This is a genomic window from Sinorhizobium arboris LMG 14919 (assembly GCF_000427465.1).
Classification (GTDB): Bacteria; Pseudomonadota; Alphaproteobacteria; order Rhizobiales; family Rhizobiaceae; genus Sinorhizobium; species Sinorhizobium arboris.
The window spans coordinates 115344-172510 of record NZ_ATYB01000008.1; the positions used below are offsets into that span (position 1 = coordinate 115344).

General features: G+C 62.1%; 54 protein-coding genes (2 of these 54 cut by a window edge). 29 read left to right on the forward strand and 25 right to left on the reverse strand.

Going from position 1 to position 57167, the window contains the following annotated elements:
• From SINAR_RS0101310 to SINAR_RS0101350, 9 genes are all read right to left on the reverse strand, one after another.
• Positions 1-905, reverse strand: the start of a protein-coding gene (locus SINAR_RS0101310; RefSeq protein ID WP_027997355.1) for a nitrate reductase. The gene continues 1753 nt to the left of window position 1, outside the view; 905 of the gene's 2658 nt are visible here — the first part of the coding sequence; its start codon is at positions 903-905; its stop codon lies off the left edge, out of view.
• A gap of 2 nt (positions 906-907) precedes the next feature.
• Positions 908-1246, reverse strand: a complete 339-nt coding sequence (gene nirD, locus SINAR_RS0101315; protein WP_027997356.1) for a nitrite reductase small subunit NirD — start codon at positions 1244-1246, stop codon at positions 908-910.
• Positions 1247-1249: 3 nt separating this feature from the next.
• On the reverse strand, positions 1250-3712 hold the full coding sequence (nirB, locus tag SINAR_RS0101320) for a nitrite reductase large subunit NirB (protein WP_027997357.1): 2463 nt from the start codon (positions 3710-3712) through the stop codon (positions 1250-1252).
• Between the two features lie 5 nt (positions 3713-3717).
• Positions 3718-4518 carry an ABC transporter ATP-binding protein gene (locus SINAR_RS0101325; protein ID WP_027997358.1) on the reverse strand — a complete coding sequence of 267 codons (801 nt, stop codon included), beginning with the start codon at positions 4516-4518 and terminating at the stop codon, positions 3718-3720.
• 14 nt (positions 4519-4532) lie between these two features.
• Positions 4533-5426 (reverse strand): nitrate ABC transporter permease, encoded by an 894-nt coding sequence (gene ntrB / locus SINAR_RS0101330; RefSeq protein ID WP_027997359.1) that lies wholly within the window; start codon positions 5424-5426, stop codon positions 4533-4535.
• 61 nt (positions 5427-5487) lie between these two features.
• Complete coding sequence (locus tag SINAR_RS0101335) at positions 5488-6777, reverse strand: CmpA/NrtA family ABC transporter substrate-binding protein (protein ID WP_027997360.1); 1290 nt, start codon at positions 6775-6777, stop codon at positions 5488-5490.
• A gap of 358 nt (positions 6778-7135) precedes the next feature.
• Positions 7136-8443 (reverse strand): CmpA/NrtA family ABC transporter substrate-binding protein, encoded by a 1308-nt coding sequence (locus tag SINAR_RS0101340; RefSeq protein WP_027997361.1) that lies wholly within the window; start codon positions 8441-8443, stop codon positions 7136-7138.
• A gap of 40 nt (positions 8444-8483) precedes the next feature.
• Positions 8484-9074: an ANTAR domain-containing response regulator gene (locus SINAR_RS0101345; protein ID WP_027997362.1), complete on the reverse strand. Its 591-nt coding sequence runs from the start codon at positions 9072-9074 to the stop codon at positions 8484-8486.
• 198 nt (positions 9075-9272) lie between these two features.
• Positions 9273-9731, reverse strand: a complete 459-nt coding sequence (locus SINAR_RS0101350; protein WP_027997363.1) for a helix-turn-helix domain-containing protein — start codon at positions 9729-9731, stop codon at positions 9273-9275.
• Positions 9732-9971: 240 nt separating this feature from the next.
• Between SINAR_RS0101350 and SINAR_RS0101355 the strand changes: the two genes are divergently transcribed.
• The 14 genes from SINAR_RS0101355 to SINAR_RS0101420 all read left to right on the forward strand — a co-directional run bounded on the left by SINAR_RS0101355 (position 9972) and on the right by SINAR_RS0101420 (position 24406).
• The gene (locus SINAR_RS0101355) at positions 9972-10508 is read left to right on the forward strand and encodes a gluconokinase (RefSeq protein ID WP_027997364.1); all 537 of its coding nucleotides are present in this window, start codon (positions 9972-9974) and stop codon (positions 10506-10508) included.
• Between the two features lie 166 nt (positions 10509-10674).
• Positions 10675-11415 (forward strand): FadR/GntR family transcriptional regulator, encoded by a 741-nt coding sequence (locus SINAR_RS0101360; protein WP_050577431.1) that lies wholly within the window; start codon positions 10675-10677, stop codon positions 11413-11415.
• A gap of 36 nt (positions 11416-11451) precedes the next feature.
• A complete protein-coding gene (locus tag SINAR_RS0101365) occupies positions 11452-12426 on the forward strand; it encodes a sialic acid TRAP transporter substrate-binding protein SiaP (RefSeq protein ID WP_027997366.1) in 975 nt (324 codons plus the stop codon).
• A 66-nt stretch (positions 12427-12492) separates the two neighbouring features.
• Entirely contained in the window at positions 12493-13065 is a 573-nt protein-coding gene (locus SINAR_RS0101370; protein ID WP_027997367.1) for a TRAP transporter small permease, read from the forward strand.
• Positions 13066-13070: 5 nt separating this feature from the next.
• Complete coding sequence (locus tag SINAR_RS0101375; RefSeq protein ID WP_027997368.1) at positions 13071-14477, forward strand: TRAP transporter large permease; 1407 nt, start codon at positions 13071-13073, stop codon at positions 14475-14477.
• Positions 14478-14491: 14 nt separating this feature from the next.
• Positions 14492-15535: an L-idonate 5-dehydrogenase gene (locus SINAR_RS0101380; RefSeq protein WP_033056920.1), complete on the forward strand. Its 1044-nt coding sequence runs from the start codon at positions 14492-14494 to the stop codon at positions 15533-15535.
• A 9-nt stretch (positions 15536-15544) separates the two neighbouring features.
• The gene (uxuA, locus tag SINAR_RS0101385) at positions 15545-16753 is read left to right on the forward strand and encodes a mannonate dehydratase (protein WP_027997370.1); all 1209 of its coding nucleotides are present in this window, start codon (positions 15545-15547) and stop codon (positions 16751-16753) included.
• Positions 16754-17001: 248 nt separating this feature from the next.
• Positions 17002-18696 (forward strand): putative bifunctional diguanylate cyclase/phosphodiesterase, encoded by a 1695-nt coding sequence (locus SINAR_RS0101390; protein ID WP_027997371.1) that lies wholly within the window; start codon positions 17002-17004, stop codon positions 18694-18696.
• Between the two features lie 73 nt (positions 18697-18769).
• Entirely contained in the window at positions 18770-19288 is a 519-nt protein-coding gene (locus SINAR_RS0101395; RefSeq protein WP_027997372.1) for a hypothetical protein, read from the forward strand.
• Positions 19285-20463, forward strand: coding sequence for a class I SAM-dependent methyltransferase (locus tag SINAR_RS0101400; RefSeq protein WP_027997373.1), 1179 nt, complete (start codon positions 19285-19287; stop codon positions 20461-20463). The genes SINAR_RS0101395 and SINAR_RS0101400 overlap by 4 nt, the downstream gene beginning before the upstream one ends.
• The gene (locus tag SINAR_RS0101405; protein ID WP_027997374.1) at positions 20460-22820 is read left to right on the forward strand and encodes a SpoIIE family protein phosphatase; all 2361 of its coding nucleotides are present in this window, start codon (positions 20460-20462) and stop codon (positions 22818-22820) included. The genes SINAR_RS0101400 and SINAR_RS0101405 overlap by 4 nt, the downstream gene beginning before the upstream one ends.
• On the forward strand, positions 22820-23377 hold the full coding sequence (locus SINAR_RS0101410; protein ID WP_027997375.1) for a slr1658 superfamily regulator: 558 nt from the start codon (positions 22820-22822) through the stop codon (positions 23375-23377). Before SINAR_RS0101405 ends, SINAR_RS0101410 begins: the two co-directional genes overlap by 1 nt.
• Positions 23378-23388: 11 nt before the next feature.
• Positions 23389-23727, forward strand: coding sequence for a slr1659 superfamily regulator (locus tag SINAR_RS0101415; RefSeq protein ID WP_027997376.1), 339 nt, complete (start codon positions 23389-23391; stop codon positions 23725-23727).
• A gap of 259 nt (positions 23728-23986) precedes the next feature.
• Positions 23987-24406 carry a DUF1236 domain-containing protein gene (locus tag SINAR_RS0101420; RefSeq protein ID WP_027997377.1) on the forward strand — a complete coding sequence of 140 codons (420 nt, stop codon included), beginning with the start codon at positions 23987-23989 and terminating at the stop codon, positions 24404-24406.
• Between the two features lie 104 nt (positions 24407-24510).
• Here SINAR_RS0101420 and SINAR_RS0101425 read toward each other — a convergent pair whose 3' ends face one another.
• Positions 24511-25125, reverse strand: coding sequence for a TetR/AcrR family transcriptional regulator (locus SINAR_RS0101425; protein ID WP_027997378.1), 615 nt, complete (start codon positions 25123-25125; stop codon positions 24511-24513).
• Positions 25126-25227: 102 nt separating this feature from the next.
• On the opposite strand from SINAR_RS0101425, the gene SINAR_RS0101430 reads away from it, so the two are divergent.
• Positions 25228-25974 carry an SDR family NAD(P)-dependent oxidoreductase gene (locus SINAR_RS0101430; protein WP_027997379.1) on the forward strand — a complete coding sequence of 249 codons (747 nt, stop codon included), beginning with the start codon at positions 25228-25230 and terminating at the stop codon, positions 25972-25974.
• A 62-nt stretch (positions 25975-26036) separates the two neighbouring features.
• On the opposite strand, the gene SINAR_RS0101435 is transcribed toward SINAR_RS0101430, so the two are convergent.
• Positions 26037-27185 carry a helix-turn-helix domain-containing protein gene (locus SINAR_RS0101435; RefSeq protein ID WP_027997380.1) on the reverse strand — a complete coding sequence of 383 codons (1149 nt, stop codon included), beginning with the start codon at positions 27183-27185 and terminating at the stop codon, positions 26037-26039.
• A gap of 356 nt (positions 27186-27541) precedes the next feature.
• Here SINAR_RS0101435 and SINAR_RS0101445 point away from each other — a divergent pair, with 356 nt between their 5' ends.
• The 6 genes from SINAR_RS0101445 to SINAR_RS0101470 are packed head-to-tail and all read left to right on the forward strand — an operon-like array spanning position 27542 to position 33527.
• Positions 27542-28588, forward strand: coding sequence for a UDP-glucuronic acid decarboxylase family protein (locus SINAR_RS0101445; RefSeq protein ID WP_027997381.1), 1047 nt, complete (start codon positions 27542-27544; stop codon positions 28586-28588).
• Positions 28588-29574 carry a UDP-glucose 4-epimerase GalE gene (galE, locus tag SINAR_RS0101450; RefSeq protein WP_027997382.1) on the forward strand — a complete coding sequence of 329 codons (987 nt, stop codon included), beginning with the start codon at positions 28588-28590 and terminating at the stop codon, positions 29572-29574. Before SINAR_RS0101445 ends, galE begins: the two co-directional genes overlap by 1 nt.
• Positions 29571-31442 (forward strand): glycosyltransferase family 2 protein, encoded by a 1872-nt coding sequence (locus tag SINAR_RS0101455; protein ID WP_027997383.1) that lies wholly within the window; start codon positions 29571-29573, stop codon positions 31440-31442. The genes galE and SINAR_RS0101455 overlap by 4 nt, the downstream gene beginning before the upstream one ends.
• Positions 31439-32044, forward strand: coding sequence for a DUF995 domain-containing protein (locus tag SINAR_RS0101460; protein ID WP_027997384.1), 606 nt, complete (start codon positions 31439-31441; stop codon positions 32042-32044). The genes SINAR_RS0101455 and SINAR_RS0101460 overlap by 4 nt, the downstream gene beginning before the upstream one ends.
• The gene (locus SINAR_RS0101465; RefSeq protein WP_027997385.1) at positions 32041-33018 is read left to right on the forward strand and encodes a glycoside hydrolase family 26 protein; all 978 of its coding nucleotides are present in this window, start codon (positions 32041-32043) and stop codon (positions 33016-33018) included. The genes SINAR_RS0101460 and SINAR_RS0101465 overlap by 4 nt, the downstream gene beginning before the upstream one ends.
• Positions 33018-33527, forward strand: coding sequence for a DUF995 domain-containing protein (locus SINAR_RS0101470; RefSeq protein ID WP_027997386.1), 510 nt, complete (start codon positions 33018-33020; stop codon positions 33525-33527). Before SINAR_RS0101465 ends, SINAR_RS0101470 begins: the two co-directional genes overlap by 1 nt.
• 108 nt (positions 33528-33635) lie before the next feature.
• Here SINAR_RS0101470 and SINAR_RS0101475 read toward each other — a convergent pair whose 3' ends face one another.
• Complete coding sequence (locus SINAR_RS0101475; protein ID WP_027997387.1) at positions 33636-33938, reverse strand: hypothetical protein; 303 nt, start codon at positions 33936-33938, stop codon at positions 33636-33638.
• A 165-nt stretch (positions 33939-34103) separates the two neighbouring features.
• Positions 34104-35174 carry an ROK family protein gene (locus SINAR_RS0101480; RefSeq protein ID WP_027997388.1) on the reverse strand — a complete coding sequence of 357 codons (1071 nt, stop codon included), beginning with the start codon at positions 35172-35174 and terminating at the stop codon, positions 34104-34106.
• A gap of 155 nt (positions 35175-35329) precedes the next feature.
• Between SINAR_RS0101480 and SINAR_RS0101485 the strand changes: the two genes are divergently transcribed.
• Positions 35330-36487 carry an osmoprotectant NAGGN system M42 family peptidase gene (locus SINAR_RS0101485; protein ID WP_027997389.1) on the forward strand — a complete coding sequence of 386 codons (1158 nt, stop codon included), beginning with the start codon at positions 35330-35332 and terminating at the stop codon, positions 36485-36487.
• A 460-nt stretch (positions 36488-36947) separates the two neighbouring features.
• On the opposite strand, the gene SINAR_RS0101490 is transcribed toward SINAR_RS0101485, so the two are convergent.
• From SINAR_RS0101490 to SINAR_RS0101535, 10 genes are all read right to left on the reverse strand, one after another.
• The gene (locus SINAR_RS0101490) at positions 36948-37703 is read right to left on the reverse strand and encodes an SDR family NAD(P)-dependent oxidoreductase (RefSeq protein ID WP_027997390.1); all 756 of its coding nucleotides are present in this window, start codon (positions 37701-37703) and stop codon (positions 36948-36950) included.
• Between the two features lie 15 nt (positions 37704-37718).
• Positions 37719-38480 carry an SDR family NAD(P)-dependent oxidoreductase gene (locus SINAR_RS0101495; protein ID WP_027997391.1) on the reverse strand — a complete coding sequence of 254 codons (762 nt, stop codon included), beginning with the start codon at positions 38478-38480 and terminating at the stop codon, positions 37719-37721.
• Between the two features lie 12 nt (positions 38481-38492).
• A complete protein-coding gene (locus tag SINAR_RS0101500; protein ID WP_027997392.1) occupies positions 38493-39527 on the reverse strand; it encodes a proline racemase family protein in 1035 nt (344 codons plus the stop codon).
• Positions 39527-41017 (reverse strand): aldehyde dehydrogenase family protein, encoded by a 1491-nt coding sequence (locus tag SINAR_RS0101505; RefSeq protein WP_027997393.1) that lies wholly within the window; start codon positions 41015-41017, stop codon positions 39527-39529. Before SINAR_RS0101505 ends, SINAR_RS0101500 begins: the two co-directional genes overlap by 1 nt.
• A 37-nt stretch (positions 41018-41054) precedes the next feature.
• Positions 41055-42290, reverse strand: coding sequence for an NAD(P)/FAD-dependent oxidoreductase (locus SINAR_RS0101510; RefSeq protein WP_027997394.1), 1236 nt, complete (start codon positions 42288-42290; stop codon positions 41055-41057).
• A gap of 59 nt (positions 42291-42349) precedes the next feature.
• Entirely contained in the window at positions 42350-43228 is an 879-nt protein-coding gene (locus SINAR_RS0101515) for a dihydrodipicolinate synthase family protein (RefSeq protein ID WP_027997395.1), read from the reverse strand.
• A gap of 28 nt (positions 43229-43256) precedes the next feature.
• Positions 43257-43922 (reverse strand): amino acid ABC transporter permease, encoded by a 666-nt coding sequence (locus tag SINAR_RS0101520; protein WP_027997396.1) that lies wholly within the window; start codon positions 43920-43922, stop codon positions 43257-43259.
• 11 nt (positions 43923-43933) lie between these two features.
• Positions 43934-44596, reverse strand: a complete 663-nt coding sequence (locus tag SINAR_RS0101525; protein WP_027997397.1) for an amino acid ABC transporter permease — start codon at positions 44594-44596, stop codon at positions 43934-43936.
• Positions 44597-44605: 9 nt separating this feature from the next.
• A complete protein-coding gene (locus SINAR_RS0101530; protein WP_033056922.1) occupies positions 44606-45385 on the reverse strand; it encodes an amino acid ABC transporter ATP-binding protein in 780 nt (259 codons plus the stop codon).
• A 73-nt stretch (positions 45386-45458) separates the two neighbouring features.
• Entirely contained in the window at positions 45459-46292 is an 834-nt protein-coding gene (locus tag SINAR_RS0101535) for a substrate-binding periplasmic protein (RefSeq protein ID WP_027997399.1), read from the reverse strand.
• Positions 46293-46496: 204 nt separating this feature from the next.
• Here SINAR_RS0101535 and SINAR_RS0101540 point away from each other — a divergent pair, with 204 nt between their 5' ends.
• Positions 46497-47216 carry a GntR family transcriptional regulator gene (locus SINAR_RS0101540; RefSeq protein ID WP_027997400.1) on the forward strand — a complete coding sequence of 240 codons (720 nt, stop codon included), beginning with the start codon at positions 46497-46499 and terminating at the stop codon, positions 47214-47216.
• Positions 47217-47369: 153 nt separating this feature from the next.
• Here the strand turns inward: SINAR_RS0101540 and SINAR_RS0101545 are convergent, their stop codons facing one another.
• Positions 47370-48368, reverse strand: coding sequence for a VOC family protein (locus SINAR_RS0101545; protein WP_027997401.1), 999 nt, complete (start codon positions 48366-48368; stop codon positions 47370-47372).
• 346 nt (positions 48369-48714) lie between these two features.
• Here SINAR_RS0101545 and SINAR_RS0101550 point away from each other — a divergent pair, with 346 nt between their 5' ends.
• Entirely contained in the window at positions 48715-49749 is a 1035-nt protein-coding gene (locus SINAR_RS0101550; protein ID WP_027997402.1) for a LacI family DNA-binding transcriptional regulator, read from the forward strand.
• A 602-nt stretch (positions 49750-50351) separates the two neighbouring features.
• Positions 50352-51137 carry a glycine-rich domain-containing protein gene (locus tag SINAR_RS1000000134640; protein ID WP_027997404.1) on the forward strand — a complete coding sequence of 262 codons (786 nt, stop codon included), beginning with the start codon at positions 50352-50354 and terminating at the stop codon, positions 51135-51137.
• An 18-nt stretch (positions 51138-51155) separates the two neighbouring features.
• On the opposite strand, the gene SINAR_RS0101565 is transcribed toward SINAR_RS1000000134640, so the two are convergent.
• Positions 51156-52244, reverse strand: coding sequence for a hypothetical protein (locus tag SINAR_RS0101565; RefSeq protein ID WP_150851975.1), 1089 nt, complete (start codon positions 52242-52244; stop codon positions 51156-51158).
• Positions 52245-52341: 97 nt separating this feature from the next.
• Between SINAR_RS0101565 and SINAR_RS01000000132930 the strand changes: the two genes are divergently transcribed.
• From SINAR_RS01000000132930 to SINAR_RS0101585, 4 genes are all read left to right on the forward strand, one after another.
• Positions 52342-52977 carry a class I SAM-dependent methyltransferase gene (locus SINAR_RS01000000132930; protein ID WP_050577407.1) on the forward strand — a complete coding sequence of 212 codons (636 nt, stop codon included), beginning with the start codon at positions 52342-52344 and terminating at the stop codon, positions 52975-52977.
• Positions 52978-53189: 212 nt separating this feature from the next.
• The gene (locus SINAR_RS0101575) at positions 53190-54755 is read left to right on the forward strand and encodes an ABC transporter substrate-binding protein (protein ID WP_027997406.1); all 1566 of its coding nucleotides are present in this window, start codon (positions 53190-53192) and stop codon (positions 54753-54755) included.
• Positions 54756-54831: 76 nt separating this feature from the next.
• Positions 54832-55779 (forward strand): ABC transporter permease, encoded by a 948-nt coding sequence (locus SINAR_RS0101580; protein ID WP_027997407.1) that lies wholly within the window; start codon positions 54832-54834, stop codon positions 55777-55779.
• Positions 55776-57167 carry the 5' portion of a dipeptide/oligopeptide/nickel ABC transporter permease/ATP-binding protein gene (locus SINAR_RS0101585; protein WP_027997408.1) on the forward strand. It continues 408 nt past the right edge of the window, so only the first 1392 of its 1800 coding nucleotides appear in the window; it begins with the start codon at positions 55776-55778; its stop codon lies beyond the right edge, outside the window. Before SINAR_RS0101580 ends, SINAR_RS0101585 begins: the two co-directional genes overlap by 4 nt.

The following is a 57167-nucleotide window of genomic DNA, read 5'->3' on the forward strand; positions in this document are numbered from 1 at the left end:
ACCTTGTCGGTGCCTGCAGCCGACTGGTTCACACCCTGGCTGTAGCAGGTCACGACTTTCTCGGTCGTCTCGAAAAGCCGGAAAAAAGCGCGAAGCTGCGTCTGCGTCAGCCCGGTCGCTTCCGAAAGCGCCGGAAGGTCGCGCTCCGATGCGCTCGCCACAGCCTCGTCGAAACCGCTCGTGTAGCTCCCGACATAGTTCCGGTCGATCGCACCGCTGGCGGCGAGATGGGCAAGCAGACCGTTGAAGAGGGCGGCATCTCCATCGGGCGCAATCGCCAGATGCATGTCGGCTATGTCCGCAGTCATCGTCCGGCGGGGGTCGACGACGACGATCTTCATCTCCGGGCGGTTCGCCTTGGCTGCGCAGAGGCGTTGATAAAGCACCGGATGGCACCAGGCCAGATTGGAGCCCGTCAGGACCACGAGCTCGGCGAGTTCCAGGTCCTCGTAAACGCCCGGCACCGTGTCCGAACCGAAGGCGCGGCGGTGGCCCGCGACCGAGGACGACATGCAAAGCCGGGAATTGGTGTCGATGTTCGCCGAGCCGATGAAACCCTTCATCAACTTGTTGGCGATGTAATAGTCCTCCGTCAGCAATTGTCCCGAGACGTAGAAGGCAACCGAATCGGGACCGTGTTCGGCGATACTGTGCGAGAAGCGTTCGGCAACGAGATCGAGCGCCTCGCTCCAGCCTGCGCGACGGCCGCCGACTTCCGGATGAAGAAGGCGGCCGTCAAGATCGAGGGTTTCGCCGAGAGCCGATCCCTTGGAGCAGAGCCTGCCGAAATTGGCCGGATGCTCCGGATCGCCCTTGACGCTCACCGTACCGTCGTCACCCACGCGGGCAATGACACCGCAGCCGACTCCGCAATAGGGGCAGGTGGTCTTGACCTCTTGCGTCATGCTTATTCCGCCGCTGCCAGTGCGAGACTCTCAAGAGCGACGAACAATGCGCCATTGTCGTTGCGGATGGGGATCGTGCGCACCTCGCCCTCGTCGGCACCGAGCGCCTTGCCGGTCTCGAGCGAGATCACCCAATTGTGCAGCGGGCAGGTGACGGCCGTGCCGTGCACGATCCCTTGGGAAAGAGGGCCGCCCCTGTGCGGGCAATGGTCCTCGATCGCGAACACCTCGTTCTCGGCGGTCCGGAAGACGGCGATCTTGCCGGTCGGCGTCCTGACGCAGCGGGCGCCGCGCAGCGGGATGTCGTTGATGTAGCCAATTGCAATCCAGTTCATCGTCATCGATTACTCCGCTGCCTGATTGAAGCCGACCGTCGCCATCGGCCGGAATTCGTGCTTGTCCTTGCCGGAGACGCGTTCCGACCACGGGTCGACCTGGGCGAATTTCTGGCTGAAGACGAAGCGGTCGAAATAGGCCTTGCGCTTGTCCGCATCGTCCATGATCTGCCGGCGGATCTCGTCGAGGCCGACACGTTTGGCCCATTTGTAGATGCGCTCGAGGTAGCGGGCCTGCTCGCGATACATCTGCGTCAGCGCGACGATATGCTCGAGCGCCTCGTCCTCGGTCCTGACCAGGCCCAGGACCTCTGTGCCCTTGATGTCGAGGCCGGCAGCTCCTGCGAAATGGATCTCAAAGCCGGAGTCGACGCAGATGACGCCGATATCCTTGCAGGTTGCCTCCGCGCAGTTGCGCGGGCAGCCGGAGACGGCCATCTTCAGCTTGGCCGGCGTCCACGAGCCCCACATGAATTTCTCGATGCGGATGCCGAGGCCGGTCGAATCCTGTGTGCCGAAGCGGCACCAATCGGAGCCGACGCAGGTCTTCACGGTTCTCAGTCCCTTGGCGTAGGCCTGGCCCGAAACGAAACCTGCCCGACCGAGATCCGCCCAGACGGCGGGCAGGTCCTCCTTCTCGATGCCGAGCAGGTCGATGCGCTGACCGCCCGTCACCTTCACCAGCGGCACGTTGAACTTGTCGACGACGTCGGCGATCGCGCGAAGTTCCTTGGCGTTGGTGACGCCGCCCCACATGCGCGGTACGACGGAATAGGTCCCGTCCTTCTGGATATTGGCGTGAACGCGTTCGTTGATGAAGCGCGACTGGTAATCGTCGGCATATTCGTCCGGCCAGTCGCAGACGAGATAGTAGTTGAGCGCCGGGCGACACTTCGCGCAGCCGCAGGAAGTCTTCCATTCCAGTTCCTGCATGACGGCGGGTATGGACTTCAGTTTCTTGGCCTTGATCAGGCGCCGCACGTCGTCATGGCCGAGATCGGTGCAGGTGCACATCGGCTGCACTGCGGCCGGATTGTAGGAGTCGCCGAGCGTCAGCGACATGAGCTGCTCGACCAGACCGGTGCAGGAACCGCAGGAGGCCGACGCCTTAGTGTGGGCGCGCACGTCGTCGAGCGAGGTCAGGCCCTTGGAGGTGATCGCCCCGACGATCTTGCCCTTGCACACGCCGTTGCAGCCGCAGATTTCCGCATCATCCGGCAAGGCTGCAACGGCCGCCGTAGGGTCCAGCGGTGACCCTCCCTGATAGGCTTGACCGAAGATCAGGGTATCGCGCATTTCGGAGATGTCCGTACCGCGCTTCAAAAGGTCGTTGAACCAGGCGCCGTCGGTGGTGTCGCCATAGAGCACAGTACCGACGATGCGGTTGTCTTTCAGCACCAGCCGCTTGTAGATGCCGGCGGTGGCATCGCGCAGCACAATTTCCTCCCGCCCCTCGCCATCGGCGAAGTCGCCGACCGAATAGAGGTTGATGCCCGTCACCTTCAGCTTCGTCGGCGTGTCGGAATGTGCGAAAGCGGCGTGACGATCGCCAGCGAGGTGGGAGGCGGCGACGCGCGCCATTTCGTAAAGGGGGGCGACAAGGCCGTAGACCATGCCACCGACTTCGGCGCACTCGCCGAGCGCCATGATATCCCCGTCGGACGTCTGCATTCCGGCATCGACGACGATGCCGCGATTGACGGCAAGCCCGGCCTCCTTGGCAAGCCCGGCATTCGGCCGGATACCGACGGCCATCACGACCAGAGTCGCCGGAATGATCCGGCCGTCGTCGAGCTCAATACCCTCGACCTTCTCCTCGCCGAGGATGCGCTTGGTGTTCGCCTTGGTGACGACCTTGATGCCGCGCTCTTCGACGGCCTTCTGCAGGAGGTAGCCCGCGGCCGGGTCGAGCTGGCGCTCCATCAGCGTCGGCATGACATGCAGAACGGTGACGTCCATGCCGCGCGCCTGAAGCCCGGCGGCTGCCTCCAGCCCGAGCAGGCCGCCGCCGATGACGACCGCCTTTTCGCGCGATTGCGCAGCGAGAAGCATCGCCTGCACATCGTCGAGGTCGCGATAGGTGATGACGCCGCGAAGATCCTTGCCCGGCACGGGGATGATGAAAGGCACCGAGCCGGTGGCGATCACCAGCTTGTCATAGCTTTCCGTGACGCCGTGGTCGGAGGTGACGGTCTTGGCGTCGCGGTCAATCGCAATGATCTTGTGTCCCTTGTAAAGGGTGATGCCGTGCTTGATGTACCATCCGTCGCCATGGATGATGATCTCTTCGTATTCCTTCTCCCCGGATAGCACCGGCGAGAGCATGATGCGGTCGTAATTGACGCGCGGCTCGGCGTTGAAGATCGTCACGGTATAGCGCCCGGGCGCCTTTTCGAAGAGCTCTTCCAGCATCCGGCCCGGAGCCATGCCGTTGCCGACGATAACGAGTTTTTCGAGTGCAGTTTCAGTCATGTGGGTCACTCCGCAGCTTCGACGAAGCGGTGGCGCTCGTAGAGGAATTTGAGCACGGCTTCGCGGCATTTCAGGTAGGTTCGGTCGGAGGCGAGCTCGATTCGCCGGCGCGGGCGGGCGAGCGGTACATCGAGGATGTCGCCGATTTTTGCTGACGGGCCGTTGGTCATCATCACGATGCGGTCGGAAAGCAGGACTGCCTCGTCGACATCGTGTGTGATCATCAGGACCGTGTTTCCAAGGGCCGCGTGGATCTGCATGACCTGATCCTGCAGATGCGCGCGGGTGAGGGCGTCGAGCGCCCCGAACGGCTCGTCGAGAAGCAGCACCTTCGGCTCCATGGCGAGCGCACGGGCGATGCCGACGCGCTGCTTCATCCCGCCGGAGATCTCCGCCGGCCGCTTGTCACCGGCATGCGCCATCTGCACGAGTTCGAGATTGCGCATGGTCCATTCGTGGCGCTCATGCCTGCTACGCGTCGCCGAGAACACCTTGTCGACCGCGAGCCGCACGTTCTCGTAGACCGTGAGCCACGGCAGCAGCGAGTGGTTCTGGAAAACGACGGCGCGATCCGGCCCAGGCTCGTCGACAACCTTGTCTTCGAGGAGCACGACACCGCTCGTCGCCTGAGTCAGGCCGGCGACGATGTTGAGCAGGGTCGACTTGCCGCAGCCGGAATGGCCGATGATCGAGATGAACTCGCCCTCGTCGACGGTGAGCGAAACCTGCTTCAGCACGTCCGTGCGCGTGCTGCCGCGTTCGAAGGTCTTGTCGAGCAGTTCGAGCGAAAGATAGCTCCTGGTCATGGCGGGCCTCCTCTTCAGGCGTTTGCCGTGCCGCGGGTAACCGCGTGGCCGGTCAGTGCGATGAGGCGGTCGAGAAGGAAGCCGACAATGCCGACATAGATCAGCGCGACGATGATGTCGCTGATAAGCGACGAGTTCCACGCGTCCCAGATGAAGAAGCCGATGCCGACACCGCCGATCAGCATCTCGGCTGCAACTATGGCCAGCCAGGAGAGGCCGACGCCGATCCTGAGGCCCGTGAAGATGTAGGGAGCCGCCGCCGGCAGCATGATCTTGGCGAAATATTCGAAGCCGTTCAGCCGCAGCACCCGGGCGACGTTCTGGTAGTCCTGCGGAATGTTGCGGATGCCGACTGCGGTGTTGATGATGATTGGCCAGATCGCGGTGATGAAAATCACGAAAATTGCCGAGGGATTGCCGTCCTGGAAGGCGGCGAGCGACAGGGGCAGCCAGGCGAGCGGCGGCACCGTGCGCAGCACCTGAAAGATCGGATCGAGACCGCGCGTCGCGAGCGCGCTTTGGCCGACGAGCACGCCAAGGGCGATGCCGACTACCGCGGCGATCGCATAGCCGAATGCTACGCGCTGAAGGCTGGCAAAAACATGCCAGAACAGGCCCTGATCGGTACCCTGGCCGGTGTAGAAGGGGTGCGCGATCAGTTCCCAGCTTTCCTCCAGCACACGCGTTGGTGCCGGCAGGCTGGAGTCGGGCGATGAACAGAGAATTTGCCAGGCGAGCAAGAGGAAGCCCAAGGTGGCGAGCAGGGGGGTGAGGTTTGTTGCCGCGGCCGCGGCGAGCCGCGGCAGTCGACTGGCGATTCCCGGCCTCGCCGCGTGCGAGAGTGCGATGACATCGGCCGCGGCTTGAGGCATTGCCTGTGGTTTGAGCTTGAGATTGGTGACGGACATGCCGTTCTCCTACGGTTCGGGTCGAGAGCAGCCGGGCCGAAGTCCGGCTGCGGTCGCCTCATCAGGCAATCCGGCTGATGGCGAGGCTCTTCAGATACGCTTCGGGATTTTCCGGATCGAAGACCTTGCCGTCGAAGAAGGTCTCTGGGCCGCGCGAGGTTGAGGCCGGCATATCGGTGATGCCGAGTTCCTTCGCCGCTTCGCGCCAGATATCCTCGCGGTTGACCTTGGCGATCAGTCCCTTGATATCCGTGTCCGGCGCGAGCTTGCCCCAACGGATATTCTCGGCGAGGAACCAGGCGTCATGGCTCTGGAAGGGGTAGGAGGCATGATCGCGCCAGAATTTCATGAAATGCGGGCTGTGTGATACGACCTTGCCGTTGCCATAGTCGTACTCACCCTTCAGCCGGTCGATGATGTCCTTGGACGGCACGTTGAACCAGCTGCGCTTGCCGACGATCTTGGCAAGTTCGTCCTTGTTGGCCATGTCATCGCACCATTGCGCGGCTTCCTCGACGGCCATGACCAGCGCCTTTGCTGCGCGCGGGTTCTTCTCGACCCAGTCGCTGCGCATCGCGAAGGATTTCTCCGGGTGATTGGCCCAGATCTCACCGGTGGTGACCGCGGTGTAACCGATCTTTTGGTTGACGAGCTGCTCATTCCAGGGCTCGCCGACGCAGAAACAGTCCATGGTCCCCACCTTCATGTTGGCGACCATCTGCGGCGGCGGGACGACGATGGTTTCGACGTCCTTGTCCGGATCGATGCCGCCGGCCGCCAGCCAGTAACGGAGCCAGAGGTCGTGCGTGCCGCCCGGGAACGTCATGGCGACCTTCGCCGGCGCCCCATCGGCTTTCCTCTTCGCGAAGACGTCCTTCAGTACGGATGCATCCAGGCCAACCTTCAGGTCGGCATGGGCGGCGCCGACCGAGATCCCCTGCGCATCGAGATTGAGGCGGGCGAGGATGACCATTGGCAATGGCTGGTTGTTCTGGGTCACCTTCCCGATCGAGATCAAATAGGGCATGGGGGTCAGGATATGGGCGCCGTCGATGCCTGCGCCGGCCGAGCCGAGTACCAGATTGTCGCGCGTCGTTCCCCATGAAGCCTGTTTGACAACTTCGACTTCGCTCATACCGTATTTGTCGAAGAAGCCTTTTTCCTTGGCGATGATAAGCGGCGCGGAGTCGGTGAGCGCAATGAAGCCGAGGACGGCCTTTGCGGTCTCCGGACCTGCTCCTTGAGCGAAGGCGCCAGACGGAAATAGCGCCTTGGCTGCGCCGACGAGGGCGGCAGTAGCGGTGGTCTTCAACAGACTGCGGCGGGTCAGGCCAATCGAAGTCTTGATCATGCGCGTTCCCTCAAATTGTTGGCCGGCCGAAAACCGGCATAAAAAAACGCCGCTCGGAAATCGCGCTCCGGGGACTGGGAGGAATCCCTTACGGAGGCAAAGACCTTGCGACGTCGGTGTCTTTGGCAGGCGCATGCGGCGCCTGAGCTCGCTTCAATCGCCGTTGATTGGAAGCAAAGTTGGAAAAGCAAATGCTGTGCCAGATCGCTGGATTACGACTATGTCATTGAAAAATCTAGAAGAGGCCGGAAAACGGCAGCGGCCTAAAAATTAGTCGGTGGCGATCAATGGTGAATTGTTGTGCGTTGCGGTATGCGGCGCAGGCCCCTTGCGATTAAACAAGCAGCAGGCCGCGGACTCAGGCATCATCGAGCGGCTCCTGGACTCGACCTTTGCCCCCGACGGTGAAGGACTTGATATAATCCTCCATGCTGCCGGGATCGAAGACGTGCCCGTCCATGAAGCGGTCGTCGTCCCTCGCCCCTTCGACCCTGCTGCCGCCTGAGTCGGCCGGCACGGCATCCTCTCCGAGCGCTGCACGATAGAGGTCCGGCCGATAAGCGGAAACGCTCGCTTCGAAGCCTTCTTTGGACAAGGACGTCTGTCCCCAGCGCACCATTTGACTGTAGATCCAGAGCGCCTGGCTGGGGCGCGGGAAGTTGGCAAAGCCTGCGTGAAAGACGAAATAGTTCTCGATGACGCGCCCGTTTCCCTCGGGGTCGATGGTGAATTCGCCTGCAAGTACCCGGCGAATGATATCGGCCGGCGCAGCCACGTGCCGTTCCTCTGCCAGCACTTCCGCGAGGTGGTCGCGGTTCTCCGGTGCGTCTGCCCAGCGCGCGGCGCGGTCGAGTGCGACGATCAGGCGGGAAACGGTGTCCGGATTGGCTTCGGCCCATTCGGGGCGCATGCCGATCACCTTTTCCGGGGCCGAAGGCCAGATATCCTGCTTGGTCGCGACAATGCGGCCGACGCCACGTTCGGATGCGACCATGTTCCAGGGCGCGCCGACGCAGAAGCCATCGATTGCGCCTGCGGCAAGCGCATCGGAGGTCATCGGTGGCGGCACCACCACCAGCTTGACATCGCGGTCGGGATCGATGCCGCCGGCCGCGAGCCAGTATCGGAACTCATAATTATGCGACGAGAACGGGTAGGTGACGCCAAGCGTCAGCGGGGGCTTGCCGGCTGCCTCTGCGGCCCGGATGACCGCCGCCAGCGCCCTGGCGTTCATCAACGCATCCTCGCCTCCGCCGAGCTTTCCTGCCTCTTGCATGAGGCCGTAGAGTCGGGTCGAGAGCGTTATTGCATTGCCGCCGCGTCCCAGGGAAAAGGGCGCAATCGTCGGCGACGGATTGGAGCCGAGACCGAGCATGGCGGCAACCGGCATGGGTGACAGCATGTGGGCAACGTCGAACTGACGAAAGGCAAGTCTGTCGCGCACATTCGCCCAGGAGACGTCCTTGACGAGCTCCAGGGCGATGCCTTCGCGCTGGGCGAAGCCGAATTCGGCGGCGGCGATCAGCACGGCCGCGTCGACGAGCGGGATGAAGCCTGCCCGGACCGTGCGCGGCCCCCCGTGACGGATGCTTCCCGGCGCTGGGAGGGCGTCGCCGGCGGAAAGCTCCCCGCCTCTGAGTTCACTTTTGTTCGTCAATATATTCACTCCGGTGTCTCCCGAGGTGCCGCGGCAAGAGAGCGGCCGATTACCGGATCAGCAGTCCGGCGGCGGTGACGACGCTTTGCGCGATGTCCGAAATCTTCTTCTTCTCGTTCATCGCCGTCTGGCGCAGCAGCGCGAAGGCTTCCTCTTCGGAAAGGCCGCGCATTTTCATGAGGATACCCTTGGCGCGCTCGACGAGCTTGCGCTCCTCGAGCGCGGATTTGGCCTCCGCCAGTTCGCGCTGAAGCCGGCTGAACGCTTTGAAACGGCTGACAGCCATGTCGAGGATCGGCTTGACGCGTTCCTTCTTCAGGCCGTCGACGATATAGGCCGAAACGCCTGCCTCGACGGCCGCCTCGATGGAGGCCGTGTCGGAGCGGTCGACGAACATGGCGATCGGCCGGCCCACCGTGCGGGTCAACTGGAACAGATGCTCCATCATGTCCCGGTTGGGATTCTCGATGTCGATGACGATCACGTCGGGCCGGAGCGTTTCGATAATCCGGGCGACGCCGTGAACCTCGTGGATCACCGTGACCTTGCCGTGCCCCGCTTCGCGCAGGCCTTCCTCGATGATCGAAGCGCGGATGGCGTTCTCGTCAATCACAAGAATGGTGAGGTCGTGATGGGTCATGCCGCATCATGATGCGCTGCAGCAAGTTTCGCAATATAGATTTGCCTAAATATTTTGCTGACGAATGAAATGCCTAAAAACTGTTCTCATCGCGTCTGATCTGGCGCAAATTCAGGCAGACCCATCGGCGGAAAAAGCGACGGAGGCAGTACGTCCGCCGCCAATCGTCGTCACGGACAGCCGTGTCGGCGGCAAACGTCAGCCATGGAGCGATTCCGTGTGCCGGGTTCCGGGTTGGGCCGGGGCCGAATCCGTGTCCGGCGTTTGCGCCATCGCCGAAACGAGAGAGATGATTTTTTTCCGGAGCACCGGATCGGCGATCTTCAAGAAAGCGCGGTTGAGCGCGATACCTTCCTTCGAGGCCACGAAGGATGAAATCTCCTGCGATTCGTGAATATCGGCAGCGGGTCCGCCCGACTGGGCGCTGCCTTCGTCCTGCTGGAAGAAAAAGCTCGGATGGACGCCCAGTATGTCGGCGATCGCCTGGAGCCGGCTGGCGCCGATGCGGTTTGTGCCTTTTTCGTACTTCTGGACTTGCTGAAAGGTGATGCCGAGCCCGTCGGCGAGCTTTTCCTGACTCAGGCCGATCATCAACCGTCGCATGCGAACACGCGAGCCGACAAAGGCGTCGATCGGGTTGGGATCCTTCTTGTTCATCTGGTAATCTCCTCGCGGGTTCGATTCAGCTTATCTCATATAAGTTTGCTTGAATGGACGCTGCGATGCAATCAGCACGCGCCGCATTCTTGTCAAAACGCAATTTTCCAACCATCGGCGAGGTCGGCGATGGACTTGGCTCACTGCGGGCGCTACGGACAGACTTCATGTTGCCGGGACGTTAGCGTCACATCGGATCGGATCCAGAGAACATCAGCAGGGAGCGAGAAGTCTGCGACGATGAGTGTTGAGTCGAAATCACAACCAAACGCGGCAAGGCGCTTCCCCGGCTCGATCGTCGTCATGGGTGTCTCCGGCAGCGGCAAGTCGTCGGTGGGCGAGGCAATCGCCGAGGCCTACGGCCGTCCTTTCCTCGAGGGCGACGCGCTCCATCCTTCGGAAAACATCAGGAAGATGTCGGAGGGGATTCCCCTCACGGACGACGACCGCTGGCCGTGGCTCGCGGCGATAGGAGAGAAGCTGGCGAGCCGGGAACCCATCATCGTTTCCTGCTCCGCCCTCAAACGCAGCTACAGGGACAAGCTTCGCGAAAGTGCTCCAAACGAACTGGCCTTCGTGTTTCTCTGCGGCAGCGAGGCCGTGCTTGCGGAGCGCATGCGCCACCGCACGGGGCATTTCATGCCGACCTCGTTACTGCAGACGCAGCTCGCGACGCTCGAGGATCCGACCGGAGAGGTGAAGACGATTGCCGTAGACGTCGCTCAACCGCTGGCGGAGATCGTTCGCCAGGCGCTTGCAGGTCTCGCCCGTCTGTAAGCCTGGCGTCCCGCAACGCTTTTCGGTGGTGAGGGCGCAAAAGAACACCGTGCGCAGTTCGACTGGATCCGGCAGCAGTTGACTCAACCGCAAGCATGAGTATTGTCTCTGCAATTGGTATGACCACTTGGCCACTTGGGCCGCGTGTCAGCCGAAAGGGATCATGATGTTCTCTGCTGTGGAATCGCGTCGTCTCTATCGCCAGGTGGCGGATCAGATGCGGGCCCTGATCGAAAGGGGCGAGTTGGCGCACGGTTCGCGCCTCCCGGCAGAGCGCGAACTGGCGCAGATGTTCGGGGTTTCCCGGCCCACCATCCGAGAAGCGCTGATCGTGCTCGAAGTGGAAGGCTTCATCGACATCCGGATGGGCTCGGGCATCTATGTCACTGCGCGTCCGGCACCGGCGGCCGATGCGCCGCCGGAGGACTTCGAAGGTCCTTTCGAATTGCTGCGGGCGCGGGCCGTGGTCGAATGTGCCATCGCGGAAGAAGCAGCCCGGCTGGCACGCCCGGAGCATATATCCGTTCTCGACGACAATCTTGCCCGGATGGCCGCCGCACTTGAGGATCGCCGCCGCGCGCTTGCGATCGATCGCGAGTTTCACGTCATCGTTTCGAGCATCATCGCCAATGCCACGCTGAACCGCTTCGTCGGCAGCATCCACGACATGCGCATGACGCCCTATTTCGAAAAACTCGCGAGCTATTTCGAAAATACCGAGACCTGGCGGGCCGCCATGGAGGAGCATCGCGTCATTCGCGACGCGATCGCCATGGGTGATCCGGCCGCCGCGCGCACCGCGATGCGGGCGCATCTCGACCAGTCTCAGATTCGCCTGTCGGCGAGTTTCGGAGAGGAACCGTCCGACAGTACGATACCCGCCGCATGGAGGCGCGTCGGGGGGTAATCACAGGAACGACTTCACTTTGGGAGGAGGAAGAAGATGACGATCAGACTTTTGACGCTACTCGGTGCAACCGCGACCATTCTGGCATCGGCCCTATCGGTTCATGCCCAGACGGCGCTCAAATGGGCCCATGTCTACGAGACGTCGGAGCCGTTCCATAGCGAGTCGGTCTGGGCGGCGGAAGAGATCGCCAAACGCACAGAGGGCCGATACAAGATCGACGTGTTCCCGGCCTCGCAGCTAGGCAAGGAGGCGGATATCAATCAGGGCCTGAAGCTCGGCACCGTCGACATCATCATTTCGGGCTCGAGCTTCGCCGCGCGCGATTATGCGCCAATCGGCGTCACCTATTTTCCTTATATCTTCCGCGACCCCGCCCATATGATCGCCTATACCAAGAGCGATGTATTCAAGCGCCTGGCCGCGGGATATGAAGAGGCGTCGGGCAACCACATCACTGCCGTCACCTATTACGGCACGCGCCACACCACATCCAACAGGCCGATTGCCAAATGCGCCGACATGCAGGGCCTGAAGATGCGCGTCCCGGACGTCCCGGCCTATCTCGCCATGCCGCGGGCGTGCGGCGCCAACACGACGCCGATCGCTTTTGCGGAGGTCTATCTCGCCCTCCAGAACGGCACCGTCGAGGCTCAGGAAAATCCGCTGACGACGATCGAGGCGAAGAAGTTCTACGAAGTGCAGAAGCATATCGTTCTGACCGGCCACATCGTCGATCATCTGAACACGGTCGTTTCGAAAAATCTGTGGTCGCAGCTCTCCGACGCCGACAAGCAGATCTTCACCGAGGTGATGCAGGAGGCCGCCGAGCGTGCCACCAAGATCATCGAAGAACGCGAGGCGAAGCTCGTTGAGACCTTCAAGGAGCGCGGCATCGAAGTGACCGAGGTCGACAGGGCCGATTTCGAAAAGACCGTCAATGAGAAGGTGGCCCTCGAGGACTTCGGCTACAACAAGGAAGACTGGGAGGCCATCCGCGCCGTCAAGTGAACAACTGTCGTCGGCTCGCCGCCATGGCGGGCCGACGTTTCGCAGCACTAGAAGCCGGATGATGCCATGTCCCAGGAAGTCCATTCGCAAACGACGCCCGAAGAAATTGCCCATGCTTTCGAGGAGGCCCCGCCGTCGGCGGACCTCTCCAACTATGCCTTCGAGGATTGGGTGACGCTTGCCGTTTTCTGGCTGATGACGGGATGCGTGTTCCTGCAGTTCTTCACGCGCTACGTGCTCAACGATTCCTATGCCTGGACGGAGGAGATCGCCACCAATTGCCTGATAGGCGTGGTGTTCCTGGGGTCAGTCATGTGCGTGCGCCTGTCGCGCCATATCCAGGTCGACGTTCTCTATCATTATCTGCCGCTAAGCGCCGCCCGGGCCATGGCGATCTGCGTCGATCTCGTGCGTATCGTCTTTTTCGCCTATGCCTGCTGGCTGATGTGGCGCTACGTGGCGATCGTCGCCCACGAACGGATGGTCACCGTCGATCTGCCGCGCAACATCGTCTTCTACAGCGTCATGGCGGGCTTCGTATTGATGCTGATCCGCTCCATACAGGTCTTCGTCGCCAATCAGCGCCGCGGCTATTCGGTTCTCGAAAAGCCAGAGGAATTCCAGAAGGTCGAGGACTGATATCCATGCTCCTGCTCGTCGGTTCCTTTCTCGTCCTGATGCTGGTCGGCGTTCCCGTCGCCATCTCCATGGCCTCGGCGTCGGTCCTCTATCTCGTCTTCTACAATGTTGCGCCCGACATTATTGCCGCCCAGCGGATGATCGCAGGCGTCGAGAGCTTTCCGCTGCTTGCGGTGCCCTTCTTCATTCTTGCCGGCAATCTCATGAATTCTGCGGGCGTCACCGGCCGCATCTATTCCTTCGCCGTCGCTCTCGTCGGTTGGATGAAGGGCGGGCTGGCACAGGTCAATATCGTCGGCTCGGTGATTTTCTCGGGCATGTCGGGCACGGCACTTGCCGATGCCGCCGGCATCGGCACCATCGAGATCAAGGCGATGAAGGATCACGGCTATCCGGTGGAAGCCGCGGTCGGCGTTACCGCCGCCTCAGCGACGCTTGGACCCATCTTCCCGCCGTCGCTGCCCTTCGTGATCTACGGCATGATGGCGAATGTCTCGATCGGGGCGCTGTTCATGGCCGGTGTCGTGCCGGGCGTGGTGATGACGCTGCTGATGATGCTGACGGTGGCGATCTTCGCCTACAGGCGCGGCTGGGGCTCGGATACGCCTTTCGAGCTGAGGAGGCTGCTCTCGGCTTCGCTCGAGGTCGTCGTCGTGTTTGCCGTGCCGCTTGTCATCTACCTTCTGATGGCGGCCGGCCTATCGATGAACCTTGCGGTCGGCATTGCGCTCGTCGTGCTGCTTGCGCTCGACTGGTATTTCGACTTCTCCGCCGTCATGGCGCTGATGACGCCCATAATCCTGATCGGGGGCATGACCATGGGCTGGTTCACCCCGACGGAAGCCGCCGTCGCCGCCGTGATCTGGTCGCTGTTCCTGGGCCTGGTGCGCTACCGCACCATGACAATGGCGACGCTCGCCCGTGCCACCTTCGACACGATCGAGACCACGGCGTCGGTGCTCTTCATCGTCACGGCGGCGTCCATCTTCGCCTGGCTCCTGACGGTCAGCCAGGCCGCGCAGGTGCTCTCCGGGGCGATCCTGACGATCACCGACAACAAATGGGTTTTCCTCATCCTGGTGAACCTGTTGATGCTGTTCGTTGGCTGCTTCCTCGATACGATCGCCGCCATCACCATATTGGTGCCGATTCTGCTGCCATTGACCGCCCAGTTCGGGATCGACCCGGTGCATTTCGGGCTGATCATGACGCTCAACCTGATGATCGGCCTGCTTCACCCGCCGCTCGGCATGGTACTCTTCGTATTGTCGCGAGTGGCGAAGCTCTCGGTCGAGCGGACGACGATGGCGATCCTGCCATGGCTCGTGCCGCTGTTCATCGCTCTCATTCTGATCACCTTCGTTCCCGCGGTCGTGTTGTGGCTGCCGCAGGCAGTGGGGCTGATCCGCTGATGTCGGGGGCACCCATGCACACGCGCCTCGCCCGGCTTTACGGCCAACGCGACCTTCGGCTGGAAGTTGCCGAGGTTCCAGCGCCGGGCGATGGCGAGGTGCTGTTGAAAATGGCCGCTGGCGGCATTTGCGGCTCCGATCTTCACTATTACCAGGACGGGGGCTTCGGCCCCGTTCGGGTTCGCGAGCCGATCATTCCCGGTCATGAGGCCTCTGGGAGGATCGCGGCGCTCGGGGCCGGCGTCCGTAGCCTTGCGATCGGCGAACTGGTGGCGGTCAATCCGAGCCAGCCCTGCGGAACCTGCCGCTTTTGCGGGGAGGGCCTTCCCGTCCACTGCCTCAATATGCGCTTTCTGGGCAGCGCCATGCGTCTGCCCCACACTCAGGGCATGTTCCGCGACTGGCTGGTGGTTGGAGCCGTTCAATGTCACTCCGCCGGCCCGCTGGTCAGCCCCGGCGAGGCGGCCTGCGCCGAGCCGCTGGCGGTCTGTCTTCACGCGGTCGCCCAGGCGGGCGAAATCGCGGGAAGGAAAGTACTCGTCACCGGAGCAGGGCCGATCGGCGCGCTCGTCGTCGCGGCGGCCCGCCACGCGGGAGCCGGTGAGATCGTCGTCACGGATCTCGCCGATGCCGCACTCGACAGGGCGTTGGCCATGGGCGCGACCCACATTGTCAATGTCCGGCGCGATCCGGCCGGGCTCGCATCCTATGAGGCCGACAAGGGCCACTTCCATATTGCCTTCGAATGCTCTGCCGCCGAACCGGCACTGCGCAGCGCGGTTGCGGCGGTTCGGCCGCGCGGCACGATCGTGCAGGTCGGAGTGACGGGCGAGATCAGCGTCCCGCTCCATGCGCTGGTCGGCAAGGAATTGCGGCTCGTGGGATCTCAGCGGTTCGACAGTGAGTTCGCCCTTGCGGTCAAGCTCATCTCCGATCGCCGGATCGATGTCCGGCCGATTATTTCCCATCAGTTTCCGATCGACGAGGCGGTTCTGGCGTTCGAGCAGGCCGGCGATCGGTCCGCTGCATGCAAGGTGCAGCTGACATTTCTTTCTTAAGGAGTTCATATGCGACATACATGGCGTTGGTTCGGGCCGGTGGACCGGGTGAGCGTTCAAGACGCAGCGCAGGCGGGTGCGCAGGGCATCGTCAGTGCACTGCATCACATCCCGACCGGGGAGGTCTGGCCGGTCGAGGAGATCGGCAAGCGACAGGAGGAGGTCCGCAGGGGCGGTCTGGAGTGGGAAGTGGTGGAAAGCGTCCCCGTTTCCGAATGCATCAAGACGCAGACCGGCCCCTGGCGTGAGCACGTCGCCAACTGGCAGGAAACGCTGCGCCGCCTTTCTTCCGCCGGGATCCGAACGGTTTGCTACAATTTTATGCCGGTCCTCGACTGGACCCGCACCGACCTGCGCTGGACGGCGCGCCACGGTGCCAAGGCGATGCGCTTCGACCGGATCGACTTTGCAGCCTTCGACGTCCATCTCCTCGGGCGGCCGGGCGCCCGCGAGGACTACGACGCGGCGACGCGCGAAGCAGCCGAGCGGCGGTTTCGCGAAATGACCGAGGAGCGTCGGCTTGCGCTCTCCCGCAATGTCGGGGCCGGGCTTCCCGGCTCCGCCGACGGCTACAGTCTGCCGCAGCTCAGGGATCATCTCCGCAGCTATGACGGCATCAGCCGCGAAAAGCTGCAGCGTCATCTGGTGGAGTTCCTCGCGGAGGTGACGCCGGTGGCAGAACGGGCGGGCATAAACATCTGCGCCCATCCCGACGATCCGCCATGGGCGCTCCTCGGCCTGCCGCGCATTCTCTCGAACGCCGAGGATTACGCCTTCATGCTGCGGGAAGTCGACAGTCCGGCCAATGGCGTCACCTTGTGCACGGGCTCTCTCGGCGCCCTTGCTGCCAACGATCTGCCGGCCATGGTCCGCAAGTTCGCATCCCGCATTCATTTCGTCCACCTGCGCAACGTTCTTCGCGAGGAGGAGAGGACGCCCTGTTCCTTCTATGAGGACGAGCATCTGGAGGGCAATACGGATATGGTGGCGGTGATTGCCGAACTTCTCAGGGAGGAGCAGCGGCGGCGCGCAGCCGGGCGGGCAGACCACCAGATTCCGATGCGGCCGGATCACGGGCAGGAAATTCTCGACGACCTCTCCCGCGGCGCCCAGCCCGGTTATCCGGCAATCGGCCGCCTCAAGGGACTTGCGGAATTGCGCGGCATAGAGCGTGCTCTCTCGCACGCGACCTATGGACTGTCTGCCGCGACCCCTTGATTCCTGTGTGGATGCGTTCAGGAACCGATTCATTGCAGATGGATCGGTCGCGGCAACGTGCCAGCAGACGGGTTTTGGAGAGGCAAATTAACTCTCTGCGGTCGTGCGCCATTGACCGCGACACGTTCCGCGATAATTTTCAGGAAGGGCAGGGCTGGGAACGAGAATTGACATGCATCAACGTTAGCGAACTGTAGTCCCGGTAGCGGGGCTCGCTCGGGCGACACGGAACGGAAGGAAAGGCGAGGATGCCGGACGGCGATACGACACTGCCTGCTGCATCTGCTGTCGAGGCCGACTTTTTCGCCCATTCCGACGAACTTGTCTCGCTCTACGACGAAAGCTTTCGACTGGTCGAATGCACGCCGCGGCACAGACGAACATATGCCGTGGATTCCCTCGTCGAGGCATCCCTTTGGCACATTTATCCCGAACTGCTGGCGTCCGGTCCGAAGTCCGCCGTGGAGTTCGTCGTCGCGACGGGATTGCCGAGAACGGTCGAGATCGCTCATGCATCGACCGGGAGTCGACGCACGCTCATCATCTTCCGCAGTGCCGCCGGCATCGGCGTCGTCGAAGCTGAAAGCAGATCCACATACCGTGAAACGTTTAGCCCGGGCGAGAGCGATCGTGCTCTTCTCCTGCATCAGGCAACCCATGACGTCCTCACCGGGTTGCCCAACCGGCGGCAATTCAGCGACCAGCTGCGCGGCGCGTTGCCTGTGCCGAATGGCGGCCGATTGGCGCTCATGCAGATCGACCTCGACGACTTCAAGCCGATCAACGACACGTTGGGACACGGGGCAGGGGACGCGGTTCTGAAGATGGCGGCGGACCGGATCAGAAGCGTTCTGAGGGATCGGGAGTTCGCGTATCGTCTGGCCGGCGACGAGTTCGCAGTCATTCAGTGGAGAACTGACCAGCCCAGCGAGGCCGAACGTCTGGCGGACGCACTGATCAACGCCTTCAAGGAACCGTTCACGGTCGAGGGCATCAGCGTCTTCGTCGGAGCCAGCGTCGGAATTGCCGTCGCTCCGGCCGACGGCAACGAAGTCGAGCAACTGATGAAAGCTGCCGATATCGCGCTTTATGCGGCAAAGAAGGACGGGCGGGGCCGGTCAAGTACGTTCACCCGCTCCATGCTCATCGTGCTCGAACAAAGGGAAATGTTGCGGCGAACCCTGCGCACCGCCCTTCAGGAGGGGCAGTTCTTCCTCGAATATCAGCCATTGGTGACGCCATCCTCGTCGGTCGTTGGCTTCGAAGCGCTTCTGCGGTGGCGTCACCCGCTGGTAGGCATCATCCCTCCGAATGTCTTCATTCCGATGGCGGAAGCCGACGGGTTGATGAGCGACATCGGGCGGTGGCTGCTTGAGCGGGCGTGCCGTGCAGCCATGGACTGGCCGCCGCACTTCACGATCGCCGTCAACCTGTCTCCCGCCGAATTCCTCCACGAGGGGCTCACGGATCGCGTGGCCCAGACGCTCGACCTGGTCGGTATGCGGGCCGACCGCCTCGAGCTCGAAGTCACCGAGTCGGTGCTTCTGGAGCGAACGACCAACAATCTCGATACGCTCAACACCTTAAATGTTCTGGGTGTCCAGATTTCGCTCGACGATTTCGGGACTTACTATTCGTCGCTGAGCTACCTGAAGAATTTTCCCTTCGACACGATCAAGATTGACCAATATTTCATCAGGGACCTGGAGCGGGATGAGAAGAGCCAGACGATCGTGCGCTCCATCATCGCGCTCGCCCATGGTTTGGGCATGAATGTTACCGCCGAAGGCGTAGAGACCGCGGACCAGGCAGCCTGGCTCCAGAAAGAAGGCTGTGACCGCCTGCAGGGACATCTTCTCGGCTTTCCGATGCGCGCGGAAGCAATAGGGGATTTTCTCCGCAGGTCGCCGGCGATGACCGCGGCAGGTCTCCTGCGAACATGAGCGGATGCTTGCTTGGAGCCTTTCAGGAGAGGTGTTGAAAATCGCGCAGCGTTTTTGAGGTGGAGGAAGCCGCATGCACGGAGCCGAGATCCAGCCAACGGAAGCCCCCTTCGAGCCCTTGCTCCAGTTCGAGATGGAGATGGGCGCCTTTCTTTCCGATTGGAATCATTGCGACCAGCTGTCGACCTTCATGGCGCGGATGATAAGCCACAATCGCAGTGACCCCGTTCGTCATTCGAACTTCTTTTCGTCCGCACTGAACGAGCTCCTCGAGGTCTCGTTCCGCGGCGGCTCGCCCGACGGCAGGATCGGTTGCGCGGTCTATCGGTGGGGCCCGACCGAACGGGTGGAGGTTACCTTTCCCTGTCCGCCCGGTCAGAGGCAGTTCTATCGCGAGGCGGTATCGAAGACCCGCGACGGCGACGCCCATGCGCGCTACCTTGATTCCATCTCTACCGATCTCGCACCGAGTCGCGAGGCTGTTCTTCTGGACCTGTCGATCAATTTCGATGCCGACGTCCGGCTCGACGAAAGCGAACCACCATCGATCACGCTTGTCGTGGATCTGCCTCTTGAAGGAGTGGTGAGGTGAGTACGACCGCGTTTGCAGCCCCTTTCAAGGCGGAGTTCGACCCGAACAGCCAGGAATTTGCCCTTTCTGGGGTGGTGCGGCCGCGCTCGGCCGACGAGATCGCCGCTAGCATCTCGATGCTCAAAGGCGCCATCGAAGAGGTGCGAGGCGTTCTCTACATCAACGTCAAGCGCTTGGTGCAGATGAACAACACGGCTTATCATGCCTTCGCGCGCGTCCTTCTCGATGCGTGTCGCACGAGGTCGGACATTCGCTTCGTCGTCGTGACCTCGAGCGTCGTGGGCTGGACCGAACGGATGTTCGCCCACTTGAACAAGATCGAGCCGCAAGTGACCGTCGAGGTCTACGACTCGAAGTTCTACCCCGGGCAAAGCTTCGTCGAAAACACGAGCTTTATCCCGATCCTGCGCACCCAAACGAAGATGACCTGGCGCCACGAGCGCGCCATCCTCCCGCGTCACGGCCTGCATCCGGGTATGGCGATGGCTGACATATGTTGCGGCATCGGTGACTTCGCCATGCTGGTGCGAAAGGAGTTCCAGCCCGCGCGCATCGTCGCGCTCGACCACTCGAAGGCGAGCCTCGCCTATGCGCGCGACGTGGCTTCCGGTTTCGGCATAACCGATATCGAATATACCTATGGCGATGCCTCCGAGATGCTGCTGGAGGACAACCAGTTCGACTTCGTCACCTGCCGACATTCGCTGCAGATATTCAATCAGCCGGACGTCCTCCTGAAGGAGCTCTTCCGGATCTGCAAGCCGGGCGGGCGGGTGTATGTCACCAATGAAAAAAATTCGCACTGTCTCGGCGAACCGCGCGCGAAGAGCATCCAATGGACCTATAACGAGGTCGCAAGGCTGTTCAGCCATTTCGAGATGGACGTGGAGCTCGGGCCGAAGAGCAAGCGCTATCTTGTCGACGCCGGCTTCGACGATATCATCGTAGAATCGTTCATGGTGACCAATCTCGACGGAGATCCTCAGGACTTCGCCGATATCATTGCCGCGTGGGAGAATGTCTATGCCGGTGAAATGGCCGTGAAGCGCGGCGACTCGCCCGAGTTCATCGAACGTTTCCGCCAAGGGTTCAAGGATCATATATTCGCGGCCCTTCATCCCAAGGGTTATGCCGGCTGGCCGATCTGGGCCGCCTCAGGGCGCAAACCACTATGAGCGCGCTCGGGGACAACGCCACCCGTTTGGGCCTGCGCTCGTTCCGCGCCAAATTCGTTCTCGTCGTGGGAAGCGCCGTGCTCTTCGATCTACTCGTCACCGGCGGTCTTGCGCTCTGGAACGTGCAGAGGCTTTCGCGCGATGCGGCGGCGGAAGTCGGCCGCGGCCTGGAGGAGGCCAACCAGGACTATATCCGTTCCTATGCGGCGACGACGGCTGCCCGCGTCAACCTGCTACTCGAGCAGGTCCATTCCGATGTGGGTACATTGGCGGGGGTCCTCCAGGAGCAAATCGATCGGCCGGTGCGCAAATCGCAAATCGGGGAAGCAATGGCGCGTGGCGCACCGGGAACCGTGACGGTCGCGTACGATCAAAAAGGCGGCTGGGCTCAGAACCTGCCAGGTCCCCCGTCGGTCGTCAGCGTCTGGGGGTATCTTCTTGACCAGAACCACGTTCCGCTTCCCGACGTGCAGACGGACATAGAGAACAGCGCGGTTCTCGACCTCGTCGCGCCGAGCCTGCTCGCAAACGGTCAGTCGAAGCTGCAGATGTACTATATCGGGCCGAAAGAGCGGCCGATATTCAGGACGGCGCCTTATACGGACCAGGCCCAGACCTTCGATAAGCTGTACCCGGGACACAATTCGGCGGAGTTCTGGTCTTTCTTCTTCCCGGGACTTTACGAATCCTGGGAACAATGGGCGCGTGATCCCAAATCGCGTCCGGTGAATGGCGACATCACCCAGACTGCTCCCTATACCGACGCGATAACCGGCAAGCTGATCGTCAGTTTCTTCCAGCCGTTGTGGTCGCGCGACCGCAGGCGGGTGCTCGGCGCCGCCGGCGCGGATATCACGCTCGACCAATTGGCCGAGATTGTCGAGAACGTCAAGGTCGCCGAAACCGGTTTCGGTTTTCTAACGATGTCGGACGGCAACGTCGTCGCCATCAATCCGGTTGGAGAAAAGGTGATCGGGCTTCGGGCATCAAGCGCCGAAGCTGGCGAAGGCGTAACGGGGCTCGATCGCTCTCTACGCCGCAGCGTTCAACCGGAAATCGCTCAACTGCCCTTGGGCGAGGATGGATTGCTCAAGCATATTATGCTCCAGGAGAACGGCGAGAGGGTGCCGTATCTGGTGGTCCTGAAACAGCTGCAGCCGACCAATCTGTGGGCATCCGGTCCGGTACGCCGCGAAGCGATGTTACTCGGCATCGCCGTGCCCGAGCGGGAAATCTACGCTTCGCTGTTTGCCGCGCAGGCCGGGATATCGCAGGCGACGAACAGGATCCTGATCTATCAGGTACTGGCGCTCCTCGTATCCCTGGTCTTCGTCATTGCCGCCGTATTCGCCATATCCAAGCGAATTACCGGCGGCATAAGCGCGCTTGCCAATGCCGCCAAGCGCATCGAAGCCAAGGATTATTCGGTGAGGGTCGACATTCCGACGCGTGACGAGGTCGGCGAGGCCGGCGCAGCCTTCAATCGTATGGCGGAAGAGATCAGCTTCCACACTGAAAACCTCGAGCAGCTGGTCGAGGACCGGACGAAGGAGATCGAGGAGGCGAACCTCCAGATCTCGGAACTGAACGAGCAGCTGCGCAGCGAGAACCTGCGTCTCGGTGCGGAACTCGCCGTCGCCCGCCGGATCCAGATGATGGTCCTGCCGAAGGCCGTCGAGCTTGAAGAAATCGCCGAACTGGAGATCGCCGCCTATATGCGTCCCGCCGATGAGGTCGGCGGCGACTATTACGACGTCCTGAAGGACGGAAAGCGGTTGAAGATCGGGATTGGCGACGTGACGGGCCATGGTCTCGAGAGCGGCGTGCTGATGCTCATGGTCCAATCCGTGGCCCGCGCCTTGCAGGAAGTGGGGGAAATGGAGCCGGCGCAATTCCTCAACCGCGTGAACCGGGCAATCTATAAGAATCTCGTGAGGACCAGTACCAACAAACATCTCTCGCTGGCGTTCCTCGACTATGACGGAGCAAGGCTGACCCTTTCGGGCCAGCACGAGGAGTTGATTGTCATCAGAGATCCGGAAAGGGTGGAGCGGATCGACACGCTCGATCTCGGGCTGCCGATTGGCTTGGAGCCGGATATCTCCCCCTTCGTGGCGACGCGCGAAATCTCCTTCGGTCGCGGCGATATGATTATTCTCCACACCGATGGCGTGACGGAGGCGGAGAGCGGAAGCGGCGAACTCTTCGGCATCGAAAGGCTCTGCGAAAGCGCCCGGTGCCGCTATGGCAGCAGCGCTGAGGACGTCAAGTCCGGCATCATCGAGGACCTGATGACACATATAGGCACCCAGAAAATTCATGACGATATCACTCTGGTGGTGATGAGGCACAGGTAATGACGACTTTGTATGGACTGGAAGATCTTGCCGTCGGGACGGGCGAGAATTTGACGAAACTCCGTCTCTTCGACGGCCCGCTTGAACTCGGCTGGAAACATTGCGCAATGACTTCCGACTTCGTCGCCGAAGTCGCGGCGCTGCGCTACAAAACCTCCCGTGGCGTCTACAAGGAGGTCCGGCACAATGTCGGCTACCTGACCAACGAGCTGATAGAGAACGCCGTGAAATTCCGTGCCGGCGGCGAAATCGTCGTTGAGGCATCGATCGCCCACAACACGTTTCGCACGAAGGTGTCCAATCTCGTCGATAAGGGCACGGCCGAGAAATTCCGGCATCTGCTTTCGGAAATTACGATAGGAGATCCCTCCGACCTTCTGATACAGCGGATAGAGGCGAATGCAACAGGTTCGGGAGCCGGCTCCGGGCTTGGCCTTCTGACCCTCATGAGCGATTATGGTGCTCACTTCGCCTGGATTTTCGGATCCGGCGAAGAGGACGGCAAGATTCCGCTGGAGACCTACGCCTCGATCGCCATCCCCGATCTCTCGAATTGATGGACGAAAACATGGAAATCAAGGAAGACGAATATCGCGTTTGGTCGGAAGGCAAGGACATCTATTTCGATGGGACGATGCGCCTGCCGAGCACCGAGGCTTACGCTCCGATCTTCTCCCTCGTGACAAGCATGCTTGAATCCGAGCCAGAGCGAATGACCGTCGACCTCACGGGCCTGCAGTTCCTCAATTCCTCCGGGATCAACCTGCTGGCGAAGCTCACCATCGAAGCGCGAAAGCACCCGAACATCCAGTTTATCGTTCGCGGAAGCTCCGAGTTCCCCTGGCAAACGAAATCCCTGCCGAACCTGAAGAAACTCCACCCGGGCGTCGACCTGAGGCTAAGCTGAAGGGGCGCTGGCCCTCATCGTCCGATAACATTCCGTAGGTTGGATCGGTGAACCAGACCGAACCGTCGGAGTGCGTTCGGAATATCGCTCCAGATCAGGCAGTCGGGATCCGAACACCAGACCGGCCCTTCCGCTCAGCGGCAGTCGCGCGTCTGGTCCGATCGCGCGTGTTACCCCCTTTGTCCGGGCACGGAACAACTTCCGAACCCAACAGTTGTTTGGCCGAAGGGACACGATTTGCATAACGGGAGAATGCCTGATGAAAGAACTGATCCTCAGAGGTGCCATTGTTCTGGGTCTTGGACTCGGCTGCTTTGCTGTGCCTGCCGCTGCGCAGAACACGACCAAGAACAGCACCGTAACCGGCGCAGCCGGCGGAGCTGCTGCAGGTGCAGTCATAGGCGGCCCGGTCGGGGCTGCCGTCGGAGGCGTCGCAGGAGCAGTCGCGGGTGCCGCGATCGACCCGCCGCCGCCAAAGGTAATCGAGTATGTCGAGGCGCAGCCGCTTCCGGCGGAGCCGGTCGTCGTTCAACAGGAGATCGTCGTCGGAAAACCGTTGCCTGAGACTGTGGTGGTCACGCCGATCCCCGACGATACGCGATATGCCTATGCGGTTGTCAACGAGAAGCGCGTCATCGTCGAGCCGAAAAGCCGCACGGTGGTCCAGGTCGTCCAATAATCGCGAACCGGAGATCCAGGAACTCTTTCGAGCGGGAGATGACCGCGAACGCTCTTCCGCCATGCTCGCCCGGCGGCTTTTCCTCGTCCCGCCGGGCATTTCTTTTATGGCTTGCCGTCTTGCGTCAGCACGTTCCAGGCGGCCATTGCGCCGTCGGCGACGTTCTTCAGCGCTTCATAGCTGCCGCCATCGCGCGCGAGGATCGACATTCCATGTTGTACCGTCGCATAGAAGGTCGCGACAGCCCCGGCATCCACCCTGTCGGGCAACTCGCCTTTCGCGATTGCAGCCTCCAGCCGGCGGCGCAGTTTATCGACATTCTCCGTGCGGTGACCTGTTAACGCCTGGCAGACGGCTTTGGGAATCGCAGTCTGATGAAGCCCGCCGAGCGCTATCAGACAGCCATGCGGGGTGTCCGGCTGAGAATAGGCTTCCGCTGTCGCGAGAAGGAAGCGGCTGACTGCCTCCCTTGCCGTGGGCGCTGTATCGAGGGCTGTCCAGATCTCAGTGCCGAAGGTTTTCGAGTAAAGCTCCATTGCCTCCAGGTATAGCGCTTCCTTGCAGCCGAAAGCGGCATAGAGGCTGGGCGCATTGATGCCCATAGCAGCGGTCAGGGCCGTGAGCGAGGCCCCCTCGTATCCTTTCTCCCAGAATACCTGCATGGCGCGCATGAGCGCATCGGCACGATCGAAACTTCTGGGCCGGCCCTTGTCGGACATAGGTCAACTCTTTTCTGTAGTGATCGATAAATATATCGCTTGACAGCGATTGGCAAGCTCGTGCACGGTTTATGTATCGATCACTACATAATGGAGTTCACGATGACATCGACGACTTTGGCCGGAAAGACCGCTTTCGTTACCGGCGGCAGCAGGGGTATCGGCGCGGCGATTGCCAAGGCGCTTGCACTGGAGGGGGCGGCGGTGGCCCTTACCTATGTGAATGCGGCCGACCAGGCGCGGGCGGTCGTGTCTGAGATCGAACGGGCCGGCGGTCGCGCAGTTGCAATCCGCGCCGACAATCGCGATGCAGAAGCCATCGAACTGGCAGTTCGCGAAACTGTCGAAGCCTTTGGGAGGCTGGACATACTGGTCAACAGCGCGGGAATCTGGCACTCGGCTCCGCTCGAGGAGACGACTGTCGCCGATTTCGACGAAGTGATGGCGGTCAATTTCCGCGCGCCCTTCGTGGCTATTCGGGCGGCGTCCAGGCATCTCGGCGACGGCGGAAGGATAATTACGATCGGCAGTAATCTGGCCGAACTCGTTCCCTGGCCGGGGATCAGCCTTTATTCGGCCAGCAAGGCCGCCCTTGCCGGCCTGACGAAGGGCCTGGCTCGTGACCTCGGCGCGCGCGGGATCACCGTCAACATCGTGCATCCAGGCTCGACCAACACCGATATGAACCCGGTCAACGGCGACCACGCCGAAGCGCAACGGGAGCGCATCGCAACCGGCAGCTTCGGTGAGCCGCAAGACATCGCCGGCCTCGTCACCTGGCTGGCGGGGCCGCAAGGCAAGTTCGTCACCGGCGCTTCGCTGACGATCGACGGCGGCGCCAATGCGTGAGGCCGAAGGACCGCAGCGGCGGCCGATCGATCAATTGCCTGCCGCGATACTCCGCCCCCGTCTCATCCCTGAACGGATTTGAGCCAGTCGCCGATGGTGGCCCCACGATCCCGCTCCGGCGGGGCAACCGGCGTGATGAGTCTTTCGGCGGCGGCAGCCTTACGGATGTCGCGCGGGCTTGCTCCGAATTCGTGGTTGAACGCACGGGTGAAGTTGGCCGCGAGGTCGAAACCGGCCGCTTCCGCGATCTCCGCGATCGGCCGGCTATTCGACGGATCGCTGAGCTCCGCGTAAGCCTGCAGGAGCCGGCGCCTGCGGATATAGTTGAGCACACCGCCGCTCGGCTCGAAAAGCTGGTAGAGGCGGGTTCTGGAAATGCCGAGCTCCCGGCATATGGTTTCGGGCGTCAGGCCGGGCGAGTGCAGGTTGAGGTGGATATATCGGTGCGCCCGCTCCATCACTCCCATTTTCGCCTGGGAGCTTCCCGCGTCCGGTCTCACGGCCGACGCGCAGGCGACGACCATGTCGCGTATCGTGCGAACGATGCGCGGCACTTCTTCCATGGTGATGTTGCCGAGGTTTTCTTCCATGCCCTTGATATAATTCGCGAGCAGGTCGGCCAGGCTGCCTGACAGGACCGAGTTGTTGGCACCTTCGAGCTTGCCCGCATCGTCCGCAAGCAGTTCATACGGCATGAACAGGAGGATAGCTGCGGCGTCCGTCATGCGCCCGCGATAGGGGTAGCCGAGCGAGCGGAAGAAGAACTCTCCGGGACCGGTCTCCGTAACGCGGCGGTCGGCTTCGGTCCACGACCGGCCGCTGCGAAAGAGGCCGACGTTCCAGTGATCGATCGGGCTCGAGCGCAACATCGTTTGAGACCGCTCGTAGCTATGTGCGGGTGTATTCTGCTGAACGACCAGCAAGTCGCCGAGATGCCATCCGACCAGTTCGGCCGGAAAACCCTGCTCTTCGGATACTCCATCGGGCAAACGCACGTCCACGAGGGGCGCCATATGCGCCCGCCACGATTTGAATTGTTCCTCCGGCGGCAACTCACGCGTCGAAAACCGCGAGGGAACGAGTGCCGGTGGTCTTTCGGATGAACGATCCTTCCGCGCTGCTGGATCGCGCGGCCAACGGCGCCGCTCCATGTGGGCGGGCCAAGCCGGAACTTCGACGGGGTCATCTCCTGATCCGGAGTCCTTCGTCATGCAACTCTCCAGCGAAATGGATCGCCCATAAGGGGAAGCCCGAACGAGCGACTGCCCCGGCGGCGAGTCCGATCTCCCCGATAGGGCTCGCGCTAGAGTGGTGTCGAATCGTCGACGCACACCTGCCGGTTCTCAGCTTATACCCCTTTATACGTAGAAATGCACGGCGGGATAACAATCGGGATTGGATGATAATGACAATCGCCACCCGTCGATTGTATTAAAACACTTACAGTTGTTCCAAGCATTGCCGAAAAGTGATCAAGGTAGTTTCGAACGGTAAAGTTTCGATCACCAATTTATTGTGCTCGCTGTGGATAGTTTTAATAATTAAAAAATAGTTCGAGGATAAGACCATGAATTACTTCAGGAATGACTTCCGTGTAACTCTATCTGGCGTGAATGTCGGTAAAGAGACACTGCAGCGTCGAGAAATTCAGCGGAAAATACTTGTTACCGGCGGCGCCGGTTTCCTGGGATCGCATCTCTGCGAATTCCTTCTCGGCGCCGGGCACGAGGTCATCTGCCTCGACAACTTCTCGACGGGTCTCAGACGCAATATCGCGCCGCTTAAGCGCTTCGATACCTTCCGCGTCATCGCCCACGACATCGTTGAGCCGCTCGACCTCGAAGTCGACGAGATCTACAACCTCGCCTGTCCGGCATCGCCGCCGCATTATCAGGCAGATCCGATCCAGACGACGAAGACCTGTGTGATCGGCTCGCTCAACCTCCTGAATCTGGCTGCGCGTCGCGGCGCACGCATCTTCCAGGCGTCCACGTCGGAAATCTACGGCGATCCGCACATCCACCCGCAGGTGGAAAGCTATTGGGGCAACGTCAATCCCTTCGGTCCGCGTTCCTGCTACGACGAGGGAAAGCGTTGCGCGGAGACCCTGTTCTTCGACTTCCACAAGGTCCATGGAGTCGAAATCAAGATCGTTCGGATCTTCAACACCTACGGACCACGGATGCGCCCGGATGACGGCCGCGTCGTTTCCAACTTCATCGTTCAGGCCCTGAAGGGTGAGGACATCACGATCTACGGCGACGGTTCGCAGACCCGTTCCTTCTGTTTCGTGGACGATCTGATCGACGGTTTCGTCCGCCTGATGGCGTCGCCGCCTTCGCTTAGCGGACCGGTCAATCTGGGCAACCCGGCAGAATTCACGATCGGTGAACTGGCCGAGGAGGTGATCCGGCTGACCGGTTCGCGTTCGAAGATCGTCCGGCGCCCCTTGCCGGTCGACGATCCTCGCCAGCGTCGTCCCGACATCTCGCTCGCAACGCAGGAACTCGGCTGGCGTCCAAAGGTCGATTTGACCGAAGGCCTTGCGCACACGATCGGCTATTTCGACGGCCTTCTCTCCCGGTCGCAACGGGAAAGCGCGGAGCTGGTCTGATGGTTGCCCCGCGTATTCTCGTCACCGGTGGCGCCGGCTATATCGGCAGTCACACCGCAAAGCTGCTGCGCCTGGAGGGCATCGAACCCGTCGTCTACGATAACCTGACGACCGGAAACCGCTCTGCCGTGCGCTGGGGACCATTCGTACAGGGAGACATCCTGGACGGGGGCCGCCTGATCGAGGTCATCGAAGCATACGAACCTGACGCCGTGATCCATTTCGCGGCATCCGCCTATGTCGGAGAGTCCGTCACCGACCCTGCGAAATACTACAACAACAACGTCCGCGGAACGCTGTCGCTCCTCGACGCATGCCGCCAGACCGGCGTCGGTAAGGTGATCTTCTCCTCCAGCTGCGCCACCTATGGCGTACCTGCGGTGCTGCCGATCGACGAATCGACGCCGCAGGCCCCGATCAATCCCTACGGCAAGACGAAGCTGATGGCCGAGCACATGCTCGCCGACTATGCCGCCGCCTTTGCGCTGAACTACGTCTCGCTGCGTTATTTCAACGCCTGCGGCGCCGATCCGGAAGGTGACCTCGGCGAATGGCATGATCCGGAGACGCACCTCATTCCGCGGGCCCTGATGGCGGCGGCAGGCAGGATACCGCATCTGGAGATTTACGGAGAGGATTACGATACCCCCGACGGAACCTGCGTGCGCGACTATATTCACGTCGCCGATCTTGCGAGCGCTCATGTGCTGGCATACCGGCATCTCGCCACGGGCGGCGGGAATCTGGCGCTGAACCTCGGCACCGGCCGCGGCTTCTCGATAAAGGAAGTCCTGCGAACGGTCGGCGAGATCACCGGGCATGACGTCCCGGTCGTATTTCGGCGGCGCCGCTCCGGAGATCCGCCGGCACTCTATGCGGATGCCGGGCTTGCTCGCCGCACGCTCGGTTTCCTGCCGCGCTATTCCGATCTCGAGACGATCGTGCGAACCGCGGCGCCGTTCTTCGGGCTGGAGGCGCGGTCATGACTGGCCATCCGACCAATGAAGAGGCGCGCCTTCCCGAGGACGGCGGGCTGCGGCTCGCGCCTGTGCTCACAGGCGCACGTCGGACGGAATTTCTGCTCGGCGCCGGCCTCTGGATAGCGGCTCTCGTGCATTTCTGGGCCTGGTGGCTGGAACCGCGCCATCACGTGGACGCCCTGGGCAGCACCGTTGTGACCGCGGTCCTCGCCTGGGTCACCCTGCTGCCGGCCTATTTCATCGTCGTCTTCTGCCGTGCGGCAAAACCATGCGGACCACTGAGGCTCCCGGCCGGCAGTCGTATTGCCATGGTCGTGACAAAGGCGCCGTCGGAGCCCTTCTCGGTCGTGGCCGAGACATTGCAAGCAATGCTTGCCCAGAACGTCCCGCACGACACCTGGCTTGCCGACGAGGATCCGTCCGAAGCGACGCTCGACTGGTGCCGCAGGCATGGCGTCCTCGTCTCCACCCGCAAGGGCCGGGCAGACTATCACCGGGCCATGTGGCCACGGCGCACGCGCTGCAAGGAGGGCAATCTCGCCTTCTTCTACGATCACTACGGTTATGACCGGTACGACTTCGTGGCTCAGCTCGACGCCGACCATGTCCCCGCGCCCGGCTACCTCTTCGAAATGCTGCGTCCCTTTGCCGACCCTGGAGTGGGTTATGTCTCGGCACCGAGCATCTGCGACCGCAACGCTTCTAAGAGCTGGTCGGCGCGCGGGCGGCTCTATGCGGAGGCGAGCATGCACGGTTCCCTCCAGGCCGGCTACAATGGCGGACTCGCGCCGCTCTGCATCGGCTCTCACTATGCGGTGCGTACGACGGCGCTCAAGGAGATCGGCGGGCTCGGCCCGGAGCTGGCAGAAGATCACTCGACGACACTGATGATGAATGCGGCCGGCTGGCGCGGCGTTCACGCCCTCGACGCGATCGCCCATGGCGACGGGCCACGCACCTTTGCCGACCTGGTGACCCAGGAGTTCCAGTGGTCACGCAGTCTCGTCATGATCCTGCTACAGTATTCGCCGCGTCTCATCGGCCGGTTGCCGCTGCGGCTGAAGTTCCAGTTCCTTTTCTCGCAACTCTGGTATCCCCTCTTTGCCTGCTTCATGGCGTTGATGTTCGCAATGCCGATCGTCGCCCTTGCGCGCGGCGAGACCTTCGTCGCCGTGACCTATCCGGAGTTTCTGGCCTATTTCGCACCGCTTTCGGTCGTCCTCGTCCTCCTGGCCTATCGCTGGCGTGCAACCGGCGCCTTCCGGCCTTACGACGCGAAGATCTTGAGCTGGGAGTGCATGCTCTTCCTCTTTGCACGTTGGCCCTGGGCGCTTGCCGGTACGCTTGCGGCATTGCGCGATTGGCTCACCGGATCCTTCGTTGATTTCCGCGTCACGCCGAAAGGATCGTCAAAAGTCGATCCGCTGCCGGTGCGCGTGCTGGCGCCATACTTCTTCCTGGCGGTTGCGGCCGTCCTGCCGGTCCTGTTCGTCGAAGACGCCGCGAAAGCCAAGGGTTTCTACCTTTTCGCGATCCTCAATGCGGCGATCTACTGCCTGCTTCTGCTCGTCATCGTCATACGGCATTCGATAGAGAATGCGGTTGCAACCGCCTCCCGTTTCTATCGTCCCGCGATCGGGGCCGGACTCCTGGCGATCGTCGCACTGCCCGGCATCGCGACGGCCGAGCACGGGAAGGATGGGCTCGAGGCACTCGCGTGGGGCAGTGGGCAACTGCGTCTCTTCGAGGAGCGCTATTCGGTAGCCGGAGCCGGGCAGGGCGGCACGGCATTGCGCAAGATCATCTTCCGGCCCCGCTGGATTTCCGCCCCCGCGGATCAGCAGGACGGCAAATCAGAGGGAATAGGAACATGAGAGTGAAAGGCCCATTCGTTCGCAAAGGGCTTCGCGATACGCTGCTCGGCAGACGCTTTGCTCTCGCGGTTGTGCCCGCCCTCTTCCTCTGCCATTCGCCGGCGGCCGCCGCGGAAGTCGCCGTTCCCGAAACCGCGCGCACCATGACGGGCGTGGAACTCTACATGATCTTCCAAGGCAAGACCTGGAAGTGGGAGAGCGGCGCCGGGCGGATGGAAAGCGAAGGCCGCGTGTTCCGGGCCTGGGCAAAATCGGGCACGGGGGAGACTTGGGCCGAAGGCCGCTGGAGCGTGAATGACCGCGGTCAACTTTGTCTGACGGCCGTGTGGCACAGCCAAAGCGCTGCCGCCCGCGACAAGACCTGCTTCAGCCATCGCACGCTCGACGGAACCATCTACCAGAAGAGGGAGCCGTCCGGCGAATGGTACGTCTTCAAACATGCCAAGCCGAAGTCAGAAGACGAGATCAACCGGCTGGTCCGAGAGGATCTGGTCGGCGCGAAGCTCCCCGCCGTCAAGGAGCGCATCACAGGTCGCGTGGAACAAACAAAGAGTAGCGTTGGCCGGCAAGCCCGGACGGACGCGGTTGGAGGTGTACAATGAACAGGAAATCAAAGGCCATGGCCTTGGGATGTTTCGGCCTGTTGCTATCCGGCACGGTGCTCGCGGCCAACATGCCGCGTGGCATTCCGGAGCCGAACTCGCCAACTATGGCGACGCCATCGGACAAACGGCCGGTCCTGACGCAGGACTCCGTCGATTTCGGCGCTTACGATCCCCATGGCGATTTCGGCACGCCAGGGGACTCAAAGATCGAGCATCTCTTTCTGCCCTGGGAAGACGTCGATCTGTCGACGCTGACGCTTGCCGACGACTACGCCCAAGCGCGCGGGCGTTCGCTCATGATCACGGTCGAACCGTGGTCGTGGTCGCCCGAGTGGCGCGTAACCGAAGGGGAACTCCTGCGTTCGATTCTGAGTGGCGAACGCGACGAGAACATGGCCCAGGTCTGTTCCGCCGCCGCCGCCCTCAAGAGCCCCGTCATCATTCGCTGGGGGCAGGAAATGGACGAAACCGACAACCAGTTCTCCTGGTCGCATTGGCGGGGCGAGGACTTCAAGGCAGCCTATCGCCGCGTGGTGACCGTCTGCCGCAGCCACCTGAAGAACGCGAGGTTCATGTGGTCGCCCAAGGGCAATGAGGGGCTGGAAGTCTTCTATCCAGGTGACGACGTCGTCGATATCGTCGGTCTTTCGGTATTCGGTTACCAGCCCTACGACCAGGGTACGACCGGCCGCGATCAGACGTTTGCGGAGCGGCTGGCGCCCGGATACGGCCGGGTAGCGAGCTACGGCAAGCCGATCATGGTCGCCGAGCTCGGCTACGAGGGAGACGGTACATACGTGGCAAACTGGGCGGCCACCGTCGCCCGGCGCCACGCCGAATTCCCGCAGCTGACGGCCGTGGTCTACTTCAACGACCGCGAGATCTATCCGTGGCCACAGGGCTACGGCCGCCCCGATTGGCGGGTGGTCCGCGACGCCATTAGCGGGCAAGTGCCCGACGGAGGCATGTGATGAAACCTGTATATCGAGGAATACCTTTAGCCATCGCGCTGGTCGCCAGCATCGCCGGTGCATCTTTCGCCGAGGCCGCCGCTACGCGCACCGAGAGAAAGACAACGCCGCTGACACACGCGGAAGTGTACCAACTCTACGGCCAGAAATCCTGGATATGGAAAGAGGGAGCAGGTTACTTCTCGGTGCAGGCGCGCCGTTTCACCGCCTGGTCCAAGGAGAACGGCAAGCCGTCCTACGGGGTAGGCCGCTGGTTCATCACCGGTCCCGGAAAACTCTGTTTCCGCGCCGAATGGCATGCCAGGGATGGTTCGGCACCGGCGACGACCTGCTTCAGTCACGCCAAAAGGGGTGGTGTGATTTATCAGAGACGCGAGCCCGATGGCGCCTGGTACGTCTTCAAGAACGCACAGGTGAGGCCAGACGACGAGTTCACCAAGCTTCGACGTGGCAATTATGTGGGCGCAAGCCTGAACCGCATCGAGGCGAGACTCGGCCGGGTCGAGTAACCCCGGCCGGGAAGGGGTTGCGCGGCTGGCCGATGTCAGAAGTGCAAATGGCTCCGCAGATGAGCCCGGCGTCGAAAGGCCCGCAACCCCGCCCACTTTTCCTGCTGGTCAGCGAAGGAAGCAGCGCGAGGTGCTGCCGAAGCCGCTCGGCGTACAGATATAGGGAGCCCGCCCGAGGAAGGCCGAGCGCACGGGTTTGGGCGCCTTTTGCCTGGCGACTTTCTTGTCCCGCACGATTTTCTTTTCAGGCACAGGGTAGCCGACTTCACGCGTGATCGAAGCGGTTGTCTCCTGGCTGATCGCCGTGGAGCAGCCGCAGGCAGCGGCGGCGAGCATCACCGCAAGGGTGCCGCGGGCAATTTTCCCGCGGGCGTCGAACAGGCCGGATAATGCTCTCGATTTTACCTTCACAACTGGAACTCCCCGTTTTTTGTTTGTGAAGGAAGGTTAGCCGAAAGGATTTAATTCACGGTCGAGGAAAAGCCGACAATTCGCCGGGATTGCGCATCAGGCCCTTAACCATTCGGCCTGCCACGCCTGATGTGAAGGTGCTGCGTGAAGGCTGCCGCACAACTGTCAGTTTTCGACCTTGTTGCTGAAGTGTGCGTTGCCGAGGCCTGTGCCGATCGTCAGGATTCCCCAGCTCGAGGCATCCTGCATATAGGGTATCTGCGACAAACCCTGGACGACGGCGTCGTTGTGCATGATCACGAAGGTCTCGTGATCGCAGATTTGCGGAATGGCCTGCTTGAGCGCGGCAGGCAGGTTGAAATGTTCGCTTTCCCAGTTGCCTCCCGGCAGGTTCTGGCCTCCGCGAAGGATCGAGCCATCTTCATTGATCACGCCCGGGCAGGCCACGCCGATGACCGGCGCCGGCATGAGGTCCGCTTTGTCCGCTTTGGCAATAAGCCTCTCGATCATGCCGATGAGTTCCTCGATGGTCACGCTCCTGTTGGGCTTGTCGTCCGCATGTCGCCAGATGTCCGATTTCCAGACCTTGGCCCTTGAAAGGTCGGTGTCACCCTTCAGACGCAGCTCGACTATGCCCACGCGGATATTGGTGCCGCCTATATCGATGGCGAGAATCGCCTTGTGCCCCTTCAGCATCCAGGCGGGCATGAGATGCGCCGCCCCGATGAGCCCGGCATCGTCCGGATGGTGAACGATGGGGGAGAGCTCTATCTTGATGCCTTCAGACTTGAGCAGCACCATTGCTCGGGCGATCGCGAGTTCACCTGCCGCGCTTCCTCTGAAGCCGCCTCCGATCACGACCCGCTCCGTATTCTTCCAGCTCTTCTGGTCCAGGAAGCGTTCGAGAACGTTGGCGAGCTCGCCGGCGAATTCGTCGACTGCACCCATGATCAGGGCGGCGGCCTCCTTGTCGTCGCCGCGCAGAAGCGCATCCACCTTCTTTTTGGACAGGTCCTGGGTCGACTCGTTCCCCAGCGGATCGTCGCCCCCTTTGCGCACGCGTTTGCGCCAGGCGTCGAGCTTCTCCTGGAAAGCGAACTTGTTGGCCCTGTCGCCAAGGAAGCCGTCCCCGTCACGCAGTTCCAGATTGTAGTCATCGACCGTCACTGACGGCAGATTGCTGGCGCCATGAATAAGCGGGACGCCGTTTCGCTTTTCGTTCGCGGATTTGCCCACGCAACCTCCCGAGTGACGCCTCGTCCGGACTTGCCGAATAGCTGAGTACCTTACAACGTAGCGGGCGGTGCGATGTTCCCGTTCGTAACCTTCGATACGCTCGACGCTTTGGCAATGTTGTTGACGCGGGCATCCATGATTGCGACAACGCATCCATGCAGACACCGATCAATATCGACCCGGACTATCTCACCAGCCGGCTGAAAGCTCTGCTCGAAATTGCGAGCCCGACCGGTTTCACCGATGAGGCGGCGCGCTACACGGCGCGCGAACTCGAGCGTCTCGGCCTGGAGGTCAAGCTGACCCGCCGGGGAGCAATCCGCGCTCTGCGGCCGGGCGGTGCCGAGCGGCCCGCCCGCGGGATCGTCTCGCACCTGGACACTCTTGGCGCGCAGGTTAAGGCATTGAAGGAAAACGGTCGTCTCGAACTGGTATCGATCGGTCATTGGTCGGCACGGTTCGCGGAGGGGGCTCGCGCTTCGATCTTTTCCGGCAAGGGCACCTATCGCGGCTCCATTCTCCCGCTGAAGGCCTCTGGTCACACGTTCAATGACGAGGTCGATACACAACCAACCGGTTGGCGCCACATCGAGCTGCGCGTCGATGCACTCGCCCGCGACCGCAACGATCTGGTGCAGCTCGGAATAGATGTCGGCGACATCGTCGCCATCGATCCGCAGCCTGAATTCCTCAACAACGGCTTCATCGTTTCGCGGCATCTCGACGACAAGGCCGGCGTCGCCATCATGCTTGCGGCGCTAGAGGCGATGCAGCGCGAGAAGGTGGAAACGCCGGTCGATACCTACTGGCTCTTCACGATCGGTGAGGAAGTGGGGGTGGGCGCGTCAGCGGCGATCGTTCCGGAAATCGCCTCCCTGGTGGCGATAGACAACGGCACGACCGCGCCCGGCCAGAATTCGGACGAGTTCGGAGTGACGCTCGCGATGGCGGACCAGACCGGACCCTTCGATTATCACCTTTCGAAAAAGCTTTACGAGCTTTGCGGCGAGCACGGCATCCGCGTCCAGAAGGACGTCTTTCGCTACTATCGCTCCGATGCCGCTTCCGCGGTCGAAGCGGGGCACGACGTGCGCACGGCACTTCTCACCTTCGGAGTCGACGCCTCGCACGGCTATGAGCGTATCCACCTCCACGCGCTGATGTCCGTTGCAAAGCTCGCGGTGTACTATGCGGCAAGCGAAGTCCAGATCGAGCGCGACGCCGAGGAGGTATCCGGCCTTCGCGGCTTTACCCGGCAGAAAGTTCGGCAGGCCGAGCAGGATCTGAAAGCGGACGAGCCGGAGGCGCCTTAGTCCGCCGTGCCTCCGAATGGGTGCACAAAGGACGCTCTACCTATTGAATCGAAGCATCGTGCATTCTTAAAATCGACTGGCCGATCGACCGCAAGGTCGGCTCACCAAAAACGACACCGCCGACATTCTCGATCCGACTGAGCCCGCCGAATGAGGCCTCTTGCCCTGCTCCTCGCCGCGGCCGCGCTCGGCCTCACCCAAGCTGCGCACCGCTTCACGAATGATTGCTGTGCGCCCCACTTCGGTCATAGAGGCTGGCACGTGCCTGCCTAAAAGCAGACATCGTTTTGCAAGCGGCATCACGGCGCCCTGTGCGCCAAGAGCCGTCATTGGCGGGCCTTCGGACGCGCGGCTCGTTCCGACCCGTTGCAGTCATTGGTGTCCGGGAGAGGATTGGCGCGACTTTTTCGGCAAAGCGGACCTTCTGAAGACGCGTATCTTCGATGCGTTGACACGTGCCTTAAGCCACCGCCTGCGCGCCGGTTATCTCGACGAGCGAGCCGCACATGAAGGCGGCCTCGTCAGAGGCCAGAAAGGCGACGAGGGCGGCCACCTCTTCCGGTTTTCCGATCCGGCCGAACGGAACGAGGTTGTCGAGATCGGCGATGGTGCGGCCCGACCGCTTTACGCCCGCCTCGAGCATCGGTGTGTGGATTTCGCCGGGGCAGACGGCGTTCACGCGGATTTTGTGCGGGGCGTAGTCGCGGGCGAGGTTCTGCGTGAACGCAGCAACCGCCGCCTTGGTCGTGTTGTAGGCGATGTGGTTCGGTGCAGGATGAAGGCCCCATTGAGAGGCGGTGTTGACGATCGCGCCACCACCAGTCTCGGTCATGTGCGGGATGGCCGCGCGGCAAAGGTGAAACATCGAATCGAGATTGACCGCGAAGCTCGTGTGCCAGTCCTCGTCGGTCAGCGACAGGAGATTGCCGCGCCGATTGATGCCCGCGTTGTTGACCAGAATGTCAATGCGCTGTCTTTGGTCGAGGGCCTCGGCAATCAGACTGAAGCAGGGCTCCTTGTGGGAAATGTCGGCGGCGATGGCGACAGCGGAGCCGCCACCCGAGGCGATTTCGGCCGCGACGGCGCCCGCCGCTTCGGCGTTCACGTCGGAGACGACGACCAACGCGCCCTCGTCCGCGAGCCGGCGCGAAATGGCGGAACCGATGCCGCCACCTGCGCCCGTGACGATCGCCACCTTGCCTTCGAATCTCTTCATAACCTGTTCCTTCTCTTATCGGATGTAGCTGCCGCCGTTGACGTCGAGTGTCGCGCCGTTCAGCGAACGTTGCGAAGGCCTGAGCGCGAAGGCGACGAGTTCCGCGATCTCAGAAGCTTCAGCCATCTCGCCGATCGGTATGTCGGCGACGACGGCTTGCTTCCCAAACTTCGCGACGAAGTCCTCGGCCATTTCCGTCCTTACCCAGCCCGGTGCGACGGCGAGCGCCACGACGCCATCCGCGCCGAAGCTGCGCGCGATCGATCTGGTCAAATTGATCAGCGCCGCCTTGGTCGCGCCATAGGGCATGGCATCGGCTGCATAGCCGCGCTGCCCGGCGCGGCTCGCCATGTTGACGATGCGTCCGCCGCCGTGCGCCTTGAAGTGCTTCAGCGCCTCCTTGCAGAGATCGGCGGCAGCGAAGAAATTCACCTGGAATTCCTTCTGCCAGGCATCTCGCCAGGCGCTCGGGTCCGCTTCGAACGAAATCTCGGTGCGGATGCCGGCATTGTTGACGAGCGCATGGATGCGGCCGGCCGCCCCTTCAGCCCGGCGCCAGAGTTCAAAAGCGCCTTCGGCAGCGGAAAGATCAGCTTGGACCAGGAACCCCGCGCCGGAAATGCGGGCAAGTAGCGCTTCGGCACCCGCTCTGTCGCGGCCGTAATGGATGATTGGGCGGGCACCCTCCTCCGCCAGGCGCTCCACGATGGCAGCGCCAATCCCCCCGGAGCCGCCTGTGACAAGAATGGTCTGGTCAGACAGTAACTTCGACGTCATCGCTCGGCTCCTTCAGTCCAGCATATCGACCTGCGGTCCCCAGGTGTCAGAGAGCGCAAAGCCGGATTTGAACGGGTCATCCGTGGATATACGGAGTTGTTCGCGACCGTAGATCCAAGCTCGGCCGGTGATCCGCGGCAGCACGGCGGGCCGCCCGCCGACTTCGGCGGCACCGATCACCTCTGCGATGAACTCGCCACCGATGATCGAGCGCGAAGTTCGCCGATCTCCGACGGCGACAGCGCCGCGTGCGTAGAGCGTCGCCAGGTTTGCCGAGCTTCCCGTCCCACAGGGCGAGCGATCGACCCGGCCGGGCTTCAGCGTCGTGCAGGTGCGGACCGCACCGTCAGGCTCTCGGCCGCGGAACATCACGTAAGCAATCTCGTCGACGCCGCTGAGTTCCGGGTGCTTCACCGTCACCTGCTCGGTCAGAAGCGACTTCAGCTCCATCCCCGCCTCGGCGAGATAGCGCGCGTGGCCCGGTGCGATACCGACGCCGATCTGATCGACGTCGACGATCGCGTAATAGACGCCACCGAAGGCGATATCCGCCTTGATGCGCCCCCAGCGCGGCGTCTCGATCTTCCGGTCCAGAGCCTCGGCGAAACTCGGCACGTTGTCGAGGCTCACCGAGAGGCAGCGGCCGTCCCGGCATGTAGCACGTGCAACGATCAGCCCGGCGGGCGTGTCGAGCCGGACAATCGTCTCGGGCTCCTGCATCGGAACGCGGCCGCTTTCAAGCAGAGCGGTCACGACGCAGATGCAGTTGCTGCCGGACATCGGATGGGCACGATCCGCCTGCAGTACGATGAAGCCGGCATCCGCATCGGGTCTAGTCGGAGCGACGAGCAGGTTGACCGACATGGCGACGCTGGCGCGCGGTTCGAAGGTCACGAAGCGACGGAGGCTGTCGTCGATATTGTTGATGTGGTTCATCTTGTCGAGCAGGGTTGCGCCGGGAATTTCCGGCGCACCCCCGACGATCACCTTGCCGATCTCGCCTTGGCAGTGGACCAACAGCAGGTCGAGCGAACGGTCCCAGTTCATCACGCCCGCTCCGCCGGCTTGATGTACCAGCTCCACGGATCCTTGCTGACATATTTGGTGATCTGCTTCGTCTCGAGATAGTTTTCGAGACCCCAGCGGCCGAGTTCGCGGCCGATGCCGGATTCCTTGTAGCCGCCCCAGGGCGCTTCGGTGAAAGTCGGCTGCGAGCAGTTGATCCAGACGATGCCGGCGCGGAAGGCCGCCGCAACCCGCTCGGCACGGACATCGTCCTTCGACATGACCGCCGCGGCGAGACCGAAGCGGGAATCATTGGCAAGCTCTATCGCTTCCTCTTCCGTCGAGAACGGTCGGATACAAAGGACAGGACCGAAGATCTCCTCGCGCCAGGCGTCGCTCTCCAAGGGAACGTCGGTGAGGATCGTCGGCTCGAGATAGTAGCCCTTGTCGAAGCCTTCCGGCCGTTGGCCGCCGCAGGCGACTGTCGCACCGGCCGCTTTCGCCGCCTCGATCGCCGCGACGACCTGCTCGTGCTGGCGCTTGGAGACCAGCGGTCCGAGCAGCACGCCCTCTTCAAGGCCGTTGCCGATCCTGATTTTCTTGGTTTCATCGACGAGCCGCGCCAGCAGGCGGTCGTAAATTCCCTCCTGCACGAGAACTCGCGAGGTCGCCGAGCAGACCTGCCCCTGGTTCCAGAAGATGCCGAACATGATCCATTCGACGGCCTCGTCTATGTCCGCATCGTCGAAAACGACGAAGGGCGACTTGCCGCCGAGTTCAAGGCTGACTCGTTTGATGTCGCGAGCCGCCGCCGCCATGATCTTCGAGCCGACCGGGCCGGAACCGGTGAAAGCGAGCTTGTCGACCTGCTTGTGGTCGATGATCGCCTGTCCGGCGACCGAGCCGGAACCAGTGACAATGTTGAGGACGCCCGGCGGCAGGCCCACCTCGTCGGCGATCGCCGCGAGTTCGAGCGCGGTCAGCGAGGTGACTTCGGCCGGCTTCAGCACGACCGTGCAGCCCGCCGCAAGAGCCGGCGCCACCTTCCAGGCCGCCATCAGGAGCGGATAGTTCCAAGGGATGATTGCACCGGCGACGCCGATCGGCTCCTTGACCGCCTTGGAGGTGAAGCGGGCGTCGGCGAGCACGATTGGCTCATCCGGATTGTTATCGAGCTGTTCGGCAAGCCCGGCGTAAAAATCGAAGCATCCGGCCGCGTCGGCGACATCCCAGTCCGCCTCGGGGAACGGCTTGCCGTTGTCGATCACCTCCACCCGAGCGATCTCCGCCTGCCGCGCCCGAATGCCGTCGGCGATTGCCCTGAGATAACGGGCGCGTTCGCGGCCGGAAAGCTTCGGCCAACCATCCTTGTCGAAGGCGCGGCGTGCGGCCTTCACGGCGATGTCCACGTCCTCGGCGCTCGCCGCCGCTGCTTTGTGGATCACTTCTTCCGTCGCGGGATTGACGATCTCGAAAGTCCCGCCCTTGACCGGCGCCACCCATTTTCCATCGATATAGAGTTCGTTTCGCATTGTTCGCTCCATTCCTTTGCGTCGATCGGCTCGGCGACTAGAACCGGTCGACGCGGTAGGGTTTGAGATCGATCGGAGGCTTGGCGCCGGTAACGAGGTCGCCCATCAGCCGGGCGGTCGTCGCTGCATAAGTCAGGCCCAGATGCCCGTGACCGGTAGCATAGAAGACGCCCCGATGTTTCGCGGAGGGACTGATGATCGGCACCGTATCCGGGAGCGCCGGCCGATGGCCCATCCACTCCGTGGCCTCGCCTATCTGAAGACCCGGCAGCGCCTCTTGCGCGCGTTTCACCAGAACTTTGGCGCGCCGGTAGTCCGGAGCGGCATCGAGCCCCGCCATCTCCACCGTGCCGCCGACGCGGATGCCGCCGGCCGTCGGCGTGACCATGAAGGCGCGCGCGGGCCAGATAATCGAGTGGCGCATCGAAATGCCCGGCGCCATGATCTGCGTGTGGTAGCCGCGCTCGGTTTCGAGCGGAATCGCCTCGTCGAGCAGCCGCGACAGCTTGCCCGTATAGGCGCCAGCGCAAAGCACGATTTCCGAGGCGTCGATCGAACGGCCGTCCTTGAGACGCACAGCTTCGACGCGATCGCTGTGATCGAAGCCGACGACCTCGCCCTGTTCGATCCTGCCGCCGAGCGACAAGAATTTCTCGCTGACCTTTACGGCCAACCGATAGGGGTCGCGGATGGAGCGGTTGTCCGGAAAGAGCACTGCCTTTGCGATTTTCGAAGTCAAGGCGGGCTCAAGATCGCGGATTGTAGTGCCGCCGAGGATCTCGTGGCGGAAGCCGAAGCGCTCGAGCACCGCGATATGCTCCCGATCCGCCCTGAACTCGGCTTCGTCCGCATAGAGACTGAGGCAACCTTCCTCCGTCAGCATGTCCGCGAGATTCGCCGCTTCGAGCAGAGGCAGAAGGTCGTCGTAGACGCGGCGGCACAGCACTGCACCGGCTGCCTCTAGTTCCTTCACGCGCGATGGCCGGCTCGCCTCGAGAAACCGGAGAAACCAAGGCGCGAGCTTCGGCATATAGGAGGGCCGGATGCGCACCGGCCCCTCCGGATCGATCAGCCATTTCGGCATCTGCGCCCAGACCGAAGGTCGCGAGGCGGGCATGAACTCGGTGACCGCGATCGATGCCATGTTGCCATAAGAGGCGCCCTTGCCGGGGCGTTCCCGGTCGATCAGCACGACGCTCCGGCCGCGACGCTGCAGTTCAAAGGCGATGGTGACGCCGATGATGCCGGCGCCGACGACTGCGATGGTAGACACGACCTGTCCTCGAAAGCGGGCTTGGATACTATGAGGCTATTCTCACCCTCCCGCGGCGCTTACCAGTTCAGGATCGGCTGCATCGCCGCCCGGAACTCGGCCTTTTCATCGTCGGTCAGCGGGCCGAGTGGCGCGCGGCACTCACCGAGGGGCAAACCCTGAAGCTCGCAGCCATATTTGATCTTTTGTACGAACTTGCCGCTTTCGAGGATGTTCATCGCCCGAAAGAGCGTTTTCATCTGCGCACGTGCCTTGTCGAGATCGCCGGATCTGAACGTTCGGTCGAGGTCGCAGCAAGCCTTGGCCATGCAGTTCGAAGGCCCGCAAATCCAGCCCTCAGCCCCCCAGAACATGAAGTCGAGCGCGATGTCATCGGAGCCGGAGACCAGTTGAATGCGGCCTTCGTAGCGGCTGGCGATGTCGATTGCGCGCTGCAATACCCCCGAGCTTTCCTTGATTCCGATCACGCGCGGATTGTCGGCGAAATGATCCATCAGCTCGAAACTGATGTCCGAGCCATCCTTGGCCGGATAGGAATAGAGAACCAGGTTCACATCGACAGCACCGAGCACGGTCTCGTAGTGCCGGATCAGTTCGGTCTGCGTGGGACGGGTATAGAACGGCGGAGCGAGCAGCACAGTGTCATAGCCGATGTCCTTGGCGATCGCCGTGTCCTCAATGACTTCGCGGGTGGCAGGCGCATTGGTACCTGCGACCAGGATTTCGCCCGGTCGGGCAAAATCCTTGACGAATTGCAGCACGTCGCGGCGCTCTTCCCTGGACTGGCTGAAATACTCTCCGGTCGATCCGTTCGGAACCCAGCCGGTGACGCCGGCCTCCCGCAGATGTGCCAGAAGCTTTTCAAAAGCCTTGAAGTCGACCCTGTTGTTCGCGTCGAACGGCGTGACGAGGGCGGGCATGACGCCAGAGAGTTTCATGGAAGGTCTCCTTTCGAAAGAATTCGGTTCAGATCGCGAGCTTGGCGAGCATGCGCCGCTCGACGAGCGTCACTGCACGGGTGAGCGGGAAAGCGATGACGAAGTAGATGAGGGCGACGACCGTGAGAACTTCGACGGGGCGTGCCGTGTTGTTGGAAATGTTCTGGCCGACGAACATCAGATCGGCCATGCCGACGGCCGAAACGAGCGCGCTTTCCTTGAACAGGCTGACGCAGTTCGACAGCAGCGTGGGGACGGCGCGCAGCACCGCCTGAGGCAGGATGACGCTCGTCACCTCGACGCGCCGCGGCAGGCCGAGCGCGACGCAGGCGTCGAGCTGCTCGGCACCGATCGACTTCAGCGAGGCGCGAAACGTCTCGCTGGTGATCGCACCCATGTAGAGCGTCAGTGCGATAACACCGGAGGCAAAATTGGAGAGTTCGACGCCGAGGATCAGCGGCAGGCAGAAGAAGATCCAGAAGAGCTGGACGAGCACCGGCGTGCCGCGGAAGAACTCGACATAGACGCTGGAGACCGCGCGCAGGAGAGTGCTTCGCGAGGTCCGGGCGAGGCCGATCAAAAAGCCGAGGCTGCAGCCGAGGACGACGCAGATCAGCGTCAGCTTGATGGTCATCCAGAGACCGAGCGCGAGGGCTTCCTGGAAGCGAAGAACGATGGAGAAGTCGAGGGCCATGCGTCTTCTCCTCAGCTCATCATCAGTTGGCGGCGGCGTTCGAGATAGCCGACGATCTGCGAGACCGGGAACGAGACGGCGAAGTAGACGAGCGCGACGATGGTGAAGGTCTCGATCGGCCGATAGGTCTCCGTCGCCAACGTCTTCGCCTGGTACATGAGGTCCTGCACGGCGACGATCGCGACCAGCGCGGTCTGCTGGAAGATGCCGATGCCATTCGTAAGCAAGACCGGTATCGACGCACGCACCGCCGTCGGCAGCACGATATAGAGGGTGCGCTGCAGCGGATTGAGGCCGAGCGCAATGCCGGCATCGAGCTGCTCGCGCGGAACGGCCTGGATCGCGGCGCGATAGGCCTCTGCATTGAAGGCCATCAGGTTGAAGCCGAGCGCCAGGATGCCCATCGTCATCGAGCCGAGAAAGACGTTGAACAGCATCGGCACGCAGTAGAAGAACCAGACGATCTGTACGATCGCCGGCGTGCAACGGAAGAACTCGACGAACAGCATGGCAGGCAGGCGGATCGGCGCGAAGCGGCTCATGATGAGAAGCGCCAGCGGAAAGCCGAGCACGATGCCGATCAGGTTGGCGGCTCCCGTCAACTGCAGCGTGACAATCAGCCCTTCCCAAAGCGGGCCGAAGGAGATGGAGTGGAAATCGAAGGCGTAACCCATCTCCCCCTCCTAGTGCCGGATATGGAAGACGCGGTCGATGAACTCGCGGGTGCGCTCTTCCTTGGGGGAGCCGAGCACCTGCTCCGGCGGGCCATCCTCGACGACCACGCCGCCGGCGCAGAAGATGACGCGCGAGGCGATGTTCTTCGCAAACCACATGTCGTGGGTGACGATCATCATCGGCATGTCCTGGCGGGCGAGCTGCAGGATCACCTGCTCGACCTCGGCGACGAGTTCGGGATCGAGAGCGGACGTCACCTCATCGAACAACATCAGCTTCGGATCGAGCATCAGGGCGCGGGCGATCGCCACGCGCTGTTTCTGTCCGCCAGATAGCTGCGCGGGATACGCCTTAGCCTTGGCGCCGAGGCCAAATCGTTCGAGCAGCGCTTGGGCGCGCTTTGTGGCACTGGCCTTGTTTTCACCGCGCACCTTGCAGGGCGCGAGAATCAGGTTCTGGATGACGTTGAGATGCGGAAACAGCGTGTAGTGCTGGAACACCATGCCGATCGACCGCCGCACCTCGGTGTCGATGAGGGTTTTCCTGTCGGCTCCCTCCGACGAGATATAGGGCTTGCCGCCGAAGCTGATCGAGCCGCTGTCGATCTTCTCGAGGCCCATCATGACGCGCAGCAGCGTGCTCTTGCCACCGCCGCTCGGGCCGATGACCACGACCCTTTCGCCAGGCTTCATCTCGATGTCGAGTCCTTTGAGGACCTGGATATGCGGCCCATAGCTCTTGTGAAGGGACTGTATTTTGACAAGGGGGGCACTGAAGGACATGGTCATTGCCGATCTCGCTGGTCAAAGAGGGATGAGAGTGGCCGGGCGAACGATGGCCGCAGGCCCGGCCAGGCTATCGTCACTGAGTGCTCTTCAGCACCTGATCGACGGCCTTGCGGATCAGTTCATCAACGTGACCGGTCGCGACCCTTTCCTCGAGGAATATGTTCACGACCTCGACATCGGCGGCTGACAATTGATGCGGCAGGCCGAAGGCAACGCCCTGCTTGGCCAGCGCCGGCTTCGGATTGATCGCCACGGCCCAATCGGGATTCGATTGGGTGAAAAGCTGGTTGGTGTCCGAAGCATCGACGAGCATGTCTGCACGCCGGGAGACGACGGCCAGGCGCGTTTCATCGTTGCCCGGCAGGCGGAGGATCGTTGCGTTCTTGACCGCAGCGGTGATCGCCTTGTCCTGGGCGGTGCCCGACATGACCGCCAGCGTCACGTCCTTCTTGTCGATGTCGGCAACCGATGTCGCGCCGGCCGGGATCTTTGGGTTCTCCTTATTGTAGGCGAGCGAGATCTGGTACTCCATCGCGGGAACAGAGAACTGCACGGCCATGGCGCGGGCCGGCGTCCTGTTCAGCGCGAGCGAGACATCCCATTTTCCCGCCTGCAGACCGGCGACGATGTTGTCCCAGGTCGTATCGACGAATTCCGGCTTGACCTTCAGCGTATCGGCGAATTCACGGCAGAGATCCGCGAAGAAGCCGGAATATTCGCCACTCGCCGGATCGCGCATGACATAGGGCGGAGCGACAGCCGCACCGCAGCGCAGGACGCCCGCCTTCTGCACGCCCTGCCAATAGCCTTCGGCGGTTTGGGCGGAAGCGGCCGTGCTGGAAAGACCGGTGATCAGGGCAAGCGCAGGCAGCGCCCGGAGTAAGGGCGAAAGCATCTTCGATAGCATCGTCATTTCCTCTGTTTGACGTGCGCGCCGTGCGCGCGGTTCCTCTCGTCGGCTTGGAGCCGATCTTCGCTGTTCTAGGTGTCGTCTCAGTGTCGACATGATAATTAATGTCGTCTCAGTGTCGACATTGTCAAGTGGAAAATCTACATTGTCTTGGCGGGTGCATTCTGGCGTTATGAGCTGGATGATGGGAAAGGGACGTAAGTGTCTGACGAAACAGAAACCAAGCGGGCCAAGGGCACCGGGTGGAAAAGTGTCTATGAGACGCTCAGGAACGAAATACTCGCGCTGACGCTCGCCCCCGGTCAGCTTCTCGACGAGAACTCGCTCGCGGAGCGGTTCGACATGTCCCGCTCACCGGTGCGCGAGGCGCTGATCCGGCTCGCCGGCGAGGACCTCGTCGTAACGCTCTCGAACCGCAGCACGATCGTCGCGCCGATCGAGGTCGCGACCTTTCCGAAATATGTCGAAGCGCTGGACATCGCGCAGCGGATGAATACCCGGCTTGCGGCGGAACTGCGCACCGAGGCGGACCTTAAGGCGATCACCAAGCGTCAGAAGGAATTCGAAGCGGCCGTGAAGACCGGCAATCACCTGCAGATGTCGGAAGCGAACAAGCAGTTCCACATGGCCATCGCCCGCGCCGGCAAGAACCCCTATCTGGCCTCGTTCTACGAGCGGCTGCTCAATCAGGGCCAGCGCATGCTCCATCTGCACTTCGAATATCTGGAGCGGACGCATGAAGGCTATCTCCTGACCGACGAGCACAATCAGATGCTTGAGGCGATCCGTGCGAAGAATGTCGACCTTGCCGACGAGTTGGCCCATGCCCATACGCGCCAGTTCCAGCAGAACTTCATGGATTTCATGCGCGAAAACTACACGACCGACGTCTCTCTCGCCCGACGGAAGGCTGCCGAGTAGTTTCCTCGGCTCGCCTCGTGTGAAGCAGCGATCGGCGAACCGGCATTCGAGCTCGTCCGGCACAGGCCGCCCGCAATCGGTAGCGGTAACCGGGTCGGCCTTCCAGGGATCAGCGATCCGGAATTTAGTCATCCCGCAACGTGGGAGGGATGCTCACGCAGCCGCCTCGTTTGGTGTGGCCTGCCGGTTCTGGGCCGGAGGTGTTCCATAGACCCAGAAGGAGTCCGGCACCGGCGAGCCGCTCCAGACCACGCCATCGGCGATTTTGGATGCCTCCCATACCACTGTCCTCCAGGCCGGGTCGAAGATCATATAGCCGGGATCACCCATGACCTCGACGCGGTTGCCTCCCGGTTCCAGCATGTAGAGGAACGTCGCCCCGCCGATGCCGTGCCGGCCCGGTCCATGCTCGATCGAAATGCCGGCTTCTTTTGCCAGCTCCGCCAGGTCGAAGAGATGCTGCACTGAGATATAGTGGAAACAGACGTGGTGGAAGCGTCCGCGCATCTCCGTCGGCTCCGGCACAATTGCGATGTCGTGCGACAGGTTCGTCACGCTGAGCCAGCTCGCGATCACCGGTCCCCCATCGTCACCGACGACCCGCTCACGCTCGCGGAAGCCCAGCACGTCGACCATGAAGTCGCGGCACACCCCGGTGTTGGCGGCCATCACGTTCAGGTGATCGATACGGCGAACCGGAACGCCGTTCGGCGGACGTTTTTGCGGCCGGTTGTGCAATGGCGTTTCCTGCCCGGATGGCACGGTGACATAGTCGACATCCCACAGCAGCTCCATCGGGTGCCCCTCGGGTGTTTCGAAGCTGAAGGCACGGCCATGGCCGACATCGCCGTCGATCCAGCCTCGCCCGAGCCCGGCGGCCTCGATCGCCGCAACACGGCGTTCCAGAGCCTGCGGGCTGCGTGTCCGCCAGGCAACGTGCCCGAGGCCGGCATGCTGCGCCTCTGTCACCTTCAGCGAGTGATGATACTGCTCCTCGTAGCCGCGCAGATAGGCCGACCGGTCGTGCCGCTCGGTTTCCTGCATGCCCATGAGATCTTTGAAAAAGTACAATGTCCCATCAAAATCGGGCGTCAGCAGTTCGACATGCGCGAGCTGGGCGACATCGAAGATGGGTTCGGAGAAGGTGCTCATGACGACACTCCTGATGAAGGGGCCACGTTGAAGGGAATGCACTTCTGACTTCACAAAGCGCTCGCGCGCCGATCTGCAGCCGCTGGCTTGGCGTCGGTCAGCCGTCACGCCGGCGGCCACCACTCGTCAATCTCCGTTGCTCCGATCGTCGCCCGTCCGCGCAATTCCTGCATCGGGCGACGGGTCAGGCGCGGCACGAACGAGCCGAAAGCGCAGTCAAACGCGCCGCATGCAAAAAATTGGAGCGCTCCAAAGCGCCATATTCATGATAATTTTATGCTACACTAACAAAAAACTTGGAGCGCTCCAAGATATGATCTGCAGAAAGCGAACGAGTGGATCACAAATGCCAACGCTAGCCGATGTGGGCAGGGTCGCCGGAGTATCTCGCGGCACTGTCTCAAACGTCTTCAACCATCCCGAACTGGTGAAACCTGCCCTACGCGCCCGCGTAGAGGCGGCGGCACGTCAACTCGGATACGATGGTCCAAACCCCAGGGGGCGGGTGCTCCGTGACGGCAAGGTCAACGCCATCGGCGTCGTACCGGCGGGCAGCTGGGGTGTTGTCGACTCACTTGGAAATCCTGTCTTCCGGCAGTTCTTGCTCGGCATTGGCGAGGTTTGCGACGAAGTCGGCGCGAACCTCGTCATCATTCCAGACAAGATGGGGAACGGTGGCATCAGAACCGCACTGGTGGACGGCTTCATTCTCAGCCGAATTGAGCACCTTGCAGAGATCGAGTCGGCGCGGCTTCGCCAGCTTCCCTTCGCCGTCATGGATGTCGACCCCGGGCCGGACGTCAGTTCGGTCCGCGTGGACGCCCGCGCCGGCTGCTTTGCCGCGGGGCAGCATCTCACCAGTCTCGGCCACCGCCGGTTCGGCATCATCTCGTTCCTTCGGGACTTCGGCCCGCCGCGGTTCTACCCACCGGGCCGTCCCCGGGGCCTCGAGGTAGCGGGAATGCCGCTCGATCAGGAGAAATTGCGCGGCTATGCCGACGCGCTCGCTGAGGTCGGCATCGCGATTGACGACGTGCCGATCGTGCAAGCGCATCCTTGGGAGCGGGAAGCCGCAAGGATGATGCTCGACGTAGCGCCCGACGCGACTGCAATACTCTCGATGTCGGCCATGCAAGGGATCGCCATAATGGAGGAAGCCCGTCGCCGTGGCCGCTCCGTGCCCGGTGACCTTTCCGTCGTCGGCTTCAACGACATACCCGAAGCGGCGCAGGCCGATCCGCCGCTTACGACGGTCGATGGTTTGGGCACCGAGAAAGGCCGGGTTGCGGCCCGGATCGTCTTCGAGGGCGGCCCGCCGCGATGCGAACTTCTGCAGACCAGGCTGCTGGTGCGATCGTCGACCGCGCCGCCATTGCGGTGAGCCTGCATCTTCACGACCGCCATGGCGTATTCGCGCAGCCTGTGCAGCCATAGACATTGTAACCGAAGGTAACTATAGTCGGGAATTACTACTATAAATGGTCAATAAGGCTGTCCTTTATTCTCGGGAATGCCTCACTTTGAGGGGGAGGATTGCGAGATGGCAAATCAGAGACACAATGATCAATTGCGCGCCCATGCCCTGCTGGGTCGCTTGCTTGAAGTCGGCACAAACGTTCGAGCATTGCGAGGCTATATTGGCCCAGATAAAGGTGACGGCCGGATAAGGCTGTACCCGTCGTTGGGAGACCTTGGTTTCAGTATCGAAATAGATAGTAGCGACATTGTTGCGTCGGCCGCTGCTCCGGAATCGCTATTGCCGTACGGCGGCTCGACGATTTGGGTTAAGCCCGACGCAGAGCTGGTATGCCATGGCGACCGGGTCAACACAGTGTCAGCCCGGCGCCCGCGGGGAGCCGGCGCTGTGACCGTGTCGGCTACCAATGTCGACCAGACACAAACTGCGGCGGGACGTCTGGTTGAGGTGCAGGCGGGCCGGTTAAACATTCAGTTGCGACCGCGCGTAATGAGTACCTGCGCGTCGTGCTCCTGCTCAAGCTGCGAACCACATCCCGGTTGCACGTCGACATGCAACCAGGTGGTGGCGGCGCGCTCAATCGGGATCGGACCGTGAGTGGCTCGCCGGAAACACTTGGCTCACAGGCGGAAAACGAGGCGCTGGCGAACTACGAGCTTGCCCTGCGTTTCGAGGCCCCTTACTTGCTCGAAAAGCTGGTCAAAGATCGAATTGTCGATTCTGCTGAAGAGGGAGAGGCGCTATTCACTGAGGCGAAGAAGTTTCTCGTTTTATCATTCACGGATACGGGCGTGTCGTGGAATATGTACTCTACGCGCGTCGATGAAGTCTGGCATCAGTTTATTTTATACACCAGCCAGTACGCCGAATTTTGCCACCGGTTTTTCGGACAGTACCTTCACCACAACCCGAGCAATGCACCCGAGGCACCGGGACGTCCGGAACTCAAGCCGTCCACGTTCGAGGGGTTTCGCGCGCGCTACGAATCCTTGTTCGGCGAACCGCTACCCGAGATCTGGCTCGATAGTCGATCGGTGTCGCTGTCGCGTCGTGTGATCAACGACAACGCGGGTCTCGCGCAAGTGTCGGCCGAGAACGGAATGGCAAGTCTTGTGGGGCCGGGTGGCAGAATCGACGTTGTCGTCAACGACATTGCGCGGGACGCGTTGGAATTCATTTCCCGCACCGGTGCCTTCTACGTTCGCGAGCTGCCAGGTGACCTCACCGATGACGAGAAGGTTGGTCTGGTCGCGACACTCGTCGAGCACCGCGTTTTGCGAGCAGCACCCTAGATAGCGAAGGGTTGTTCCTCACCACCGCTCGAGCAGCTCTTCCAGAGGAAACGCAATACCGACGCGCGCCCACTGGTCCGCGACGCGCAACAGCGCCGGTTCTGCCCGCGCTACCCATCCAGGATGGCGGTCGCGCTGATCGTAGACCCGGAACTCCTCGACATCATGGCCCGACGATCCCAAGAGTTCGGCATTACGCCGAGCCTCTCGCATGAAACGCTCGGCGCCATAGGCCACCACTCGATAGCGGCGGGTGAGGTTGTAGCCACCCATTGCCAAACGCACATGGTAGTCTTCCCAGTAACGCAAATACGCGTCGAAGTAGTCCATGTCAGCGACCTCCACGTCGCTGAAGCCGGCGCTGATCAAATCCCGTGCCCACAGTCGCTCGATGTTTCCGCGCTGAACGAACCGACCATCGGTCGGCAGGCCTCCCGCCGTTTCGAACGTAGAGATGCACGCCGGGACGGGGTGGCGGATTGTGATGATGCCTTCTCCACCGAGACCGAGAACAGATTGGAACAGGCCCGCCGCATACGCGGCTTTCGTCGCCTTCTTCGGAACCACGACGTAATCGCCCCGATCAGCGGCGGTGAAAAACAATTCCACCATGGCGAGATACTCGGCCATGGTGTGCAAGCTCTCGATCCATGTGTTACCCGAACGATCGAATCGCCAGGGTGCGGCCTCTGGAAACCCGTCATGCGCGAGCACCGCCGGCACACGAGCGGGATCGTATCCGAGCGCGCGAAACAGTTCCTTGGTCAGATATTTGCCTCCGCTGCGCGGAGCGCCGACGACGAGCACGAAACGGAACCGTTGCTGCACAGCGCGGATTGCATCAACATCCCCGATAAGCAGTGCCACGAACAATTCATATGCCCTGCCAAGATGACGCATACCGGCGTCATTATCGACAATCCGCCGCCGCAATTGATGCGACGCGCTGGGTGACAACCGACGACCGAGTCGTTCGGGCCGTTCTTGCCCGTATATGGCCCAACTCGACCCATCAAATTCACCGCCGGCGAGCCACGCGTCGATGAATCGCAGGAATTGCTCCGATGGAGGCATGTGCGAGTCGGTCAGGGTGATACGCACGCTCATCGGACCTCCGTAGACTGTCACCGGGGGCCGATTGCCAACTGACCAAGCCCGCACCACATGCTAGCTTAGGTTTCACCGCGTCGCGAAGGAAATCGGCATGTCTGAATCGCGTTACGGCCCGGAGTTTTGGCGCGCCATTTGGGCGAACGGTGGGGCCGCATTTACCGCTGGCGAACGAGGGCAACTACTCGCCACGCATTGGCCCGAACTCGAAGTGCCGCCCGAGTGCAAGGTTTTGGTGCCAATGTCGGGGAAATCGCCCGACCTGGCTTGGCTGGCTTCCCATAAATTCGAGGTCGTCGGCGTCGAGATTTCGCCGATCGCCTGCGAAGCCTTCTTTGCCGAGCACCAAATCGCGGCTGACTGTACGGCTGTCGGGGCTTTCATGCGTTGGCGAGGCGGCGGAGTCACCATTCTTCAGGGGGACTTCTTCGACTTGGACGGAACATATGCTGCTGCGCTCGACCGGGGTGCTCTCGTCGCACTGCCGCCACAGGACCGACGCCGCTACGCCCGGCATTTGAGGAGCCTCCTGGAGCCGGGCGGCGTGCTGCTGCTGGTAACTGTCGAATACGACCCCATGCGCAGGTCCGGTCCACCATTCCCAGTGTTTCCCGACGAGATTCGCCAGGTGTTTCCCGGTGCGGTCGAACGGTCACGCCGGCCACTCCGCAGGGCACGCTGGACCGCGGTCGGCGGTGCTGACGCCGTGGTCTGGGCGATGAGGGTTTAATCCGCCAAATGTCGCCGGTGCTCGTAGCGGCAGACGGGTGGCTACATTGCCGATACGGTCGAGGCCACGTGAACCGACATCGCCTGTCGTGGCAATCAACCATGCTGCCGCCGACTGTTGTTGCAAACTATCATGATAGATTATTGCATGCTGTAGATTTATAGTTATAAATAGCGCTTGCGAACTGAAGCCAAATCGAAAGGATCTTCCCCATGAAGAGGCTGTTTCGGAGCGCCATCGCCTTGGCCGCTCTTGCTTTTGCAGGGGCTGCCGCCGCGCCGGCCGCAGCGCAGACTCCGCCCGACGTTCTCGTCGTCGGCCAGATTGCCGAGCCGCAGTCTCTGGACCCGCATACGGTGACCGCAACCAACGACTTCCGCATCCTCGTCAACGTCTATGACGGACTTGTCCGTTTCAAAGACGGTACATTGGAGGTGGAGCCGGCTCTTGCCGAAAGCTGGGAAATCTCTGAAGATGGAAAGACCTACACGTTCAAGTTAAGGCAGGGCGTGAAGTTTCACGACGGCTCCGATTTCAATGCCGAGGCCGTGAAGTTCAACTTCGACCGCATGCTGAAGAAAGACCATCCGTTCTACGACACCGGGCCGTTCCCGCTTTCCTTCAACTTCGCCTCCGTCGAAGCGGTCAACGCTCTCGATGAGCGCACGGTCGAGTTCAAGCTCAGCGAGGCCTTTGCGCCGTTCCTTTCAAACCTCGCTTATCCTACGGGTCTGATCGTCTCGCCTGCCGCCGTCGAAAAGCACGGCAAGGAATATGGGCGCAGCCCCTCAGGGACCGGACCGTTCAAATTCGTCGAGTGGTTGTCGAACCAGCGCGTCGTCGTCGAACGCAACCCGGACTACTGGGACGGCGCCGCAAAGCTTGAGGCCGTCGTCTTCCGCCCCATTACCGACGCCAACACCCGTGTCGCCGAGATGATGGCCGGCGGTATCGACGTGATGGTGGAGGTGCCGCCGGACAATCTTGCGACCTTCGAGCAGGACGCCAATTTCACCGTTGCCGAGCAGGCGGGACCGCATGTCTGGTTCGCCATCCTGAACACCAAGGAGGGCCCTTTTGCCGACAAGCGCGTGCGCCAGGCCGCCAATTATGCAGTGAACAAGCAAACGCTGGTCGACGACGTGCTGCAGGGGACGGCGACGGTCGCGGCCGGCCCGATACCGCCCGCCTTCAACTGGGTGGAAAGCTCGGTGGAGCCCTATGCCTATGATCCCGATAAGGCCAGGGCCCTGCTCGCGGAAGCCGGCGTCGAAAACCCGCAGGTGACGTTCTACGTGACCGAGGGCGGCTCGGGCATGCTCGATCCGATCACCATGGGTGCAGCGATCCAGGCCGATCTCCAGGCTGTCGGCTTTAACGTCAAGATCGAGACCTACGAGTGGAACACCTTTCTTGGCCGGGTCAATCCTGGCCTGGAGGGCAAGGCGGACATGGCCGAGATGGCCTGGATGACAAACGACCCGGATACCGTCCCCTACCTGACGTTGCGCACCGGCGCTATGCCCGACCAGGGAGGCTTCAACTCCGGCTATTATTCCAATCCGCAGCTGGACGAGCTCCTGGAAAAGGCGCGCAGGTCCACGGATCCGGCCGAGCGTGGCAAGCTCTATGGCGAGGTCCAGTCGATCGTCCATGACGATGCGCCATGGCTTTTCGTCGCCAATTGGAAGCAGAATGCGGTGACGACCGCCGCGGTCAAAGGCTTCAAGCTGCAGCCCTCCTTCCTGCTCGATCTCCATGGCGTGACGAAAGAGTAGCGCGCGCATCGGAAATCGCTGCCGGCATGTTCGATTGCCGGCGGCGACAGAAGAGGGATCTCCCGGAGGGTCATCCATGCAGGCCTATGTCGTCAAGCGGCTGATTGCCGTGGTGCCCGTCCTTTTCGGGCTTTCCATCATCGTCTTTCTCGTCATGGCTCTGATCCCTGGCGACACCGCAACGGCCATTCTCGGCTCGTATGCGACGCCGGAAAACGTCGAGCGCATCAATCGTGACCTCGGGCTCGACAAGCCGTTGGTGCAGCAATACGCAATCTGGATCGGCAACGTGCTGCAGGGCGATTTCGGACGGTCCTTCGCGCTGAACCGCCCCGTGATCGACGAGGTCCTGGAACGGTTCCAGGCGACGCTGGTGCTGGCCGGCGTCTCGCTGGTCCTGTGCTCGGTGATCGGGCTTCTTGCGGGTGTGATTTCCGCCGTGCGCCAGTTCGGCTGGGTCGACCGCACCATCACCTTTTTCGTGCTGGCCGGCATTTCGACGCCGTCCTTCTGGCTCGGCCTCCTGCTTATCTATCTCTTCGCCGTTCATTGGCGCATCCTGCCGGCGTCGGGCATGTATGCGGTCTATGGCGGGGGCGACCTGAAGGATCTTCTGCTCCATCTGATCCTGCCCGCGGCTACGCTTGCCGTCGTTGCCGCCGGCGTCATCGCCAGGCTGACGCGCGGTGCGATGCTGGAGGTCCTGCGCCAGGACTATATCCGCACGGCCCGCGCGAAGGGCCTGCCCGAGCGCCGTGTGATCTACGCCCATGCTTTCCGCGCGGCGCTGGTCAGCGTCGTTCCCGCCATCGGCATCCAGGCCGGTTTCGTGCTCGGCGGCGCCGTCTATGTCGAGACGGTGTTCCAGTGGCCCGGCATCGGCGCGATGCTCGTGAAGGCGATCTCGACGCGCGATATCCTGCTGGTGCAGGGCGGCGTGCTCGTCGTCGCAGCCAGCTACGTGCTGTTCAATCTGCTCGCCGACGTCGTTCAGTCCATGCTCGATCCGAGGATTCGTACATGAGTGCCCTCGCAGCATCGCCGGCTCCGCCGACCGGATCGGCACGGATCACCTCCTGGCACCTGCTGCTCAACAACCGTCTCGCCACGGCGGGGCTCCTGCTGCTCGGACTGATCCTGTTGCTGACGGTCCTGGCGCCGGTCCTGCCGCTGCCCGATCCCGATGCCACGGCACCTGCCGACCGGCTGAAGCCTGTGCTGACCGCCGGACATCTTCTCGGCACGGATCAGCTCGGCCGCGACATCCTGAGCCGCCTCCTTTGGGGCACGCGGGTCTCGGTCGCCGTCGGTTTCGCTGCGACCCTCATCGCTGCCGGCATCGGATCGGCGATCGGCATCGTTGCCGGTTATGCCGACGGGCGCACCGACAACGCGATGATGCGCGGCATCGACATGCTGATGGCTTTTCCCTACATCCTGCTGGCGCTCGCCATCGTCGCAGCCCTTGGACCGGGACTGATGAACGCGCTCTATGCGATCGCGCTCGTAAACATCCCGTTCTTTGCCCGTAATGTGCGCGGCGTGACGCTCGGCTACGCCCATCGCGAATTCGTCGATGCGGCGCGGCTCTCCGGCAAGGGGCATCTGTCGATCATTCTCACCGAAGTCCTGCCGAACGTGATGCCCGTCATCGTCATCACCATGTCGACGACGGCAGGCTGGATGATCCTCGAGACGGCCGGGCTCAGTTTCCTCGGTCTCGGCGCGCAACCGCCCCAGGCCGATCTCGGCTCCATGCTGGGCGAGGGGCGAGCGCAGCTCTTTACAGCCCCGCATGTCTCGATCGTTCCGGGCGTGATGATCTTCCTGATCGTCATCAGCCTGAACGTTCTCGGCGACGGAATCCGGGACGTGCTGGACCCGCGCCTTCGCTCGGGCGCTCTCGCGCGGCCGGGTCCGGTTACTGAAGTTGCACCCGGCCGCACCGCGCCCGCAAACACGGCTGAAGGCGCCTCGCTTGCCATCGAGAAGCTGGAAACCGGCTTCCGGAGGGGAAAGAAGATCGTGCCGGCGGTTCGGGAAGTCTCGCTGCATGTGAGGCCGGGCGAATGCCTCGGGCTCATCGGCGAGAGCGGTTCGGGCAAGAGCGTCACCGCCTTGTCCGTCATGGGGCTGGTCGCCTCGCCGCCCGGTGTGATCCGCAACGGTGCGATCTATCTCGGAGGGGAGGATGTGCTTTCCCTGTCCGAAACCGGGCTGATCGCGAAACGCGGCAGCCGTGTCGCCTATGTCTTCCAGGACCCGCTCACGACACTGCACCCAATGTATCCGATCGGGCGCCAGGTGGAGGAGGCGATCGCCGCCCATCAGTCGATCGGTGCGGCAGCGTGCCGTGAAAAGGCGATCGGGCTTCTGGACAAGGTGGGCATCCCGGACGCACGCGAGCGATCC

Coding starts and splice junctions, on each gene's coding strand:
- nirD (WP_027997356.1), bottom strand. CDS start 1,246: ATGACGATGAACTGGATTGCAATTGGCTACATCAACGACATCCCGCTG.
- nirB (WP_027997357.1), bottom strand. CDS start 3,712: ATGACTGAAACTGCACTCGAAAAACTCGTTATCGTCGGCAACGGCATG.
- SINAR_RS0101325 (WP_027997358.1), bottom strand. CDS start 4,518: ATGACCAGGAGCTATCTTTCGCTCGAACTGCTCGACAAGACCTTCGAA.
- ntrB (WP_027997359.1), bottom strand. CDS start 5,426: ATGTCCGTCACCAATCTCAAGCTCAAACCACAGGCAATGCCTCAAGCC.
- SINAR_RS0101335 (WP_027997360.1), bottom strand. CDS start 6,777: ATGATCAAGACTTCGATTGGCCTGACCCGCCGCAGTCTGTTGAAGACC.
- SINAR_RS0101345 (WP_027997362.1), bottom strand. CDS start 9,074: ATGACCCATCACGACCTCACCATTCTTGTGATTGACGAGAACGCCATC.
- SINAR_RS0101350 (WP_027997363.1), bottom strand. CDS start 9,731: ATGAACAAGAAGGATCCCAACCCGATCGACGCCTTTGTCGGCTCGCGT.
- SINAR_RS0101355 (WP_027997364.1), top strand. CDS start 9,972: ATGAGTGTTGAGTCGAAATCACAACCAAACGCGGCAAGGCGCTTCCCC.
- SINAR_RS0101360 (WP_050577431.1), top strand. CDS start 10,675: ATGTTCTCTGCTGTGGAATCGCGTCGTCTCTATCGCCAGGTGGCGGAT.
- SINAR_RS0101365 (WP_027997366.1), top strand. CDS start 11,452: ATGACGATCAGACTTTTGACGCTACTCGGTGCAACCGCGACCATTCTG.
- SINAR_RS0101370 (WP_027997367.1), top strand. CDS start 12,493: ATGTCCCAGGAAGTCCATTCGCAAACGACGCCCGAAGAAATTGCCCAT.
- SINAR_RS0101375 (WP_027997368.1), top strand. CDS start 13,071: ATGCTCCTGCTCGTCGGTTCCTTTCTCGTCCTGATGCTGGTCGGCGTT.
- SINAR_RS0101380 (WP_033056920.1), top strand. CDS start 14,492: ATGCACACGCGCCTCGCCCGGCTTTACGGCCAACGCGACCTTCGGCTG.
- uxuA (WP_027997370.1), top strand. CDS start 15,545: ATGCGACATACATGGCGTTGGTTCGGGCCGGTGGACCGGGTGAGCGTT.
- SINAR_RS0101390 (WP_027997371.1), top strand. CDS start 17,002: ATGCCGGACGGCGATACGACACTGCCTGCTGCATCTGCTGTCGAGGCC.
- SINAR_RS0101395 (WP_027997372.1), top strand. CDS start 18,770: ATGCACGGAGCCGAGATCCAGCCAACGGAAGCCCCCTTCGAGCCCTTG.
- SINAR_RS0101405 (WP_027997374.1), top strand. CDS start 20,460: ATGAGCGCGCTCGGGGACAACGCCACCCGTTTGGGCCTGCGCTCGTTC.
- SINAR_RS0101410 (WP_027997375.1), top strand. CDS start 22,820: ATGACGACTTTGTATGGACTGGAAGATCTTGCCGTCGGGACGGGCGAG.
- SINAR_RS0101415 (WP_027997376.1), top strand. CDS start 23,389: ATGGAAATCAAGGAAGACGAATATCGCGTTTGGTCGGAAGGCAAGGAC.
- SINAR_RS0101420 (WP_027997377.1), top strand. CDS start 23,987: ATGAAAGAACTGATCCTCAGAGGTGCCATTGTTCTGGGTCTTGGACTC.
- SINAR_RS0101425 (WP_027997378.1), bottom strand. CDS start 25,125: ATGTCCGACAAGGGCCGGCCCAGAAGTTTCGATCGTGCCGATGCGCTC.
- SINAR_RS0101430 (WP_027997379.1), top strand. CDS start 25,228: ATGACATCGACGACTTTGGCCGGAAAGACCGCTTTCGTTACCGGCGGC.
- SINAR_RS0101435 (WP_027997380.1), bottom strand. CDS start 27,185: ATGACGAAGGACTCCGGATCAGGAGATGACCCCGTCGAAGTTCCGGCT.
- SINAR_RS0101445 (WP_027997381.1), top strand. CDS start 27,542: ATGAATTACTTCAGGAATGACTTCCGTGTAACTCTATCTGGCGTGAAT.
- galE (WP_027997382.1), top strand. CDS start 28,588: ATGGTTGCCCCGCGTATTCTCGTCACCGGTGGCGCCGGCTATATCGGC.
- SINAR_RS0101455 (WP_027997383.1), top strand. CDS start 29,571: ATGACTGGCCATCCGACCAATGAAGAGGCGCGCCTTCCCGAGGACGGC.
- SINAR_RS0101460 (WP_027997384.1), top strand. CDS start 31,439: ATGAGAGTGAAAGGCCCATTCGTTCGCAAAGGGCTTCGCGATACGCTG.
- SINAR_RS0101465 (WP_027997385.1), top strand. CDS start 32,041: ATGAACAGGAAATCAAAGGCCATGGCCTTGGGATGTTTCGGCCTGTTG.
- SINAR_RS0101470 (WP_027997386.1), top strand. CDS start 33,018: ATGAAACCTGTATATCGAGGAATACCTTTAGCCATCGCGCTGGTCGCC.
- SINAR_RS0101485 (WP_027997389.1), top strand. CDS start 35,330: ATGCAGACACCGATCAATATCGACCCGGACTATCTCACCAGCCGGCTG.
- SINAR_RS0101490 (WP_027997390.1), bottom strand. CDS start 37,703: ATGAAGAGATTCGAAGGCAAGGTGGCGATCGTCACGGGCGCAGGTGGC.
- SINAR_RS0101495 (WP_027997391.1), bottom strand. CDS start 38,480: ATGACGTCGAAGTTACTGTCTGACCAGACCATTCTTGTCACAGGCGGC.
- SINAR_RS0101500 (WP_027997392.1), bottom strand. CDS start 39,527: ATGAACTGGGACCGTTCGCTCGACCTGCTGTTGGTCCACTGCCAAGGC.
- SINAR_RS0101505 (WP_027997393.1), bottom strand. CDS start 41,017: ATGCGAAACGAACTCTATATCGATGGAAAATGGGTGGCGCCGGTCAAG.
- SINAR_RS0101515 (WP_027997395.1), bottom strand. CDS start 43,228: ATGAAACTCTCTGGCGTCATGCCCGCCCTCGTCACGCCGTTCGACGCG.
- SINAR_RS0101520 (WP_027997396.1), bottom strand. CDS start 43,922: ATGGCCCTCGACTTCTCCATCGTTCTTCGCTTCCAGGAAGCCCTCGCG.
- SINAR_RS0101525 (WP_027997397.1), bottom strand. CDS start 44,596: ATGGGTTACGCCTTCGATTTCCACTCCATCTCCTTCGGCCCGCTTTGG.
- SINAR_RS0101530 (WP_033056922.1), bottom strand. CDS start 45,385: ATGACCATGTCCTTCAGTGCCCCCCTTGTCAAAATACAGTCCCTTCAC.
- SINAR_RS0101535 (WP_027997399.1), bottom strand. CDS start 46,292: ATGCTATCGAAGATGCTTTCGCCCTTACTCCGGGCGCTGCCTGCGCTT.
- SINAR_RS0101545 (WP_027997401.1), bottom strand. CDS start 48,368: ATGAGCACCTTCTCCGAACCCATCTTCGATGTCGCCCAGCTCGCGCAT.
- SINAR_RS0101550 (WP_027997402.1), top strand. CDS start 48,715: ATGCCAACGCTAGCCGATGTGGGCAGGGTCGCCGGAGTATCTCGCGGC.
- SINAR_RS0101565 (WP_150851975.1), bottom strand. CDS start 52,244: ATGAGCGTGCGTATCACCCTGACCGACTCGCACATGCCTCCATCGGAG.
- SINAR_RS01000000132930 (WP_050577407.1), top strand. CDS start 52,342: ATGTCTGAATCGCGTTACGGCCCGGAGTTTTGGCGCGCCATTTGGGCG.
- SINAR_RS0101575 (WP_027997406.1), top strand. CDS start 53,190: ATGAAGAGGCTGTTTCGGAGCGCCATCGCCTTGGCCGCTCTTGCTTTT.
- SINAR_RS0101580 (WP_027997407.1), top strand. CDS start 54,832: ATGCAGGCCTATGTCGTCAAGCGGCTGATTGCCGTGGTGCCCGTCCTT.